The following is a 56,163-nucleotide window of genomic DNA, read 5'->3' as shown; positions in this document are numbered from 1 at the left end:
GTCGGGTCGGCCTTGCCCTGCCCGGCGATGTCGGGCGCGCTGCCGTGCACCGGCTCGAACATGCTGGGCGCGGTGCCCTCGGGGTTGATGTTGCCGCTGGCGGCCAGGCCGATGCCGCCCGCGACGGCCGCGCCGAGGTCGGTGATGATGTCGCCGAACAGGTTGTCGGTGACGATGACGTCGAACCGCTCCGGCTGGGTGACGAAGAACATCGAGGCCGCGTCGACGTGGCTGTAGTCGGTGGTGACGTCGGGGTACTCCTCGGCCACCCGGTTGACGGTGCGCTGCCAGAGGTCGCCGGCGAAGGTGAGCACGTTGGTCTTGTGGACGAGCGTGAGCTTCTTGCGCGGGCGCGAGCGCGCCTTCTCGAACGCGTAGCGCACGACGCGCTCGACGCCGTGGGCGGTGTTGAGCGACTCCTGGGTGGCGATCTCGTACGGGGTGCCGCGCCGCATGGTGCCGCCGGTGCCGGCGTAGAGGCCTTCGGTGCCCTCGCGGACCACGATCATGTCGATGTCCTCGGCCGGGGTGTCGGCCAGGGGCGTCTCGACGCCGGGGAAGAGCTTGACCGGGCGCAGGTTGACGTAGTGGTCGAACTCGAAGCGCAGGCGCAGCAGCAGCTCGCGCTCCAGGATGCCGGGGGGCACGCTGGGGTCGCCGATGGCGCCGAGCAGGATCGCGTCGTAGCCGCGCAGCTCCTGCATCACACTGTCGGGCAGGGTCTCACCGGTGCGGTGATAGCGGGCGGCGCCCAGGTCGTAATGGGTGGCTTCGATCTTGGTCCCGACCGCTTCGAGGACCTTCAGACCTTCGGCCACGACCTCGGTGCCGATGCCATCACCAGGGATGACGGCCAGACGAATGTTGCGCGACTCCATGGGCGTACCTTACCGGCTTGTCTCGGCTGCCGAACACATGATCTCAGTGGCTGGGATGCGGCGCGCCGCCGTTGTCGCGGCGGTCCAGGGCCGTCTGCAGGGCCTCGGCGGCCTCGTTCTCGTGCTCGTCGGCGCTGTTCCAGGCATACATCTCGTACATGAGGTGACTCATCTCGTTTCGCGGGGCGTCGGATGTGTGAAGTCGGATCCCGGTCGCGAATCCGTCCGGGCCTGTGTTCGCGGTCCGGATCACGGACCGGCGAAGGAGGGACTTACCGGCCGACAGCAACGCCACTCACCGCGGCGAGTCGTCGACCTGCCCTAACAGGCCCCGCCGCGGCAGGTAATGAGTACGAGAACCTGGCGCATTACTCGTCAGACTACCAGCGCGTCTCGTTGGATGTCCTACTATCTCGCATCCTGAGACACGAAGGAGGGGCCACCGGTGCGGCGGCCCCTCCTGTCGGGAGTGCGTCAGAGGTCGACCGAGCGGCCGCTCTCCGCGCCGATCTCGGAGCCGATCTGCTCCAGCACGTCGGACGGGATCGCGGTGTCGACGGTCAGCGCGATGAGCGCCTTGCCGCCCTTGACGTCACGGGCCACCTGCATCGAGGCGATGTTGATGCCCTGCTCACCGAGGATGCGGCCGACGACGCCGACGACGCCGGGCCGGTCGGTGTAGGTGAAGAACGACAGGTGCTCGGTCGGCTCGATCTCCATCTGGTAGCCGTTGACCTCGACGATCTTGGTGATCTGCCGGGGGCCGGAGAGCGTGCCGGACACCGAGACGTGGCGGCCGTCGGCCAGCACGCCGCGCACGGTGATCACGTTGCGCCAGTCGGGGCTGTCGGAGCTGGTGACCAGCTCGACGGCGATGCCCCGGTCCTTGGCCAGCAGCGGCGCGTTGACGTACGTGACCTGCTCCTCGATCACGTCGGCGAAGACGCCCTTGAGGGCGGCGAGCTCGATGACCCGCACGTCCTGGGCGGCGATCTCGCCGCGGACCTCGATGTCGAGCTTGGTGGCCACCTCGCCGGCCAGCGCGGTGAAGACCCGGCCCAGCTTCTCGGCGAGCGGCAGGCCCGGCTTGACGTCCTCGGCGACGGCGCCGCCCTGGACGTTGACCGCGTCGGGCACGAACTCGCCGGCCAGGGCCAGCTTGACGCTGCGCGCGACCTGGGTGCCGGCCTTCTCCTGGGCCTCGTGCGTGGAGGCGCCCAGGTGCGGCGTGACGACGACCTGGTCGAGCTCGAACAGCGGGCTGTCGGTGCACGGCTCCTTGGCGAACACGTCGAGGCCGGCGCCGGCGACGCGGCCCTCCTTGATCGCCGAGTAGAGGGCGGCCTCGTCGACGATGCCGCCGCGGGCCACGTTGATGATCCGCACCGACGGCTTGACCTCGTGCAGCTCGCGGTCGCCGATGAGGCCCAGGGTCTCCTTGGACTTGGGCAGGTGGACGGTGATGAAGTCGGCCTGCTTGAGCACCTCGTCGAGGCTGAGCAGCTTGACGCCCATCTGCGCGGCGCGGGCCGGCGGCAGGTAGGGGTCGTAGGCGATCAGCTCGACGCCGAACGGCTGCAGCCGCTGGGCCACGAGCTGGCCGATCTTGCCGAGGCCGAGGATGGCGACGACCTTCTCGTCGAGCTCGACGCCGGTGTACTTGGACCGCTTCCACTCGCCGTTCTTCAGCGCGGCGTGGGCCTGCGCGGTGTTGCGGGCGCTGGCCAGGATGAGCGCCACGGTCTGCTCGGCGGCGCTGGTGATGTTGGAGGTGGGCGCGTTGACCACCATCACGCCGGCCTTGGTGGCCGCCTCGACGTCGACGTTGTCGAGGCCGACGCCGGCGCGCGCGACCACGCGCAGCTTGGGCGCGGCGGCGATGGCCTCAGCGTCGACCTGGGTGGCGGAGCGGACGATGAGCGCGTCCACGTCGGCCAGGGCGGGCAGCAGCTGGGAACGGTCGGCGCCGTCGGTGTGGCGGACCTCGAAATCGGCGCCGAGGACGGCGAGACCGGCCTCGGACAGCTCCTCTGCTACCAGAACGACGGGCTTGTTCACGAGTGTTGGATCCTTAGGCGAGCGGCGGGCGGGAGGGACACGTCCCTGGGTCCCTCGGAGCTCTCAGAGTCTATCCACCGCTTGTGAACGCGTTCACGAGAGACCCAGCATTCGAGACGCCTCCGGCGGTACCCAGCACCCGGAAACTCATCCACACTGCACCCATCTTTGTCTTGATCGGGAGATTTATTCGCCATTAGCCTGATAAGCCGTGGCCTACTACCTATGGTTCGTCATATGAGCATCGGGAATCCTGCGCTTGCCGACGTGCTCGCCCAGCATGGTGGTCCGCACCGCCTGCTGGCGGCTCTCGCTGACTGTGGAGTCCTGGTGGCCGTGCGACCAGATCGATCCGTCGTCCTCGGGACGACCCAGGCCGGTGACCGGGTCCTGCTCGGCTACACCAGCGCGGTGACCTATGCCCGGCACCGCGGCGGCCATTCCCTGTCGGCGTGCGACGCCGACACCATCCTCGACATCCAGCGCGTCACCGGCGTGCGGGAGATCGTGATCGACGCCGCAGGCCCCGCCGCCGCCGCCGTCCCCATCGACGACCTGGCGCGCTTCCTCACCTCCACCCGTACGGGCCCGACGCCGGTCCTGTCGGGAGCCGCGCCGGCCGCCTACGCCACGGGCGCGATGGCCACGGTGTCGCGCGGGACCGTGATGGCGCAGGCGACCCCCGCCTCGCCCGAGGCGCCCCCGATGCCGTGGATCCCGGCGCCGCGCCCGCACCTGTCGGGCCCGATGCAGCAGGTCGACCCCGGCTACCGGCGCTGCACGCACCCGATCCTGCCCGCGCTGCGCCAGGCGATCGCCCAGCTCCTCCAGGACTTCCCGCTGGTGCACCACGTGTGGATCTCCGAGGCCCGTACGGCATCCGGCGCGACCGGGATCATGCTGCACGTCAAGGTGCACATGTCGGCCGCCGAGGACGTCGTGCGCGACCTGCACCGGGGCGCCAGGGCCCGGCTGCCGCAGTTCGCGGCCAGCGGGGCGCCGATCCTGATGGCCCGGGTCGCGGACTCGCGCAGCGAGCGCCGGATGATCGAGATCGGGGCGCACGTGGTCTGCGCGAACGTCCACGAATAGCGAAACTGGGCCCTACCGAACAAGCCTCTGCTCGGCTTCAATGAGGCCATGATCGCACCCGGCGTGGCCGCCCCCACGGTCTCCAGAGGCGTGCGCCTGGGCTACGGCGTCGGGTCGTTCTGCACCGCGACCTTCACCGCCGTGCCCGGGCTGCTGCTGCTGTACTACATGACCAACTTCCTGGCGGTGCCCGCGTGGCTGGCCGGGGTCGTGGTGACGGCGCCCAAGGTGTGGGACCTGCTGATCAACCCGCTGGTCGGCCGCTGGTCCGACCGCACCGCCTCACGGCTCGGCCCGCGCCGCCCGTGGCTGCTGGCGGGCGCGTGCACGCTGCCCGTCGCGTTCTTCCTGGTGTTCGCCGGCCCGCCGCTGACCGGCGTCCCCGCCGCGCTGTACGTGGGCGCCTGCTTCCTGGCGGCGGCCACGGCCTACGCCCTGTTCGAGGTGCCGTACAAGGCGATGCCCGCCGAGATGACCGACGACTACCACGAGCGGACGTCGCTGCTGCAGTGGCGGATGGTGTTCGTCGGCGCGGGCACCGCGATCGCCGGCATCGCCGCCCCGGCCATCGTCAACAGCCAGGGCGACAGCGGCACGCTGGACAGCTACCGGCTGATGGGCGTGGTGATCGCCGTCGTGCTGCTCGCCGCCATGCTGGGCTCGTTCCTCGGCACGGCCCGCGCCCCCATGACGGGCGCCCCCGAGGCCGACACCGGCAGCCTGATCAGGCAGTTCGCCGTGGTCAGGGGCAACGCGTCGTTCCTGTGGCTGACGGTGCTGAGCTGCACCCAGCAGCTCGCGGTGGCCATCATGCTGGCCGCCGCGCCGTACTTCGCCGCGTACACGATCGGCGACCCGAAGGCCACGACCTCGCTGTTCGCGGCGCTGGTGGGGCCGATGATGCTGACCATGCCGCTGTGGTCGTGGCTGTCCAGGCGCTTCGACAAGCGGGGCGCGATGATCCTGGCCGCGCTGACGTTCGCGACCGGCACCGCTCTGGCCCTGGCCACCCCGCTCTTCGGCGGCTGGTACGCGCACGCGATGATCCTGCTGGTGGGCACCGGGGTGGCCGGGGTGACGCTGCTGCAGTTCTCGATGCTGGCCGACGTGATCGCGCAGGACGCCGCGGACACGGGCAAGCGGCGGGCAGGCGTGTTCACCGGGCTGTGGACGGCGGTCGAGAGCGGCGTGAGCGCGTTCGGGGCGCTGATCTTCGGCGTGATCCTGTCGGTCGGCGGCTTCCTGTCCTCGGAGCCGAGCAGGCCGGTCGAGCAGCCGGACAGCGCGGTGACCGCGGTGCTCGTCGGGCAGACCGCGGTCCCCGCGCTGATCATCCTGCTGTCGGTGGCGATGACGTTCGGCTACCGGATCAAGGACCCTATGCGAGCCGCCGCGCCGGCGCCGGACGGGTCCGGGTGACGAGCCCGGCCACCGCCGCGGCCAGCAGTGGCAGGCCGAGCACGACCACGGCGCAGAACAGCCAGGGCACCGCGATGTGGGGCGTGCCGAGCTCGAACTGGAAGTCCCCCGGAGCGCCCGGCCGCGGGACGCGCGACCTCGTCAACAGCCAGGCCAGCGTGATGCCCGTGACCGACCCGGCGACGGCGCCGACCAGTGCGCCGAGCCCGGCGATGTAGCCGGCCTGGGCCGCCACGATGAGCCTGCGCACCCGGGGCGGCGCGCCGACGGCCGACACGGTGTCGAGGTCGCGCCGCATGTCGGCCACGGCGAGCCCGGTGGCCGCGAACGTGCCGCCGAGCACCAGCACCACGGCGAGCCCCAGGGCCAGCCAGAGCACCCCCGTCGGGTAGTCGTCGTAGCCGTTCTCCACCCTGACGTGCGCGTCGCGGTGGGCCGCCTCGATCTGCTTCTCGAGCGTCGCCGGATCGGCCGGCCGGTGCGCCGCGTACAGCGTGCGCTCGCTGATCTTCAGGCCGGCCGCCCGCAACGCGGTGGCCGGGATCAGGGCGCCGGCCTGCTTCGGCTGCGCCGGGCGGGCCTCGACCGCCGGGATCTCGAGGTCGCGGCGGTCCAGGGACAGCCCGACGCGCACCTTGCCGTCGCGCACCGCTCCGGGCTGGAACACGATCGCCTTGCCCTCGGCCAGGGCCGCCGCGGCCACCGGGTCCACCCGGCCCTGCAGGAGCGCGAGCAGCCGGGCGTCCCCCACGGGCAGGTTGAACACCGCGAGGTGGCAGAAGTCCCTGCACGCCTCGAACGGGGCTTGCAAATGGAGCGAGGCCTCCTCGCCCTTCTCGGTGACGGCCCGATGCCCGCTCACCAGCGGCACCCCCGGGAGCGCCTTCTCGGCGGCGGCGCGCACCCGCGCCCACTCCCCGTCGTCCAGGCCGTTGCCCCTGATCACGAGCGTGCCCGTCGGCTCGACGGCCCACGTGTTCTCCTTGCGGACCGCGAACTGGCTCTCGGCCCCGATGCCCAGCGTGATCGCCCCCATGGTGGCGGCCATGACCGCCGCCACGGCGGAGGCCGTACGGACCCGGTGCCGGGAGGCGTCGCGCACGGACAGCCGGAGCGGGAGCGGCAGCCGCGCGGCGAACCGTCCGGTGGCGCGCACCAGCCACGGCGTGACGGCGACCAGCCCCAGCACGAACGGGACCACGCCGATCATGATCAGCCGTCGCTCGCCCATGAGCCCGAGCACGCATCCGGCCAGCCCGGCCGCGATCAGCAGGAGGCCGAGGACCGGGTGGCCGGCGCGGTCGCGGGCCATGACCCGGGCCTCCCGTCCGGCGAGGACCCGCGCCGGGCTCTGCCGGGCGGCCTGCACGGCCGGGACGAGGGCGGCGATCACCCCGGTGGCCGTGCCGAGCAGGACGACGCCGAGGATCTGGAGCCAGGGCACGTCGGGCGGGCCGTAGCCGCCGATCATCTCGCGCACCAGCGGCGCCGGGGCGATCGCGGCGGCGATGCCGAGCGCCGCCCCGGCCGGCGTCGCGATCCCGCCGAGCACCAGCCCGTCCGCCAGCACGATCAGCTTCAGGTGGGCCGGGGAGCCGCCATGGGCGGCGATCACGGCCAGCTCCCGGCGCCGCCGGCGCAGCCCGACCGCGAAGGCCGGCCCGGCGAGCAGGACGGTCTCCACGATGACGAGCACGCCGGCCACGGCGGCGGCGATCACCACGTCGGTGTCCCTCGGGGAGTACGCCGGGTACAGGCGCGGGCCCGCGGGCGGGTCCTCGATGACCGCGCGGGACTCGACGCGGAGCCCCGAGGCGTTCAGCCGGCGCACCTGGTCCCAGCCGACCGGAGCGGGCGCGTCGGCGAGCCAGCCGGTGCCGTGCCCGTCCTTCTTGTCGCGCAGCAGCGTGCCCGGCAGGCTCACGACCTCGCGCTGCAGCGCGTGGTAGGGGTACTCGACGACGCCGACCACCCGCACCTGGCGGCGCTCGGCCAGCACGCTCATCGGCCGGCCCAGGCGCACGTCGGGGCCGAGCATCGCGGGCGTCACCGCGACCTCGTCCGGCGCGGCCGGGAAGCGGCCCTGGAGCAGCGGGCGCATCCCGCGCGTCAGGGGATCGCGCAGATCCACCTCCGTGACGCCGGCCACGTCCTCGCCGTTCGGCAGGTTCACCATCACCGAGCCGCGGTTCAAGGGGATGAGCCGGGCGTCGAGCAGCGCGCCGACCTCGGCCTGCGTCCACGGCCGCGTGGACTTCGGCGCTCCTTTCGCCTCCTTGAAGAAGCCGGAGACGTCCTGCCTGATCGGCCCGCGGTACTCGGTCGTGGCGATCTGCGCGTCGGCCGCGCCGAGGTTCCTGGTCAGGCCCTCCCGCCTGGAGACGTCGCCGGTGGCGAGCCCGGTCAGCAGGGTGGAGATCACCAGCACCGGCAGGCCGATCATCACCATGATCAGCGCGCTGCGGCCTTTCGCGCGCAGGGCGTCCCTGCGGGAGAGGCGTAGAGCCGCGCGGAAGGCGCTCATCGGGCGCTCTCCAGCCGCACGGCCGCCGCGTCCGCGATCGCGCCGTCGCGCAGGTAGACGACCCGGTCGGCCCAGGCGGCGTAGCGGGGCTCGTGGGTGACGAGCAGCACGGCGGCGCCCGCGTCGCAGCGCTCGCGCAGCAGCCGCAGGATGCCGTCGCCGGTCGCGGTGTCGAGCGCGCCGGTGGGCTCGTCGGCCAGCAGCAGCCGCCGCTCCCCTGCCAGCGCCCTGGCGATGGCCACCCGCTGGCGCTGGCCGCCCGACAGCTCCTCGGGGAAGCGGTCGGCGACCTGGCCAGCGCCCACCTCCTCCAGCGCGGCCTGCGCCTCCTCACGGGCCCGGCCCGCGGCCACGCCGTCGAGCTCGCGGGGCAGCATCACGTTCTCGGCGGCCGTCAGGGACGGGATCAGGTTGAGGTCCTGGAACACGTACCCGACGCTCCTGCGGCGTAAGGCGGCCAGGTCCTTGACGGCGGCCAGGTCGACGCCCTCGATCACGACGCTGCCGGAGGTGGGCCGGTCGAGGCCGCCCGCCACGTTGAGCAGGGTGGACTTGCCGGAGCCCGACGGGCCCATCACCGCGACCAGCTCGCCGCGCGCGACGTCGAGGCTCACGCCCTTGAGCGCGTGCACGTCCCCGTGGGTCCGGGTCACCTCACGCAGGCTCACCACAGTCATGCGTTCTTCTCCTTGAGTACGGCCTCGCAGTGGTCCAGCCAGCGCTGTTCCGCCTCGGCCTTGAAGATCATCGAGTCGATCACGAGCCGTTGCGCCGGTCCACCCGTCCCTCGGTGCTTGGCCCTGGTCAGCTCCTGGAGCATGCGCATGGTGGCCATGCGCTGGGCCAGGATCACCGCGGCCACGTCCACGTCGGCGGCGGCCACGGCCATCGCGATCTTGATGACCAGCTCGTCACGGGGCCGGTCGGTCTGGCCGACGGGGGTGGCGAACCACTCCGCCAGCTCCCGCCGGCCGGATTCGGTTATCTCGTAGACCGCGCGCCCCTGCTCGTCGGTGCCGCCGGGCGTGACGAGGCCGTCACGTTCCATGCGGGAGAGCGTCGTGTAGACCTGGCCGATGTTCAGCGGCCAGGTCGCCCCCGTCGACGCCTCGAACTCCACCCTGAGCTGGTAGCCGTAACGCGGCCCGCTGCTCAGCAACGCGAGCAGCCCGTGCCTGATCGACATGAATACTCAGTATGCATACCGAGTATGCTCGCCGCAACAGATCCGCGTATTCTGGACAGCGAACACGGTTCAGGCCGATACTCAGGGCATGAGCTCGACGCATCCGCCGTTCCGCGCATCCGACGGTGAGCGTGACCGCGCGATCGGCGAGCTGCGTGACCGCGCGGTCGAAGGGCGGATCTCCCACGACACCTTCGTGGGCCGCGTCGACCAGGCGCTGCGGGCGCGCAACCAGGAGGAGCTCGACGCGCTCGTCGCCGACCTGCCCAGGCGGCCGACGTTCCGTGGGCGGGTGACCAACCTGGTGACCAGGGTGGTCGGCGCGACCTCCGACTTCACCACCAGCCTGCAGTCCGCCTGGCGGCGGCCCCGGCTGCCCCGCCTGGCGCTGCCCGACGACGACCGGGTCCGCTACGTGGTCGGGCGCGGATCGGCGTGCGACCTGGTGCTGTCGGACCTGACGGTGTCGCGCGTCCACGCCGAGCTGCGGCGCGACGACGACGGCGGGTGGATGCTGGTCGACCTCGGCTCGCTCAACGGCACCCGGCTCAACGGCTGGCGGCTGGTGGGCCCGGCCAAGGTGCGCCCGGGGGACGAGATCTCGTTCGGCGACTGTGGCTTCCTGGTGAGCTCCGCCCTCCCGTAACGGCCGGCCGCCGGTAAAGATACGGATATTTGCGGATTACAGCCCGCAGGCGCTCCTCGATGATCCGAAGGCGAGACCCCAAGTCGCAGCCCCTTTGGAGACCCCCATGCGGCGCACCTCTGCATCCCTCGTCGCGGGCGCGCTCGTCGCGGCCCTCGCGTGGGCGTCAGGCCCCTCCTCCCCCGCGATCGCCCTCGAACCGTCACCCGGCCTGGCCGACCTGGCCCAGGACATCAACCAGATCCTCGGCGACTCGCGGCTGACCATCGCCCAGGCGGGCGTGCTCGTCAAGAGCGCCACCACCGGCGAGGAGCTGTACGCGACCGACGCCGGCAAGCTGCTGCTCCCGGCGTCCAACACCAAGCTGTTCACCTCGGCCGCGGCGGCCGAGACGCTCGGCCTCGACTACCGCTTCCCCACCACCGTGCTCAACGGCGGCCGCAAGCACGGCTCGGTGCTCCGCGGCGACCTGGTGCTGCGCGGCACCGGCGACCCGACGATGCTGGCCGAGGACTACGACGCGCTGGCCAAGAAGGTGGCCGACGCGGGCGTCAAGGTCGTCACCGGCAAGCTGGTGGCCGACGACACCTGGTTCGACGACGTACGGCTCGGCACGGACTGGGCGTGGGACGACGAGACGGCCTACTACGCGGCGCCGATCTCCGCCCTGACCACGTCGCCGGACCGCGACTACGACGCCGGCTCGGTGATCGTGGGCGTGGCGGTGGACGGCGGTCAGGTCAAGGTGACGACCACCCCGGAGACCGGCTACCTGAAGATCGTGAACAAGGCCACGGTCGGCGCCGAGACCGACGTGCTGATCCAGCGCCTGCACGGCACCCGTACCGTGGAGATCACCGGCACGGTGGCCGGGTCCTACCAGGAGTGGGTGTCCGTCGACGACCCCACGGCCTACACCGCCTCCCTGTTCCGCGACGCGCTGGCCAAGCACGGCGTGCGGGTGCTGGGCAAGACCGTGTCCGGCGCCGCGCCGTCGGGCGCCGGGGAGCTGGCCAGGCACGAGTCGATGCCGCTGAGCGAGCTGCTGGTGCCGTTCATGAAGCTGAGCAACAACATCCACGCCGAGATCCTCGTCAAGGCCATGGGCCGCAAGGTCGCCGGCCAGGGCACCTGGGCGGCGGGGCTCAAGGTCGCCACGGACTTCGCCAAGGCCAACGGCGTGCAGGTGCTGAACATGCGGGACGGCTCCGGGCTGTCGCGGCGCGACGGGTTCACGCCCGCCTCGATCGTGCAGCTGCTGACGGCGGTGCGGGGCAAGCCGTGGTTCGAGAGCTGGTACGCGTCGCTGCCGGTCGCCGGCAACCCGGACCGCTTCGTCGGCGGCACGCTGCGCAGCCGGATGCGCGGCACGCCCGCGGCCGACAACGTGCGGGCCAAGACCGGCTCGCTCACCGGCGTGACCGCCCTGTCCGGGTACGTCACCAGCGCCGACGGTGAGCCGCTGGTGTTCGCCATCATGCTCAACCAGTATCTGTCGGGCTCGCCGAAGGACATCGAGGACAAGATCGCGATCCGGCTGGCGCAGTTCAAGCGCGGCGCGGCGGTGGACGGGACGCCCGCCCAGCTCCGCACCGCCGCCGAGACGGCCGGGGACCTGGAGTGCTCCTGGCTGAAGCCGGTGATGTGCTAGCCCCGGAGCGGGTGGAGCTCCAGGTATAGCGCCGATTTTCAGGACATAGCCGACGGGTGGCGGCCAGAATTCAGGGTCAAGCCAGGGAGCGCCGGGCACGACCGGCCCCACCCGCCGGTCTCCCACCGCACGCCCGCAGCGCTCCCCTCCGGCGGGCCCGGCCGCCATTCCCCCGCATCGGACCGCGGCCGGGCCCGCACACCCGGCTCAGCGGGCGCCGGAGAGGCGCCCCAGGACGTCAGCGGTTGTCGGAGAAACGCGCCAGGACGAGCGACTCGACGACGCCCACCGCCGCGTACGCCACGATCGACACGCTGGTGACGACCACGATGTCCGCCCACACCTCGTCGTAGCGGAAGCCGCCGATCGCCCGCAGGATCTCGGCCCCGATCCCCTGCCCGGTGGCCAGCCACTCGGCGATGAGCGCGCCGATGATCGACGACGGCACCGAGATGCGCGCCGAGGCGAACACCGACGGCATCGCCGTGGGCACCGCCACCTTGCGCAGCACCGTCGTCCGCGTCCCGCCGTAGGCCATGACCAGGTCGGTGGCCTGCGGAGACGCCGAGCGCAGCCCGAAGGCGATGTTCACCAGCGCCGGGAAGAACACCACGATCCCGCCGATGACGGCCACGCCGAGCAGGTCGCGCCCGAACACGAGCGTGATCAGCGGCGTCATGACCACCAGCGGCACCGACCGCAGCAGCATCGCGACCGGCATGAACGTCTGCTCGACCGTACGGAACAGCACGAACGTCATGGCGACGACCACGGCCGCGACCATGCCGGTGGTGAACCCGATGGCCGCGTCCCTGATCGTGATGCCGAGCGCGCCGAACACGGCGTCGCGGTGCGCGGCGGCCTCCGGCGCGCTGAACAGGTACTCCCACACCTGGTGAGGCCGCTTGCCGACGAGCGGGCTGATGCCGAACGCCTCCAGGAACAGCCACCAGGCGGCCACCACGATGAGCACGGAGGGCAGCAGCGGGCCGACGACCCGCAGCACGGTACGGCCGATCACAGCGCGGACCCCGTTTCGGCTCTGCCGGTCGACCAGGGCGTCACCAGCCGGGCGACGAGCGCGACGACCCCGTACCCGAGACCGGCGATCAGCCCCGCGACGAGGGCCAGCCCCCACGTGCGCGGCACCTGGAACTGCTGCTGGGAGATCATCAGCGAGACGCCGAGCCCCTGGTCGTTGCTACCGAGGTATTCGCCGATGATGGCGCCGAGCAGCGCGGACGGGGCGGAGATCTTCAGCCCGGCGAACGTGCTGGGCAGCGCCGAGATGATCTGCACGTGGCGCAGCTTGGCCAGCTTGCCGCCCCCGTAGACGGTGATGAGGTCGAGGCTGGCGCGGTCGGCCGAGCGGAGCCCGAGCAGGGCGCCGATGAGCGTGGTGAAGAACACCGAGATCGCCGCCAGGAACACCACCGTCGCCTCGCCGCCGAACACGACGAGGATGATCGGCCCGATGGCCAGCAGCGGGATGCAGTAGCTGATCACCGCGAGCTGGGTGGCGACGGCTTCGAGCCTGGGAACGAGCAGGACGAGCACCGCGACGCCGATCGCCAGCCCGTTGCCCCACAGGAACCCCTGGAGCGCCGCTGTCAGCGTGGCCGACACGTTCGGCCCGTAGAAGCCCCAGCCGTCGGCGGCCATCCCGGCGAGCACCGCCCACGGCGTGGGCACGGCGCCGTCGCCGGCGAACACCGTGGCGGCGAGCAGCCACCAGAGCCCGACCAGGGCGACGACGCCGAGCAGGCCGTGCAGCCGCCTCATGAGCCGTGCCCGAACAGCAGGTCGCTGAGGTGGTCGTGGTAGGCGTGGAACTCCGGGGTGCGCATCATGTCGGGCGTGCGCGGGCGCGGCAGGTCGATCGGGACCAGCTCCACGACGCGGCCGGGGCGCGGGCTCATCACGGCGACCACGTCCGACAGGAACACCGCCTCGCCGATGCCGTGGGTGACCATGAGCGTGGTGGCGGGCTTCTCGGTCCAGATGCGCAGCAGCTCCAGGTTGAGCCGCTGCCTGGTCATGTCGTCCAGCGCGCCGAACGGCTCGTCGAGCAGCAGCACGCTGGGCTTGACGACGAGCGCGCGGGCGATGGACACACGCTGGCGCATGCCGCCCGACAGCTCGGCGGGCCGGGCCTTCTCGAAGCCCTCCAGGCCGACGAGCTTGATCAGGTCCTCGATCACGCCGGGCTCCGGCTTGAGCCCGGCGACCTCCAGCGGCAACCGGATGTTGGCGTGCACGCTGCGCCAGGGCAGCAGCGCCGAGTCCTGGAAGGCGATGCCGAGGTGGTGGCTCCTGCGCAGCTCCTCGGGCGACTCGCCGTTGACGCGGATCTCGCCGGACGTCGGCTCCTCCAGCCCGGCCAGGATGCGCAGCACGGTCGACTTGCCGCAGCCCGACGGGCCGAGCAGCGACAGGAACGAGCCCTTGGGAGTCTCCAGGTCGACGCCCTCGACGGCCGTGACGCCCTTGCCGAAGGTCTTGCTCAGCCCGGTGATCGAGATGCCGCTCATGCGAGCTTCAGGCTCGGGTCGGCCTGGTAGACCTCGTCCAGGACCGACAGGTCGAACAGCTGCTCGGCCTTGACGGCGAGACCCGCCTTGCCCAGCGACTCGACGTTCTGCGCGATCAGCTCGGGCGTCATCGTGAACAGCCCGTTGGCCTTGGCGTCCGGGGTGACGACGAGCTCGTTCTGCATCTTGGCCTCCTCCGTCTGCTCCTTGACGTCGAGGTTGAGGTCCTTGCCGTACGTGTTGGCGGCCATCTCGGCGGACTTGGCCGGATCGGCGACGGCGTCCTTCCAGCCCTTGATCTCGGCGGTCAGGAACGCCTTGAGCTTGTCGCGCTCGTTGTCGATCGTCTCCTGGCGGACCGTGAACGTCTCGGCGGCCAGCGGCAGGCCGTGGTCGGCGAACAGCAGGTAGGTGGCGTCCACGCCCTGCATCTTCAGCCGGACCGGGCCGCTGGTGACGAAGCCGACGTAGCCGTCGAGCTGGCCGGAGGTGAGCATGGACGGGTCCGACTGGAACGGCACCCGCGTCACGCTCGCCGGGTCGATCTCGTTGGCCTTGAGCAGCGCGTTCCACACCAGCTCGTTGGAGTCCTGGACGCCGATGCGCTTGCCGACCAGGGCCTTGGGGTCCTCGATCGGGTTCTTGCCGAGAGAGATGATGGCGAACGGGTTCTTCTGGAACGTCGCGCCGACGATCTTGAGCTGGGCGCCCTGGAGGACGGCGGGCGCGGTGATCGTGGGCGCCGACAGGCCGATCCAGCAGCGGCCGGTGGCCAGGCCCGACTCGACCGAGGTGCCGGAGCCGCCGCCGGACAGCAGCTCGACCTGGGAGAACCCGGCGGCCTTGTAGTAGCCCTTGCTGTCGGCGAAGTACTCGCCGGCGAACTCGACGTTCTTCTTCCACGACAGCTGCAGCTTCACGGCGCCGAACCCGCCGCCTTCGCCACCGCCGCCGGTGGACGTGCCGCCGCCACCGCAGGCGGCCAGCCCGAGCGCCAGCCCGGCCAGACCAGACGTCCGCAGGAACGCACGACGGTCGAGGGAAGCCATGATTCTCCTTGGGCTGAGCGATGAACGTGCAGGTCAGGAAGCTATACATCGATTATTACCATCGTGTGACAGAGTTTCGGCCACCTCGTCCGCCCTCACCCCGGTTTCCGCGCACGCAGGCAAAACACGGGGCCGATTCTGTAGCTCCCTACGAGCGCGCCACGCGAGGTCCGTAGATCCCTCCAGGTCGGGAGCGGGTCAGGTACCGTCGGGTGGAATGAGACTGGACGGAATCCCGCTTTGGGACGGCACTGAACCACGCGGCCCGGTGGACCTCACCTGGGAGCCGGACCGGATCACCGGCGTGACCCCGGCGGCGCCGCGCGACGACGACCTGTGCGTCATTCCCGGCCTGGTGGACACGCACGTCCACCTGATCGGCTACGCGGGCGACGGCTCGGCCGACTTCACCACCTGGCCGCTGGTCACCACCCGCGACGAGCAGGTGCTGCACGGCGTCGCGCACGCCCAGCGGGCCATGCGCCACGGCGTCACGACCCTGCGCGACCTGGCCGGAGACGAGGCGCAGGTGGCCATCCGCCGGGCCTTCGACGCCGGCATCCTGCCCGGCCCGCGCATCCAGGTGCACGGCGTGGTGGGGATGACCGCCGGGCACAACGACCTGTTCGTGCCGCCCGCGTTCCCGCTGCGCAAGCCCACCGCCGACGGCCCGGACGAGTGCCGCAAGCTGGTGCGCGCCTGGGCCCGCGCCGGCATGGACGGCATCAAGCTCACGACCAGCGGCGGCGTGCTGTCCATCGGCGACAAGAGCGTCTGGCGCAACTACACCCGCGAGGAGATCCGGGCCGTCGTCGACGAGGCGCACGCGCTCGGCATGCTCGTCGCCTCGCACGCCCACACCGAGGACGGCATCCGGGTGGCCGTCGAGGAGGGCGTCGACTCCATCGAGCACGGCACGCTGATGAGCCGCGACCTGGCCGAGAAGCTGGCCGCCCAGCGCACCCCGGTCGCGCCGACGCTGCTGATCAACGAGGCCATCACCGAGGGCCGGGTCCCGGTCCCCGAGGACGCCCGGATCAAGGCCGGCGAGCTGGTGGTCCAGCGTGACGCGCTGTTCGCGGAGGCGGCCAAGCTCGGCGTCCGGTTCGTGCTGGGCACCGACGCCAACGGCCACCACGTGCAGTTCGGCGACCAGCTCGCCGAGATCGTGCACATGACCCGGGTGTTCGGCATGGACGCGGGCGCGGCGCTGCGCGCGGCCACCTCCGACGCCGCCGACGCGATCCGCATGCCCGTCGGCCGGATCGCCCCCGGCCTCGCCGCCGACCTGCTCGTGATGCGCGGGCGGCCGTGGGAGCGCATCGAGGACCTGACCGTGGACAACATCGTCGCCGTGGTGTCACGGGGTCACGTCGTCGCCGGCCGCCTCCCCTGCCCTGTGCTGTCCTGACCCGAGCTGCCCCGACCTGAGGGCCAGGTAGAGGTCCGTCCGGTCGCGCATCGACGACATGCGGCGGCCGGTCAGCTCCTCGACCCGCTGCATCCGGTAGCGCAACGTGTTGACGTGCACGTACAGCTCGTCGGCGGCGCGCTGCCAGGAGCCGCACGTCTCCAGGAACACGTCCAGCGTGCGCAGCAGCTCCGAGCCGTGGCGCGCGTCGTACTCCTCGACCGGCCCCAGCAGGTGGTCGCGGAAGGAGCGGCGCACGCCCATCGGCAGCGCGGCCAGCAGCAGGTCGTAGCTGTCGACGTCGGCCACCGACATGATCGACACCGGGCCCTCGCCGTCGCGGGCCGACTCCATGCCCCGGCGCGCGGTCTCCAGCGCCTCGCCGAGCTGTGACACGCTGGCCGTCGCGTCGCTGATGCCGGCCGCGAGCCGCAGCCCCGGCCGGTCGGCCGCCAGGGCGCGCAGCTCCTCGCTCAGCGCCTTGCGCGTCGCCCTGCCGTTGACCAGCACGATCGCCTCGTCGGCCCGGCCGCCGACGATCAGGTGACGGCCCTTCCTGGCCAGCGCCTCGTGCAGCATCGCGGGCAGGTCGTGCCCGGACGGCCCGCTGACCACCATCGCGGTCGTCGGCAGGCCCGGATCGGCGCCGAGCAGCCGCAGGTGCGCCGACACCTCGCCGGGCGCGATCTGCTGGGAGGCGAGCACGTTCAGCAGCGTCTGCGCGCGGCCCCGCTCGGCCCGGCGCCGCTCGGCGGCGAACGCCTCCGCGACCACCGCCTCGGTGATCGCGCCGAACGACTGGTCGGGCGCGGCCAGGATCAGCGGCACCCTGCGCCGCTCGCACGCCGTCACCAGCGCCTGCGGCAGCTCGCCCAGCACGATCAGGCCCACGACCAGCCCGGCGACGTCGCTCGCCCACAGCGCGTCGGCGAACCTCTCGCAGTCGGCCGGCTCGCCGTACCAGACCCCGCTGGTCAGCACCAGGTCACCGGGCCGCAGGTAGCGGCGGGGATCGGGCAGGTCCGTCGGGTACGCGCGGCGTACCTCCCGGTCGAGCGTCCCGGTGCCGGTGACGAGCGTCAGCCGGAGGTCGTCACGCGCCAACAGCTCCGCCAACCTCATGAAATCTCATGTTATGCCAGGTCAAACGGCGAAGGTTCGGAGGTTCGCACGATACCTCGGCCGGTCATGGTCGGGTTTACTCGATCCATGCGCGCCAAAGCCGAACTCCACCTGCACATCGAAGGCACCCTCGAACCGGAGCTCGTCGTCGAGCTGGCCCGGCGCAACGGGGTCGCGCTGCCGACCTTCGACGTGGACGCCATCCGGGCGCGCTACGACTTCACGAACCTGCAGTCGTTCCTGGACGTCTACTACGAGAACATGGCGGTCCTGCGCACCGACCGCGACTTCTACGACCTGGCCGCCGCCTACCTGCGGCGGGCCGAGGCGCAGGGCGTGCGGCACGCGGAGATCTTCTTCGACCCGCAGGCCCACCTGGCGCGCGGGGTGCCGCTGGAGGCGGTGTTCGCCGGGCTGACGGGCGCCATCAAGGACGGGCCGTTCTCCGCGTCGCTGATCCTGTGCTTCCTGCGCGACCAGGGCCCGGAGGAGGCCGAGCGGGTGCTGCGGGCGGCGCTGCCGTTCCGGGACCAGTTCATCGGGGTCGGGCTGGACTCGGCCGAGGTCGGCCATCCGCCGTCGCTGTTCCGCCGGGTCTTCGAGCTGGCCGCCGCCGAGGGGCTGCACCGGGTCGCGCACGCCGGCGAGGAGGGCGGGCCCGACTACGTGTGGGAGGCGCTGGACATCCTGCGCGTGGAGCGGATCGACCACGGCATCCGCGCCATGGAGGACCCGGAGCTGGTGGCGCGCCTGCGCGACGAGCGCATCCCGCTGACCGTGTGCCCGCTGTCGAACGTGCGGCTGCGCGCGGTGCCGTCGCTGCGTGACCACATCCTGCCCGCGATGCTCGACGAGGGTCTGGTCGTGACCGTGAACTCCGACGACCCGGCCTACTTCGGCGGCTACGTCGAGGACAACTACCGCGCCCTGCGCGACGAGCTCGGCCTCACGGAGGCGCAGCTCGACCGCATCGCCCGCGACTCGTTCGCCGCCTCGTTCAGCTACGAGGGCTGACACAGCGACGGGGCCCGCCTCCGGAGAGGCGGGCCCCGTAACGGTGCTTGGGACGACTAGTCCTTCGCGGTCAGGATGTCCGAGAGGACCTGGTTGAGAATGTCCAGGTCAAGGACGTCGTCGTCCGACCCGTTGTTGTTCCACTGCCCCTCGACTTCGTCGTCGTTGTCCTCGCCGAAGTTGTTCCGCTCGCCGTACGCGCGGATGTCGTTGTCGTTGTTGTCGTCGTCCCCATGCGTGGGCCACGCGACCACCGAGGCGGTGTTCATCGCGTAACCTTCGGCGAGCGCGGGACCGCCGCCCAGCATGACCATCCCGCCGACCAGACCGGCCAGGATGAGCCCCGTCTTGTACATACGAATCCCCTTTGTTACCTATCGACTACTCTCCGTCGGTAGCGGGAGGAGATCTTCCCGGTGATCGTCAGCGGCAAACGCCGCTAATCTGCTTTTGACGTGCGGAAACGGTCCTTTTGCGAAGACGGGGGTTAACGCGGTCACGCATTGCGGATCATTGACGAGACACGCGGCGACACCAGGCCCAAAGCAACGGGCGGGGGCGCATCAGCGCCCCCGCCCGTCCGCCGCGAACGCGCGAACTCAGCCCTTCAGCCAGCTCATCATCGGGCGCAGCTTGGCGCCGGTCTTCTCGATCGGGTCCGCCGCCAGCTCCTCACGGTGACGGGCGAACTCCTTCTGGCCGCCGTCGAACTCCTCGACGAGCTGCCGGGCGAAGGTGCCGTCCTTGATCTCACCCAGGATGCGGCGCATCTCCTCACGGGTCTCGTCGGTGATGACGCGCGGGCCGCGGGTGTAGCCGCCGTACTCGGCGGTGTCGGACACCGACCAGTACATCTTCGAGATGCCGCCCTCGTACATGAGGTCGACGATGAGCTTCATCTCGTGCAGGCACTCGAAGTAGGCCACCTCCGGCTGGTAGCCGGCCTCGATGAGGGTCTCGAAGCCCGCCTTGATCAGCTCGGAGACGCCGCCGCACAGCACGGCCTGCTCGCCGAACAGGTCGGTCTCGGTCTCCTCGGTGAACGTGGTCTTCAGCGCCCCGGCGCGGGTGCCGCCGATGCCCTTGGCGTAGGAGAGCGCCAGGTCGAGGGCCTTGCCGGAGGCGTCCTTCTCCACCGCGACGAGACACGGGACGCCGCGCCCCGCCTCGAACTGGCGGCGGACGAGGTGGCCGGGACCCTTGGGGGCGACCATGCACACGTCGACGCCCTCGGGCGCCTCGATGAGGCCGTAGCGGATGTTGAGGCCGTGGCCGAAGAAGAGCGCGTCGCCCTCCTTGAGGTTGGGCGCGACGTGCTCGGCGTAGAGGTGGCGCTGGATGTGGTCCGGCGCCAGGATCATCGTGACGTCGGCCTCCTTCACCGCCTCGCCCGGCGTGAGCACGCGCAGGCCGTCGTTCTCGGCCTTCTCGCGGCTCTTGGAGCCCTCCGGCAGGCCGACGCGCACGTCGACACCGGAGTCACGCAGGGAGAGCGCGTGGGCGTGGCCCTGGCTGCCGTACCCCAGCACGGCCACACGGCGCCCCTGGATGATCGACAGGTCGGCCTGGTCGTCGTAGAAAATCTCGGTCACTTGCTGAAAACCTTTCAGGCGGTACGGTCCAGTGCCCTGAGGGACCGGTCAGTGATGGAACGGGCGCCGCGGCCGATGGCCACCATGCCCGACTGGACGAGCTCTTTGATCCCGAACGGCTCCAGGACCTTGACGAAGGCCTCGAGCTTGTCGGGAGTGCCGGTGACCTCGATGGTCACCGCGTCGGCCGCCACGTCCACGCAGCGCGCACGGAAGAGCTGGACGAGCTCCAGCACGTGCGAGCGGCTGTCGGCGTCGGCCTTGACCTTGATCAGCATGAGCTCGCGCTGAACGGACTGCGAGGTGTCGAGCTCCACTATCTTCAGCACGTTCACCAGCTTGTTGAGCTGTTTGGTGACCTGCTCAAGCGGCAGCTCCTCGACGCTGACCACGATCGTCATACGGGAGATGTCGTCGTGCTCGGTGGGCCCGACGGCCAGCGAGTCGATGTTGAAGCCCCGCCTGCTGAACAGCGCGGACACCCGGGCGAGCACACCCGGCTTGTTCTCCACGAGCACAGAAAGCGTGTGTCTACTCATCGTCGCTCTCCCACTTCGGCGCCATGTCACGGGCGATCTTGATGTCGTCGTTGCTCGTGCCGGCCGCGACCATGGGCCAGACCATGGCGTCCTGGTGGACGACGAAGTCGACCACCACGGGCACGTCGTTGATCTCCATGGCCTTCTTGATGGTCGCGTCGACGTCTTCGGGACGCTCGCACCGCAGGCCAACACAACCATAGGCCTCCGCCAGCTTGACGAAGTCGGGGATGCGGCGGGTCGCCTGCAGGTCGGTGTTGGAGTAGCGCTGGTCGTAGAAGAGGGTCTGCCACTGGCGGACCATGCCCAGGTTGCCGTTGTTGATGACGGCGATCTTGACGGGCACGCCTTCCAGCGCGCAGGTGGCGAGCTCCTGGTTGGTCATCTGGAAGCAGCCGTCGCCGTCGATGGCCCACACGACGTCGTCCGGGCGGCCCATCTTGGCGCCCATCGCCGCCGGCACCGCGAAGCCCATCGTGCCGGCGCCGCCGGAGTTGATGAACCGGCCCGGCCTCTCGTAGCGGACGAACTGCGAGGCCCACATCTGGTGCTGGCCGACGCCCGCCACGTAGTAGGCGTCGGGACCGACGATGGCGCTCAGCCGCTCCATGACGTACTGCGGGGCCAGCGAGCCGTCCTCGAACTCCTCGTAGCCCAGCGGGTAGGTCTGCTTGTAGCCGTTGAGGATCGTCCACCACTCGTCGTAGTCGCCCTGGACCCCGGCGGCCTCGACGGCGGCGATCAGGTCGCCGATGACCTCCTTGCAGTCGCCCACGATCGGCACGTCGGCGTGGCGGTTCTTGGAGATCTCCGCCGGGTCGATGTCCGCGTGGACGACCTTGGCGTAGGGCGCGAACGTGGACAGCTGCCCGGTGACGCGGTCGTCGAAGCGGACGCCCAGCCCGATGAGCAGGTCGGCCTGCTGGAGCGCGCCCACGGCCGAGACGCTGCCGTGCATGCCCGGCATGCCCATGTGCTGCGGGTGGCTGTCGGGGAACGTGCCGCGCGCCATCAGCGTCGTCACGACCGGGATGCGCGTCAGCTCGGCCAGCCGGATCAGTTCCTCGGACGCGCGGGCCTTGTGCACGCCGCCGCCCACGTAGAGCACCGGGCGGCGGGCCTCGGCGATCAGCTTGGCCGCCTCGCGGATCTGCTTGGAGTGCGGCCGGGTCACCGGCCGGTAGCCGGGCAGCTGCATCGTCGGCGGCCAGCTGAACGTGGTCTCCGCCTGCAGGGCGTCCTTGGCGATGTCGACCAGCACCGGGCCGGGACGGCCGGTGGAGGCGATGTGGAACGCCTCCATGATCGTGCGGGCGATGTCGGCCGGGTCGGTGACCAGGAAGTTGTGCTTGGTGATCGGCATGGTGATGCCGGAGATGTCGGCTTCCTGGAAGGCGTCCGTGCCGATCGACTTGCTCGCCACCTGCCCGGTGATCGCCACGATCGGCACCGAGTCCATGTACGCGTCGGCGATGGGCGTCACCAGGTTGGTCGCCCCCGGGCCGCTGGTCGCCATGCACACGCCGACCTTGCCGGTGGCCTGCGCGTAACCCTCGGCCGCGTGGCCGGCGCCCTGCTCGTGCCGTACGAGCACGTGCCGGACCTTGGTCGAGTCGTAGAGGGGATCGTAAGCCGGGAGGATGGCGCCGCCCGGGATCCCGAACACGGTGTCGACTCCCACGTGCTCCAGTGCCCTGACCAGGGCCTGTGCACCTGTCATCCGTTCGGTCATCGGCTCGTTCCTTGCGTGGTCACACGTTCAGGACATAAAAAATGCCCCTCCCCGCCGGACGAACGGCGGGGCTGGGGCGGCGCGCAGGTCGGAGTGCTTCGCTAACGGCCTGCGCGCCGGCGAAGTACTACGAGAATCCCACTGCGAAGCATGTCTAACACCATAGCTGGTCGGAAGCACCAGGTGTCAACTTGGTGAGAAACACGTCTCACACGGTGAGACTCGTCCTCATCAGCGAGTCGACGCCCCTGGCCGCCATGGGCCGCGCGACCAGGAAGCCCTGGCCCTTCATGCAGCCCATCTCACGCAGCAGCTCAAGCTGCTCCGGGCGTTCGATGCCCTCGGCGACCACGGTCAGGCCGAGGTCGTGGCCGAGCCGCACGATCGTGCGGGTGAGCAGCGTCAGCGTGTCGTCGCGGCCCAGCCCGGACACGAACGACGGGTCGATCTTGATCATGTCGACCGGGAGCTGCCTGAGGAACGCCAGCGAGGCGTAGCCGGTGCCGAAGTCGTCGATCGCCAGCCGCACGCCGAGAGCGCGCAGCTCCGACAGCCGCTTGACCGTCTCCTCGGCGTCCTCGACGAGCATCTCCTCGATCACTTCGAGGGTCAGCGCGGAGGCGGGCAGCCCGCTCTCCTCCAGCGCCTCCCGCACGGTCTCGACGAAGCGGGGGGCGGTGATCTGCCGGGCCGACAGGTTGAGCGACAGCCCGATGTCCCAGGACGAGGCCCGCCAGGCGGCCACCTCACGGCACGCCTCGCGCAGGATCCACTCGCCCAGCGGCACGATCAGCCCGGTGTCCTCGGCCGGGCCGAGGAACTGGTCGGGCGGCACGAACACCGAGCCGCGCCACCAGCGCACCAGCGCCTCGACCGCGGTCACCCGCGACGTCGCCAGGTCGACCACCGGCTGGTACTCGATCGCGAACTGCTGCTCGATCAGCGCCCGCTGCAGGTCGGCGGCCAGCTCCAGGCGGCGCAGCACGTCGGCGTGCATCTGCGCGGCGAACACCTCGACCCGGCGCCCGCCCAGCTCCTTGGCCCGCGCCATGGCCACGTCGGCGTTGCGGATCAGGTCGCCGGCGGGCAGGTCGTCCTCGGCGAAGGCCACGCCGACGCTGGCGGTCAGCGCCACGTCACGGTCGGCCACCCGGAACGGCTCCTGCGAGACCGCCCGCACCAGCCGCTCGGCGAGGTCGACGGCGAGCTGCGCCTCCCCGCCGGTCTCCAGCAGCACGGCGAACTCGTCGCCGCCCCACCGGGCCAGTGTGTCGTCGTGGCGCACGGCGCCGCGCAGCCGGCGCGCGGCCTGGCCGAGCAGGTAGTCGCCGCTGGCGTGGCCCACCGAGTCGTTGACGGAGGTGAACCCGTCGAGGTCGAGGAAGATGACGGCGACCTGGCCGACGCTGCGGCCGGTCAGCACCTCGCGGGTGCGCTCCTCGAAGTAGGAGCGGTTGGGCAGCCCGGTGATGCCGTCGTGGAAGGTCAGGTGGGCGACCTGGTTGCGCAGGGCCTCCTCGTCGCTGATGTCGCGGGTGGTGACCAGGACCTGGTCCTCGCCGCCCGCGTGACGGGTGGCGACCGACTCGGTGGGCCGCCAGGTGCCGTCGGCGGCCCGCACCCGGCAGGCGATCAGGCAGGCGCCGGGGCTGGCCTCCTCGTCGTCGCCGTCGGGGCCCATGCCGTGCAGCGCCGACTGGATGTGCGGCACGTCCTCGGGATGGATGTAGTCGAAGATCGACCCGCCGATCACGTCCTCGGGGCGGTAGCCGTAGGTGACCTCGATGCCGTCGCCGATCTCGTGCACCATGCCGTCGTAGTCGCAGATGAGCACCACGTCGCCGGTGCTCTCGGCCAGCTCGCGCAGCTGCGTGTCGCCGAGCGAGACGAGCGTGCGCAGCCGCGCGTTGGCCCCCGACAGCACGAACACGCGCAGCAGCAGGAGCAGCACGACGGAGGCGGCGACCGCCACGACGCCGGTGGCGGGGGGCTGGCGCATGCCGCCGGCCAGGTGCGCGAGCATCGTGACGGTGGCGACGGCGACCAGCGCCAGCGGCAGCGCGTCCACCAGGTTGTCAGGCGCCTGTGCGGCGGTGACCTGGCGCGGGCGCGCCCAGGGCACGGCGGCCAGCAGCAGGAAGGCCACCGGCGTGATGACCATGCTCCACACGGGCGGCGCGCCGCCGTCGAGCCGGGCCACGGCGGTCGCCATGCCGGCCACGGTCGTGGTGGCGAGCACGCCCACGCTCGCCAGGCCGAGCGGCCACGCGGCGGAGCGCACCGCGGCCACGGACGGCGCCACGGCGCAGGTCGCCACCAGCGCGAGCATCGGCGGCAGCATGGCGAAGGCGAACAGCGCGGGGTCGGCGGTCGCCTCGTAGACGTGGCGCAGAGCCACCACCCAGCCGATCAGGAACAGCGAGGCGGCGCACAGGTAGGCGTCGATGAGCTGTCTCAGCACCAGGGCGGCAGGCGGCTTGCGCCCGGCCGCGACGAGCGCGCCGCCTCCGGTCAGCACGGTGCCGAGCAGCACGAGCAGCTCGGCGAAGCTCACCATGAACGTGGAGCTGTCGGTGAACGGCCGCAGCGCCACGCCGGCGGCCCAGATGGCGGCGCCACCGGCCATCCAGCGGATGCCGAGTGCCGCCGAGGGGTGCTCGGCCGGCCGCACCGAGGCGGCCAGCAGTGACACGGTGGCCAGCAGCGCGGCGAGGCAGCCGGCGACCGCGCCGATGACGAGGGCCGGGCCGCCCGCAAGGAGCGCAGCCGCGAACCCCGCGGCACCGATCGCCGCCGCGGCGGTCAGCGGTGCCCGTGGATCACGCCAGCGGATCACAGTCGTCGCCCATCCCGTCTCGAACCCTGCTCCCGTGAACCGCCGGTCGGCGGTGCACATCGCCAGTGTGTGCGGTCGGTGGTGCGCGGGTGGTGACAACGCCGATGTCGTCACCGATCTGATAACCACACGGACCTGATTGCCGCCAGGATCTCCTTGACAGGAAGTCAGGAAACCTTGGTTAGACGCCACCGTACGCACCCAAGGTCACGGACCAGCCACGGTCCGGATTCCTCTCAATACGCGTCGGTGATGACGTTGTCGAGCGGCTCGCCCGCGAGATAGCGCGTCAATTGCGCGCGCATGAGCCGGAGCATGCGGCGGTTGGAGGCGGGCGTGCTGCCCGCCACGTGCGGCGTGATGAAGACGCCCGGCGCGCTCCACAGGGGGTGACCGGCCGGCAGCGGCTCGGGCGCGGTCACGTCGAGCGCGGCCCGCAGCCTGCCGCTCTTGAGCTCGGCGAGCAGCGCGTCGGTGTCGACGACGCCGCCCCTGGCCGCGTTGACCAGCACCGCGCCGTCCTTCATCCGCGACAGGAACGCGGCGTCGGCCATGCCGGCGGTGTCGGGCGTGGCGGGCACGAGCAGCACCACGACGTCGGCCCCGGGCAGCAGGGCGGGCAGCTCGGCCATGCCGTGGACGCCCTCGCGGGCGCTCCTGGCGACCCGGACGACCTCGACCTCGAAGCCGTCGAGGCGGCGTTCGAGCGCCTGGCCGATGGAGCCGTAGCCGACGATCAGCACGGTGGAGTCGGCCAGCACGCCGGTGTGGCGGTAGGTCCACTCGCCCCGGCGCTGGGCGTCGGTGAAGCCGGGGAACTCGCGCAGCACCGCGATCATCGCGCCGACGGCCCACTCGGCGGTGCCCGCGTCGTGCACGCCGCGCGCGTTGCACAGCACCGCGCCCTCCGGCAGGTGCGGCCGGTAGGCGTCCACGCCCGCGGTGACGGTCTGGACCAGGCGCAGCGACCGCATCCGCGCCAGCGTGCCCGGCACGTCCGGCACGGTGACCAGGGGCGGGATCCACACTTCGACGTCCTCGATCCCGTCGGGCTCCGGCCCGGTGCCGTCGTAGACGGAGCACGCCACACCCGGCAGATCGGACAGGACTTCGGCGACCGACTCGTACGGGACCCAGATCTTCATGCGGGAAACTTTATGGCTCGGGGGCAAGTATGGGAGACATGAGGGCACTCTGGCTGACCATGCTCGCGGTGGCGCTCGCCGCCTGTTCCGGCGCGGGCGGGGTGCCGCCGACCGCCTCTGACCAGGGCGGAGGGCCGCCGACCGCTTCGGCGCCTGGCGGGCCGTCGCCCGGCGAGCCGCGCGTGGTGGCGCGCGACCTGGCCGTGCCGTGGGCGATCGCGTTCCTGCCGGGCGGCGACGCGCTGGTGACCGAGCGCGACTCGGCCAGGCTGCTGCGGGTCTCCCCGGCGGGCCAGGCCCGGGAGCTGGCCGTGATCGAGGGCGTGAAGCCCGGCGGCGAGGGCGGCCTGATGGGCGTGGCGGTCAAGGGCGAGCAGGTGTTCGTGTACTGCACGGCCGCCTCCGACAACCGGATCGTCCGCTACCGGCTGACCGGCGACACGCTGTCGGAGCCGCGGGTGATCGTCCAGGGCATCCCGAAGGGGACCGTCCACAACGGCGGGCGGCTGGCGTTCGGCCCCGACGGCCACCTGTACGCCACCACCGGCGAGACCGGCGACCGGTCCCTGTCGCAGGACCGCGACTCGCTCGCGGGCAAGATCCTGCGCATGACGGCCGACGGGCGGCCGGCTCCCGGCAACCCGTTCGGCACGCTCGTCTACAGCCTGGGCCACCGCAACGTGCAGGGCCTGGCCTGGGACGGCTCGGGCCGGCTGTACGCCTCCGAGTTCGGCGCCGACGCCCACGACGAGCTCAACCTGATCGAGGCGGGCGGCAACTACGGCTGGCCGGAGGTGGAGGGCCGGGGCGGCGCCCCGGAGTTCACCGATCCGGTCGTCACCTGGGACACCTCCGAGGCGTCACCGTCCGGTCTGGCGTTCGCCGGCGGCTCGCTGTGGATGGGCGCGCTGCGCGGCGAACGGCTGTGGCAGATCCCGCTGGCCGCCGACGGCTCGCCGGGCACGCCGGTCGCGCACTACGGCGGCACGTACGGCAGGCTCCGCGCGGTGACCGCCGCCCCCGGCGGCGGGCTGTGGGTGGGCACCAGCAACAGGGACGGCCGGGGCGAGCCGCGCGCGGGCGACGACCGGATCCTCGCGGTCACGCCCTAGCCGGTGCACACCACCTGGGCCTGGGGGCGGTACTTCGTGGTGACCTTCTTGTCCCGCTTGATCTCTTCGCCGTCGCGGATGAAGACCCGGGTGACGTCGACGGTGAAGCCCTGCTGGCCGGTGGTGGGCCGGCAGCCGGCGGCGTCGCTGGTCTCACGGCGGAACGGGGTGAACTCCCGCCGGTCGGACTCGACGGCCTTGATCTCGTCGTAGCGCCTGGTGCTCCACAGCACGACGGACACCGACGTGGCCGTGGACGAGGTCTTGATCAGCACCCCGTGGTCGGAGTCGTTGCGCCACTTCAGGTCCAGGTCGGGGTAGAGCAGCGCGGCGTCGCGGCCCGCCGGGTAGCGGGCGGAGAAGTAGTCCATCGGCGTGTGCTCGACGTCCTCGAAGCCGCCGTAGTAGGCGGCGTTGTAGAGGGCGGTGGCGAACTGGGAGGCCCCGCCGCCCATGATCGTGAGCGTCCGGCCGCCGACGATCTGGTCGGCCGGCACGTAGCCGCCCTCGGCGGTGCGCTCCCCCACCAGCTCGTTGAGCGAGAACGTCTCGCCGGGCTTGACCAGGACCCCGTCGACCTGCTCGGCCATCCGGCGGATGTTGGTCACGCGCGGCAGGCAGCAGTCGAAGGTCGTGGTGAACGACGACACCGTCTCCTTGATGCCGAGGTCGGCCACCTGCTCGGTGGTGACCTCGGGCGGGGCGTCGGCCAGCGTCACGGGGACGACCCGGTTCCCGCCGCTCCGCACCAGCTTGACCACGTCGCGGGCGAGCGCCTTGGCGTTGACGCCCCGGCCCTCGCGCGAGGGCACGAGGACGGGCTTGCCGTTCACGATCTCGTACGTGGCGTCGCGCGGCACCTGGGTGGCGTCCACCAGACTGCTCTCGACGGTGGCCAGCGCCCCCTTGGCGTCGAAGTCGGGCCGCAGCCCCCCGTCGCCGTCGGGCACGAAGGTGAGGTTGGCGGCGATCGTGGCCGGGGTGAGCTGCGCCTGCTTGCCGCCGAGGGTCAGCGTGATGGGCGCGGACACCGCCCGCCTGGCCTGCGCGGTGGCCTTCTGGACGGCGCGGGCGCTGGTGGCGGGCTCGGCGGGCACCAGGCTGACGATCGCGGTGCCGGTGCCGTTCAGGAATGCCTCGCTGATCACGCGGACGGCCTCGCCGCGGTCGAGCAGCGCGCCCGAGCGCGGCTGCGTCGCCACCGGGCGCAGTCCCTTGTACGTGACGCGGCCCTCGTGCGGCCGCCGGTCGACGGTCTCGGCCAGCGCCTCGACGGTCCTGGTGAGCTGGGAGGGGTCGACGGTGACCTTCGGCTCGATGTCGGTCGTGGTGGTGAGCGCCCGCCACACCTCGATCGGGCTGGGGAAGCCGCTGGGCGCCTGGCCGATCGTGGCCACCACGTCGAGCTCCAGGCCGGCCTCGTCGGGCTGGATGGTGTCCTTGCGCCCGCCAAGGTCGACGACGACGGGCTTGTTGAGCTTGACGGCGAGCTCGCTGCGCAGCTTGTCGGCCGCCTGGGTGACGGTCATGCCGCCGATGTCGACGCCGCCCACGCGGGTCCCGCGCAGCACGGCGTCGGACATGAGCACGGCCGGGACCAGGTAGGCCAGGGCCAGGGCGAGCAGCACGAGCACGGCGATGCCGGGCAGCAGGCGGCGCTTGCGCGGCGGGTCGGCGTCGGGCGCCGGGGGCCGCTCCAGCGGCGTGCGCATGCCGAACGGCGGCGGCTCGGACCCGTTGCCGTTGACCGGCCAGGGCTGCGACGCGGTCGGCACCGGGGGCAGGGTGCCGCTCTTGGGCGGCTCCTGCGGGCGGGGCTCCTGCGGCGGCTGCTCCTGCGGGCCGAAGATGTCGCGGGAGACGCCCGGGGGCAGGCCCTCGATCTTCGGCTTCCTGCTGGTGCCGCGCGAGGGCAGGGGCACCGAGGCGAACGGGTCGGTCGGTGATTCGATCGGTCCGGCGTTACGCACGCCTCAATCTCCTCCCGTTCCGCAGCCAAGTCTCAGGCAACAGTAAGGCACGAGGGTCGGCATATGTCACGAGAAAAGACTACGGAACTGTGTCAGCCGAGCCAGCGGTACCGGTGCTCCGGACGCCCGGCCGTGCCGTAGCGGGGCCGCAGCTCCGCCCGCCCTCCCGCGCACAGGTGTTCGAGGTAGCGGCGGGCGCTGACCCGCGACAGGCCCGCGAGCTGCGCCGTCTCGGCCGCCGACAGGTCACGCCCGGCGTCGCGCAGGGTGTCGGCGACCAGCGCGCAGGTGGCCGGGGACAGCCCCTTGGGCAGCGGCGCGGCGGCGGCCGGCGTGCCGAACAGGCGGTCCACGTCGTCCTGGCGGGCCTCGGGGCCGATGGCGTGGAGCCGCCGCCGGGTGTCGGCGTAGTGGCGCAGCCGCTCGGTCAGCGCGTCGGCGGTGAACGGCTTGATCAGGTAGTTGATCGCGCCGCCGCGCATCGCCGCGCGGACCGTGGGCACGTCGCGGGCGGCGCTGATCACGAGCACGTCGACGCCGCTCAGCGCCTGCAACACCGCCAGGCCCGACATGTCGGGCAGGTAGATGTCGAGCAGCACCAGGTCCGGCCGGTGCTCGGTCACCGCGGCGAGCGCCCCGGCGCCGTTGCCGACCGTCGCGACGACCTCGAAGCCGGGCACCCGGGCCACGTAGGCGCCGTGCACGCGCGCCACCATGAAGTCGTCGTCCACCACCAGCACGCGGATGCTCACACCGTCACCTCCTCGGCGGGCAGGTGGGCGGTGAACACCGCGCCGCCCGAGTTGCGCACCTTGACCCAGCCGCCCCGGCGCAGGCACGCCTGCCGGGTCAGCGCCAGGCCGAGACCGCGCGGCCCGGAGTGGGCCGCCTTCGTGGTGAACCCCTCCCGGAACACCTCCTCGACCAGGTCGGGCATGATGCCGGGCCCGGAGTCGCCGACCCGTACGCGCAGCCCGGCCGCGTCGGCCACGACCGAGACCTCGATCGTGCCGGCGGCGCCGTCGAGCGCGTCGATCGCGTTGGCCACCAGGTTGCCGACCACCAGAACCGCGTCCTGGGGGTCGCCGAGCACGTCCGCCGGCACCCGGGAGTCGCCGGAGAGCACCAGGCGGGCGCCGCGCTCGGCGGCCTCGGCCGACTTGGCCAGCAGCAGCGCGGCCAGCGTCGGGTCCTCGACCTTCTCGCGCAGGTCGCCGAGGTAGGCGGCCGGGGTGCCGCTGGTGATGAACGCGATCGCCGCCTCGTGCTCGCCCAGCTCCAGCAGCCCGACGACGGTGTGCATGCGGTTGGCGAACTCGTGCGCCTGGGCCCGCAGCGCTCCCGTGGCGCTGCTGGTGTCGTCCAGCTCGCGCGCCAGCCGTACGAGCTCGGTGCGGTCGCGCAGCGTGACCACCCACCCTCGGTGCTGGCCGCGTACGGACACCGGGGTGCGGTTGAGCACCAGCACCCGGTCGCCGTGCAGGACGATCCGGTCCTCGCCCGGGTCGGCGCCGCCCAGCACGTCGCGCATCCGGTCGGAGACCGGCATCCGGGTCAGGTCGTCGCCGACGTCGCCGAGCAGTTCGCGGGCGGCGTCGTTGACCAGCGTCACCCGGCCTTCGAGGTCGAGCGCGAGCACGCCCTCCTTGACGCCGTGCAGCACGCCCTCGCGCTGCTCCAGCAGGGCGGCGATCTCGCCCGGCTCCAGGCCGAACGTCTGCCGGCGCACCCGCGCGGTGATCAGCGCGGCCGCCGCGAGCCCGGCCAGCAGCACCGCCGTCGCCGTCCACAGCAGCGGCGGCAGCGCCTCGGCGACCTCGCCCGTGACGGTCGTCTCCAGCACGCCGACCGAGACCAGGCCGATGACGTCGCCGTACTCGTCCAGGACCGGCGTCTTGCCGCGCACGGTGACGCCGATCGTGCCCTTCTCGGTGCCGACCCAGTCGCGGCCGGTGGTGAGCACGTAGGTGCCGTCGGTCGACAGCTGCTTGCGGATGAGCGAGGCGTTGGGGTGGGCGTAGCGGATCTGGTCGTCGTTGGCGATCACCACGTAGTCGGCGCCGGTGGTCTGCTGCACGCTGAGCGCCAGCGGCTGGAGCACGGACTCCGGCCGGCGCAGCTCGAACGCCTCGCGCACCTGCGGCAGCCCGGCCACGGACTGCGCGATGGCCAGCGCCCGCTGCTGGTAGCGGCCGTCGAGCTGGCTGCGCGTGTGCTGCGCCCACACGCCGGCGGTGCTCCCCACGGCGAGCAGCACGATCGCCATCTGAAGCACGAACAGCTGGGTGCCGAGGGAGGCGTCACGGACCCACTTCACGGTCCACATGCAAACACCCCGAGGTCACGGCGGTGTTGCGACCAATACGACCATTACGACGCCTACCGGCAAAGGCTCGACTCCGGCGGAGTACGGGCTCACCATGCGGTTCCCAAGAAGGTGAAATCCCCCCTTGGAGTGATCAATGCGTCTGCGCATACTCGCCGCCCTCGCGGCGCTCTCGGTCGCCGCGCTCACCGGCTGCGGCGACACCGGCACGGGCGGCGGCACCAGCGCGCTGCGGATCATGGCGCCGGCCTCGCCCGGCGGCGGCTGGGACCAGACCTCCCGCACGGCCGAGCAGGCGATCAAGGCCGCCGCGCCCGACCGCAAGGTCGAGGTGTTCAACGTGCCCGGCGCGGGCGGCACCATCGGCCTGGCCCAGCTCGCCGGCGAGAAGGGCAACGGCAACCTGCTGATGACGATGGGCCTGGTCATGGTCGGCGCCATCGAGCAGAACAAGTCCCAGGTCACGCTGGACGAGACCACGCCGATCGCCAAGCTGACCGAGGAGTACGAGATCGTCGTGGTCCCGGCAGAGTCGCCGCTGAAGACGCTGGCCGACCTGGTCGCGGCCTGGAAGGCGGACCCGGCCAAGGTCTCGGTCGCGGGCGGCTCGGCCGGCGGCACCGACCACATCGTGGCCGGCCTCATGGCCAAGGCCGCGGGCGTGGACCCCAAGCAGGTCAACTACATCGCGCACTCCGGCGGCGGCGAGGCGCTCAACGCGCTGCTCGGCAACAAGGTGACGATCGGCATCTCGGGCGTCGGCGAGTTCGCCGAGCACGTGAAGTCCGGCAAGCTGCGCGCGCTCGGCGTGACCTCCGGCGAGCGGCTGCCCGACCTCGACGCCCCCACCCTGAAGGAGGGCGGCCTGGACGTGGAGCTCGCCAACTGGCGCGGCATGGTGGCGCCCGGCGGGCTCAGCGACGCCGACAAGAAGGCGCTGACCGACCTGGTCACCAAGATGCACGACTCCCAGGCGTGGAAGGACGCGGTGGCCAAGAACGGCTGGATCGACTCCTTCCAGACCGGCCAGGAGTTCGCCGACTACCTGGCGGCCGAGCAGACCCGGGTCAAGGCGATCATCGCCGAGCTGGGCGTCGTCTCCTGATGCCCTCCGCTGATTCCGGCAAGCGCCCGCGCTGGTGGCGGCCCGAGCTCGGGCTGGCGCTGGTGGTGCTGGGGCTGGGCGTGTTCGTCGTCGTGGGCACGCTGGACGTGTCCGCGGCGGCCTCCCAGCTCGGCCTCGGCCCCCGCTTCTTCCCCATGCTGGTGGGCGGCGCCATGGTCCTCATCGGCCTGTTCTACGTGGCCGACGTGCTGCGCGGCGGGCGCGGCGACCCGGAGGAGAGCGAGGACGTCGACCCCGACGCGCCCGCCGACTGGCGCAGCGTCGGCCTGGTCAGCGGCGTCTTCCTGGGCTTCGCCGCGGTGCTCGACCTGCTCGGCTGGATCATCTCGGCGAGCCTGCTGTTCTTCGGCCTGTCGGTGGTGCTCGGCGCCGCCCACCGGCTGCGCGCCGCCGGCATCGCCGTGATCCTGGCCGTCACCACGTACCTGCTGTTCGTCAAGGGGCTGGGCGTCACGCTGCCCGCCGGGGTGCTGCGGGGGGTGATCTGAGTGGAGTCGGTGCAGCTCCTGCTCGACGGGTTCGCCGCCGCGCTCACCCCGGTCAACCTCATGTACGCGCTCATCGGCGTCACCCTGGGCACGCTGGTCGGCGTGCTGCCCGGGATCGGGCCGGCGATGACCGTGGCGCTGCTGCTGCCGATCACCTTCACGGTGCCGCCGGCCAGCGCGTTCATCATGTTCGCCGGCATCTACTACGGCGGCATGTACGGCGGCTCGACCACCTCCATCCTGCTCAACACGCCGGGCGAGTCGTCGTCGATGATCACGGCGCTGGAGGGCAACAAGATGGCCCGGCGCGGGCGGGCGGCGCAGGCGCTGGCCACGGCCGCCATCGGCTCGTTCGTGGCCGGGACCATCGCCACCGCGCTGCTCGTCGTGGCCGCGCCTGCCGTGGTGAGCTTCGCGATCTCGTTCGGCCCCGCCGACTACTTCGCGCTGGCGATCCTGGCGTTCACCGCCGTGTCGTCGGTGCTGTCGCGCTCGGTGGTGCGCGGCCTGGCCTCGCTCGGGTTCGGCCTGGTGATCGGGCTGATCGGCATCGACCAGCAGACCGGGCAGGCGCGGCTCACGCTGGGCCTGCGGCAGCTTCTCGACGGCGTGGACGTGGTGATCGTCGCCGTCGGGCTGTTCGCGCTCGGCGAGGCCCTGTACGTGGCGTCGCGGCTGCGGCACGCCGCGCCCGAGGTGGTGCCCGTCGGGCGGGCCTGGATGGGCCGCTCCGACTGGGGCCGCTCGTGGCGGCCGTGGCTGCGCGGGACCGCGCTCGGCTTCCCGTTCGGCGCGCTGCCCGGCGGCGGCGCCGAGATCCCCACCTTCCTGTCGTACGCGGCCGAGAAGCGCCTGGCGCGCGGCGTCGCCCGCGAGGAGTACGGCAAGGGCGCCATCGAGGGCGTCGCCGGGCCGGAGGCGGCCAACAACGCCTCCGCCGCCGGCACCCTCGTCCCGCTGCTGACGCTGGGCCTGCCCACGTCCGCGACCGCCGCCATCATGCTCGCCGCCTTCCAGCAGTACGGGCTGCAGCCCGGGCCGCAGCTGTTCGACCACAACCCGGCCCTGGTGTGGGGCATGATCGCGTCGCTGTTCATCGGCAACGCCATGCTGCTCGTGCTCAACCTGCCGCTGGCGCCGCTGTGGGCGCGACTGCTGCTGATCCCGCGCCCGTACCTGTATGCCGGGATCGTGGTGTTCGCGGCGCTCGGCGTCTACGCGCTGAAGGCCAGCGTCGTCGATCTGGTGGTGCTGTTCGTGCTCGGGCTGCTCGGGTTCGCGATGCGGCGCTTCGGGCTCCCGGTCGCCCCCGCGGTGATCGGGATGATCCTCGGGCCGATGGCGGAGATCCAGCTCCGCCGCGCCCTGGCCATCGGCGCGGGCGACGTGAGCGTGCTGGTGGAGAGCTGGGTGTCGGTGGTGCTGCTGCTCCTGTCGGGCGCGGCGCTGCTGACGCCGCTGTTCAGGAGGCTCTGGGCGCGGCGCGCCGGGTGACGCCCGCGGGCCCGGGACCGTCCCCGGGCCCGCGCGTCACGCCGACGCGGTGGCGGCGGGCGCGGCCGAGCGGACCGCGCGGGGCGCGATCGCCAGGCCCGCCAGCGCCATCACCAGCGTGGCCGCGAACACCGCCCAGTAGGCGGAGCCGACGGCGGTGAACAGCGCGCTGGTGATCGCGACCGCCACCACCGAGAACACCGACTCCCCCACTTGCAGCGCCGAGCTGTTGACGCCCTCCTCGCCCGGAGCCGACAGCTCCAGCGTGAGCACCGACAGCGTCGGATAGATCAGCCCCATGCCGAACCCGGCCAGGATCCACGACGGGTAGGCCACCGCGACCGGCACCCCGTCGAACGTCACCGCGCCCATGAGCAGGATGCCGCCCGCCAGCGCGGCCGAGCCGAGCACCAGGTTCGTCATCCGGCCGAACACCTCGCGCCCCTGCAGCCACGACGCGAACGACCAGGTCACCGCGCCGCCGGTGATCGCGATCCCGGCCAGGAACGGCGACAGCCCGCGCTCCTGCACCAGCATGAGCGGCACGATCACCTCGGCCGCGAACAGCGCCCCGGTCGCCAGCCCGCGCAGCCCGACCACCGCCGGAAGCCCGCGGGCGGCCCGCAGCGTCCCGGCGGGCAGCAGCCTGGGCAGCGCCACGGCCAGGATGACCAGCCCGGCGACCAGCAGGATCGGCGACCCGCCGCTCCCGTACTGCATGAGCCCGGCCGCCACCGCCGTCACGGCCGCCCAGGCGACCTTGGCCGCCAGCCCCGGCGCGGGCGTGCCCTGGCCGCCGCGCACCGGCTGCCCGGCGACCCCGCGCGCCAGCACCAGCCCGCTCACCACGGTCAGGATCGGCACCAGCAGGAACACCCACCGCCAGCCCAGCGTGTCGACCACCAGGCCGACGATCGCCGGCCCCACCATCGACGGCACAACCCAGGCCGTGGCGAACAGGGAGAAGATCTTCGGATGCAGTTCCTCGGGGTAGGCCCGCGCCACCACCACGTAGAGGGCCACGCTCACCAGCGCGCCGCCGAAGCCCTGCACCAGCCGCCCGGCGATCAGCGCCTCCATCGAGGGCGCCAGCCCCGCCAGCAACAGGCCGCCGATGAACCCGGCCACCCCGGTCCACAACGGCGGCAGCGGCCCGCGCAGGTCGGCCCACCGCCCGCCGAGCACCGTGCCCACCACGGCGGCGGCCATCGCCCCGCTGAACGCCAGGCCGTAGAGTCCCACACCGTCCAGATCCGCCGCCACGACGGGCATGGCCACCGCGACGGCGACGTACTCGAAGGCCACCAGTGACACCATCGCCACCAGGCCGGCTGTCAACGCAGTTCGTCTCATGGAACCCGACGTTAGGCCGTCGCGCGCGCGGGCACCTCCCGCCGCGGTCCTAGGTCCACCCGGTCAGATGGACCTAGGCCGCGTACGGACGTGCGGAGCCGCTAGGCGGAGACGCCCAGCTTCTCCAGGATCAGCTCGCGCGCCCGAGCCGCGTCGGCCTTGCCCCGGCTGGCCTTCATCACGCCGCCCACCAGCGCGCCGACCGCCGCGATCTTGCCGGACCGCACCTTGTCGGCCGCGTCGGCGTTGGCCGCCAGCACCTCGTCGATGATCGCCGACAGTTCGCCCTCGTCGTTGACGATCTTGAGCCCGCGCTTCTCCACGACGTCGTCCGGCGTGCCCTCACCGGCGAGCACGCCCTCCAGCACCTCGCGGGCCAGCTTGTCGTTGAGCGCACCGGACGCCACCAGCTCGGTCACCCGGGCGATCTGCTCCGGCGTGATCGGCAGGTCGGCCAGCGGCGTCGCCGTCTCGTTCGCGCGGCGGGCCAGCTCGCCCATCCACCACTTGCGCGCGTCGGCGGCCGGCGCGCCCGCCTTGACCGTCGCCTCGACCAGCTCGATCGCGTCGGCGTTGTGCATCGCCTGCATGTCGAGGTCGGACAGGCCCCACTCGGCCTGCAGCCGCTTGCGCCTGACCGACGGCAGCTCCGGCAGCGCCGCCTTCAGCTCCGCCACCCACGCCGGGTCCGGCGCGATCGGCACCAGGTCCGGCTCGGGGAAGTAGCGGTAGTCCTGCGCCTCCTCCTTGGACCTGCCGGGCGTGGTGGTGCCGGTGTCCTCGTGGAAGTGGCGCGTCTCCTGCACGATCCGGCCGCCGCCGGCCAGCACGCCCGCCTGCCGCTCGATCTCGCTGCGCACCGCCCGCTCGACGCTGCGCAGCGAGTTGACGTTCTTGGTCTCCGTACGGGTGCCCCACTCGGAGGCGCCGCGCTCCATGAGCGAGACGTTCACGTCGCAGCGCAGCGAGCCCTCCTCCATGCGCACGTCGGAGACGCCCAGCGAGCGCATGATCTCGCGCAGCTCCGTCACGTACGCCCTGGCCACCTCCGGCGCGAGCCGGTCGGTGCCCGGGATCGGCTTGGTGACGATCTCGACCAGCGGGATGCCCGCCCGGTTGTAGTCGACGATCGAGTAATCGGCCCCGTGGATGCGGCCCGTCGCGCCGCCCACGTGGGTCGACTTGCCGGTGTCCTCCTCCAGGTGCACGCGCTCGATCTCGATCCGCACCGTCTCGCCGTAGACCTCGACGTCGATGTAGCCGTCGAAGCAGAGCGGCTCGTCGTACTGGGAGATCTGGTAGTTCTTCGGCATGTCCGGGTAGAAGTAGTTCTTCCTGGCCATGCGGCACCACTCGGCGATCGAGCAGTTGAGCGCCAGCCCGATCCGGATCGTCGACTCGATCGCGGCGGCGTTGGCCACCGGCAGCGCGCCGGGCAGCGCCAGGCACGTCGGGCACACCTGCGTGTTGGCCGGCGCGCCGAACGCGGTGCGGCAGCCGCAGAACATCTTGGAGTTGGTGCCCAGCTCGACGTGCGTCTCCAGCCCGAGCACCGGCTCGAACCGTTCGAGCGCTTCGTCATAGACCATGGTCATAGCGACGGGGCCTCCTTCAGCAACGGGCCGCCCCAGCGGCTCTCCAGGGCCTTCTCGACGGCGGCGCCGACCCGGTAGCAGCGGTCGTCGCCCAGGACCGGGGCCATGATCTGCAGGCCGACCGGCAGACCGTCCTCGTCCGCCAGGCCGCACGGCACCGAGATGGCCGCGTTGCCCGTCAGGTTGGACGGGATGGTGTAGAGGTCGGCCAGGTACATGGCCATGGGGTCGTCGGCGCGCTCGCCGATCGGGAACGCCGTCGTCGGCGTCGTCGGCGAGATCAGCACGTCCACCTGCTGGTAGGCGGCCTCGAACTCGCGGGCGATGACCGTGCGGACCTTCTGCGCCTGGCCGTAGTAGGCGTCGTAGTAGCCGCTCGACAGCGCGTAGGTGCCGAGCATGATGCGCCGCTTGACCTCGGGGCCGAACCCGGCCGCCCGGGTCAGCGCCATGACCTCCTCGGCGCTGCGCGTGCCGTCGTCGCCGACGCGCAGGCCGTAGCGCATGGCGTCGAAGCGGGCCAGGTTGGAGCTGCACTCCGACGGCGCGATCAGGTAGTAGGCCGGCAGCGCGCTCGCGAACGACGGGCAGGAGACCTCGACGACCTTGGCGCCGAGCGACTCCAGGAGCTGGACGGCCTCGTGGAAGCGGGCCAGCACGCCCGGCTGGACGCCGTCGCCGCCGGCGAACTCGCGCACGACGCCGATGCGCATCCCGGCCACGTCACCGTTGCGGGCGGCCTCGACGACGGACGGGACCGGGGCGTCGATGGAGGTCGAGTCCATCGGGTCGTGACCGGAGAACGCCTCCTGCAGCAGCGCGGCGTCGAGCACGTTGCGGGCGAACGGGCCCGGCGTGTCGAGCGAGCTGGCGAAGGCGATCAGGCCGTAGCGGGACGAGCCGCCGTAGGTCGGCTTCATGCCCACGATGCCGGTCACCGCGGCCGGCTGGCGGATCGAGCCGCCCGTGTCGGTGCCCGTCGACAGCGGCGCCTCGTAGGCGGCCACGGCCGCGCTGGAGCCGCCCGACGAGCCGCCGGGCACCCTGGTCAGGTCCCACGGGTTGTGCGTGAGCTGGTAGGCGGAGTTCTCCGTGGAGGAGCCCATGGCGAACTCGTCCAGGTTGGTCTTGCCCAGGATGACCAGCCCGGCCTCGCGCAGCCGGCGCGTCACGGTCGCGTCGTAAGGCGGGCGCCAGCCCTGCAGGATCTTGGACGCGGCCGTGGTCGGCATGTCGCGGGTGGTGAAGATGTCCTTGTGCGCGATCGGCACCCCGGCCAGCGGCCCGAGCTTCTCCCCCGCCTTCAGCCGGGCGTCGACGGCCCTGGCCTGCTCCAGCGTGGTCTCGCGGTCGACGTGCAGGAACGCCTTGACCTTGGGCTCGACCTCGGCCATCCGGTCGAGGTGCGCCTCGGCCACCTCGGCGGCCGACACCTCACCGGCGGCGATCATCGCGCCCAGCTCGGCGGCCGTCTTGCGGATCAGGCTCATGCCTCCTCCCCGAGGATGCGCGGCACCCGGAAGCGGTCGTCCTCGACGGCGGGAGCGCCCGAAAGGGCCTGCTCGGGCGTCAGGGACTGTCGCACCTCGTCGGGACGGAAAACGTTGGTCAGCGGGAGAGCGTGCGACGAAGGCGGCACGTCCTCGGCGGCGACCTCTGCCACCTTCGCGACCGACTCGATGATGGCATCGAGTTGCGTGGCGTAGTGGTCGAGCTCGTCGTCGGTGAGCGCCAGCCTGGACAACCGGGCCAGATGCGCGACCTCGTCGCGGGTTATGGCGGACATGAGTCGTTGAACCCGTTTCGTGGATGGAGTTTGGACACTCACATCCTAGGGGCGTCGGCCGATCGCCTCCGAACCATTACCCGTGCGCCGGTCCGCTGGTCAGGCGGTCTGGGTGACCTCGGAGCGAAGGTCGTAGGAGGCGTCGGCGCGGCGCAGCAGCCAGGCGGTGGCGTCGGCGGCGGGCATGGGCTGGCCGAACAGCCATCCCTGGCCGACGTCGCAGCCCATCTCGGCCAGCCGCAGGGCGACCTCGTCGGACTCGACGCCCTCGGCGACCGAGCGCAGGCCGAGGGAGCGGACCAGGTCGACGATGGAGCGGACGATGCGGTCGTCGTCCTCGGACTCGGCGATGCGGCGCACGAACGAGGCGTCGATCTTCACCTCGGAGACGGCCAGCCGCTGGAGCCGGATGAGCGAGGAGTAGCCGGTGCCGAAGTCGTCGAGCGCCAGGGGGACGCCGAGCGTGGCCAGGGCCTTGATGGTCTCGTGGGTGTAGGCCTGCTCGCCGGTCAGGATGCGCTCGGTGACCTCCAGCTGGATGGCGGCGGGCGGCAGCCGGAGCTTGGCCAGGCCGGCTTCGAGCTGTTCGGGCAGCGCGGAGCCGAGCAGGTCGCGGGCGGAGATGTTGACCGAGATCGGGATCTGCAGCCCGGTGTGCCACCAGCGGGCCGCCTGCTCCAGCGCCTCGTGGATGACGTACTCGGTGAGCTGGCGCATGAGGTAGGACTGCTCGGCGAGCGGGATGTAGTCGGACGGGGCGATCGGCCCGTGCACGGGGTGGTGCCAGCGCAGCAGCGCCTCGACGCCGTGGACGGCGCCGCCGGTGAGGCCGACCTTGGGCTGGTAGTGCAGCTTGAGGTCGGCGTTGTCGATGGCGCGGCGCAGGTCGCCGAGCAGGTTGAGCCGTTCGGGCGAGTTGCGGTCCTTGTCCGGCTGGTAGAGCTCCACCCCGGTGCGGCCTTCCTTGGCCAGGTACATGGCGACGTCGGCGCGCTGGAGCAGCAGCTCGAAGTCGGGGGCGTGGTCGGGGTAGAGGGCGATGCCGACGGAGCCGTCGAGGTCGAAGGACATGCCTTCGAGCCGTACGGGCTCGGTCAGCGCGGCCCGCAGCCGGGCGGCGACCTCGCGGGCCGCGTGGGCGTCGCGGATGGACGGCAGCAGCACCGCGAACTCGTCGCCGCCCAGCCGGGCCACGACGTCGCCGGGCCGGACGGAGTGGGTGAGGCGGTGGGCGACCAGTTGCAGCAGCCGGTCGCCGACCGGGTGCCCCATCGTGTCGTTGACCTCCTTGAACCGGTCGAGGTCCAGGAGGAAGAGGCCGACCCGCTCGTCCTGGCGGGCCTCGGCGAGCGCCTCCTCGGTGGAGACGATGAGCATCTTGCGGTTGGGCAGCCCGGTCAGCTCGTCGTGCAGCGCCTGGTGGTCGCGGCGCATGGAGAGCGTGGCGGTGAAGTAAACGGCCGCGAGCGGCGCCACGAACAGCGGCACCAGCCCCGGCGAATGGCTCATGACGACGACGACCAGCGGGGCCAGGCCGAGGAGCGCGGCGTACACGAGGCTCTGCGGGCCGGCGGTGACCCGCAGGACGCGCACGATCGAGCGGCGCTCGTGCAGGGCGACCGCGCCGCTGACGAGCATGGCGCGGGCGGCGAAGTAGGCGACGCCGGACAGCGCGATGGCGAGCAGGTCGGGACCCGAGGGCACCCACGGCAGGGCGGCGCTGGGCACGATGCGGAACACGCCGAGCACCACGGCGGCAGTGGTCAGCGCTAGCGTCGACTGGGCGATGTTGAACATCACCCGGTGCCAGGCCTTGCGCGTGGCCACGCCGTTGACGACGACGGCGACGGCCTGCATGAGCGCGGCGACCGGCAGCCCGAAGTGGAGCAGCACGGCGAAGGTGAACATCGTCGACGGGTAGGTGCCGCCCACGGCGGTGGCGGACGACACCATGACGGGCCGCAGCTCACCGAGGACGACCAGGACCGCGAGCACCCAGAACAGCGGCGTGCGGACGAGCTCGGCGAACTCGGCGGTGTCGAGCCTGAGCAGGGCGACGACGAGCGCGGTGAAGCCGATCACGGTGACGCCCGCGAGGAACGCCCAGAGGGGCGTGCCGACGCGCGGTCCTGTGTCGCGGGTGTCGGTTGGGTCAGTCATCGGTAACAGAACCCCCATTAGGTCACTATGGGAGGGTACGACCTTAACCCCACTTCGCGAAACCAAGCGCGTACGTTCCGTCACGTCGCCTTCCCGGCATATACCCACCCAGCGTGTTATTAGCCCAACGCTACGTAGGCGGGGTTTCTTCCTTGAAGGCCAGCTCGGCGGCGGCTTCGGGGCCCTGTTCGAGCAGGGCGCGGAAGCCCTCGGCGTCCAGGATCGGCACCTTCAGCGAGAGCGCCTTGTCATACTTCGACCCGGCATTCTCCCCCGCCACCAGGAACGACGTCTTCTTCGACACCGAGCCGGCCACCTTGCCGCCCCGCGCGGCGATGGCCGCGCCCGCCTGCTCGCGGGTGTGGTCCGGCAGCGTGCCGGTCACCACGAAGGTGAGCCCCTCGAGCGTCTGCGGCAGCTCCTCGACGTCCTCGGGCGGCTCGTCGCGCATGCGCACCCCCGCCGCCTTCCAGCGGGTGACGATCTCGCGGTGCCAGTCGACCTGGAACCACTCCCGGATCGTCGCCGCCACGCGCGGGCCGATGTCGGGAACCTCGGCCAGCTCCTCCTCCGAGGCGTTCATGACGGCCTCGATCGACCCCATCGCCTCGGCCAGCGCCTGGGCGGTGGGCGGGCCGACGTGCCGGATCGACAGCGCGACCAGGACCCGCCACAGCGGCGCCTCCTTGGCGCGGGCGAGCTCGTCCATCAGCAGATGGGCGTTCTGGCTGGGCCGGCCGTCGACGTTGGAGAAGAACGAGACGACCTTCTCCTCGCCGGTCTTCTCGTCGAGCTTGGGCAGGCCGGAGTCCTTGTCGCGCACCACGGACCTGATGGGGACGAGCTGCTCCAGCGTGAGGTCGAACAGGTCGGCCTCGGTGCGCACCACCGGCTCCTGCGACGGGATCGGCTGGGTGAGCGCGGTGGCCGCGACGTAGCCGAGGCCGCGGATGTCGAGGGCCGAGCGCCGCGAGGCGAAGAACAGCCGCTCGCGGATCTGCGCCGGGCAGCCGCGCGCGTTGGGGCAGCGCAGGTCGGCGTCGCCCTCGCGCTCGTAGGCCAGCTCGGTGCCGCACTCCGGGCAGTGGGTCGGCATCTCGAACGGCCGCTCGGTGCCGTCGCGCAGCGCGGCGACGGGGCCGATGATCTCCGGGATCACGTCGCCCGCCTTGCGCAGCACGACCGTGTCGCCGATGAGCACGCCCTTCTTGACCACCACGGCCGCGTTGTGCAGCGTGGCCCGCTCGACCGTCGAGCCGGACACCACGACCGGCTCCATCACGGCGAACGGGGTGATCCGCCCGGTGCGCCCCACGCCGACCTGGATGTCCAGCAGCTTGGTGTTGACCTCCTGCGGCGGGTACTTGTACGCGATCGCCCAGCGCGGCGCCCGCGAGGTGGAGCCCAGCTCTCGCTGGATGCGGAACCTGTCGACCTTGACCACCACGCCGTCGATCTCGTACGCCGGGTCGTGGCGGTGCTCGCGGTAGTGCTCGATGTAGGCGTTGACGCCGTCGAGGTCGTCGACCACCTTGTACAGGTCGCTGACCGGCAGCCCGAACTCGCGCAGCCGGTCGTAGACCTGCGACTGGGCCTGCGGCTCTGCCGCGCCCTCCCAGACGCCGACCCCGTGCACGAGCATGCGCAGCGGCCGCTGCGCGGTGACGCGCGGGTCCTTCTGTCGCAGGGTCCCGGCGGCCGAGTTGCGCGGGTTGGCGAACGGCGCGACGCCCTGCTCGACGAGCTGCTCGTTCAGGATCTTGAAGTCCTCGACCGGGATGTAGACCTCGCCGCGCACCTCGACCAGGCTCGGCACGTCGTCGCCGGTGAGCCGGTGCGGGATGCCCTTGATCGTGCGCACGTTGGCCGTGACGTCGTCGCCGGTGCGCCCGTCGCCGCGGGTGGCGGCCCGCTCCAGCCTGCCGTCACGGTAGACCAGCGCCACGGCCAGCCCGTCGATCTTCAGCTCGCACAGGTAGGGGCCCGGGTCGTGCTCGGCCAGCCGCTCGGCCCTGGCCGTCCACTCCGCCATGCCCTCGGCGTTGAAGACGTTGTCCAGGCTCTCCATCCGGGCCAGATGGTCGACCTTGGCGAAGTCGCCGGCCGCCGGGGCGCCGACCTTCTGCGTGGGCGAGTCGGGCGTCTGCAGCGACGGATGCTCCCGCTCCAGCTCCAGCAGCTCGTTGAACCACGCGTCGAACTGGGCGTCGCTGACCGTCGGCTGATCCTCGACGTAGTAGCGGTAGCGCGCGTCCTCGACCAGCTCGCTCAGCTCGGCGTGCCGCTCCAGCGCGGTCACGGGCACGCCCCCTGCCTGCTCGCTCACCCCGTGCACTCCCTCCGTAGCCGCTCCAGCCTATTCGCTGCCAGGATCGTCCCGCAGCACGTCGGCGGCCCTCCGGCACGCCGCCAGCGCCGCCTTGGCGTAGGCGGGCGAAGCCCCGGCGAGCCCGCACGACGGGGTCAGCACGACCTGCCCGGCCAGCCGCTCCGGCGCGAACCCGAGCCGCCGCCACAGCTCCAGCGCCGGCTTGGCCACCACGCCCACGTCGGGCAGCCGCGCGTCCCTGCCGGGCACCACCCCGAGCAGCAGCCCGATCCCGGCCTCGACCAGCTCGCCGACGGCGTCCTCGTCGCGCCGCCTGATCAGCGACGCGTCCACCGAGACCGCCCGCACGCCGGCCCGGCGCAGCAGCGCGAACGGCGTCGACGGCGCGCAGCAGTGCACCACCGGGTCGGTGAAGGAGCGCAGCGACTCCTCCACCCGCCACTCCTCGACCGCCGCCAGCCGCCCGAACCCGGACGCCGTCGGCACCGTGCCCGCCAGCACGCCGGGCAGCCCCGGCTCGTCGAGCTGCAGCACGATCTCGGTCACGCCGGGCAGCCGCCGCCGCACCTGCACGCAGTGGTCGGCGACGCCCTGGGCCAGCGAGGCGATCATGTCGCGCACGGCCCCCGGGTCGGACAGCACCTTGTCGCCGTGGCGCAGCTCGATCGCCCCGGCCAGCGTCCACGGCCCGCACACCTGCAGCTTGAGCGGCCCGGCGTAGTCGTGGCCGACCTCCTCCAGGCCGTCGAGGTCACGCCGGAGGTGGTCGAGTGCCCGCTGGTGGTCGCGGCCCGGCCGGCCGGCGATCCGCCACCCGGAGGGCTGGACCTCGACGGGCAGGTCGACGAGCAGCGCCGCCGTACGGCCCACCAGGTCGGCCCCCACCCCCCGCGCCGGCAGCTCCGGCAGGTAGGGCAGCCCAGGCACCTCCCCGAACACGACGCGCAACGCCTCAAGATGATCCTCGCCCGGATGCGACCCGACTCCGGTGGCTCCCCACGTCAGCATGGGACAAGCGTAGGCTCTCGAAGATGAAGCTCACGAAGTACGGTCACGCCTGCGTACGCCTGGAGAAGGACGGCAAGGTCCTGGTGGTCGACCCGGGCACGTTCACCGCCGATCCGGTGCTCGACGGCGCCGACGCGGTGCTGGTCACGCACGAGCACGCCGACCACCTCGACATCGACCGGCTGGCCGCCGCCTCGCCCGGCCTGGAGGTCTGGACCTGCGCGGCCGTCGCCGCCGAGCTGTCCGGCGTGCCGGTCCGGGTCCACGTGGTGGAGCACGGCGACGACTTCCAGGCCGCCGGTTTCTCGGTCCGGGTGTTCGGCGAGTGGCACGCCAAGAACCATCCGGACGTGCCGATCGTCAGCAACGTCGGCTTTCTCGTGGACGACGAGGTGTTCTACCCCGGCGACGCGCTGACGGTGCCGGGCGTCGAGGTGCCCACGCTGCTGGTGCCCACCAACGCGCCGTGGATGAAGCTGTCGGAGATGGTCGGCTATCTGCGGGAGGTGCGGCCCGCCCGGGCGTTCTCCACCCATGACGGGCTGCTCAACGACTTCGGGCTGGGCCTGGTCGACAACTACCTGCGGCTGGAGTCGGACGTGCAGAAGGCCGACATGCGGCGGCTGAAGACCGGCGAGTCGGTCACGCTCTAGGCGGCCGAGGCGATGGTGGCGGAGCCGATCACCGTGGCGCCCGAGTAGAGCACCGCGGCCTGGCCCGCCGCCACCCCGGTCGCGGGCCGGTCGAGGTCGATGACCAGACCGCCGTCACGCTCCTCGAAGCGGCACCCGTAGACCTCGCCGTGCGCCCTGAGCTGGACGGTCAGCTCGCCGTCGGCCTCGGGGCCGTTCCACACCGGGCGCTCGCAGGAGATCGAGGTGACCTCCAGCGCCGAGCGGGGGCCGACGGTCACCGTGTTGGACACCGGCTCGATCGACAGCACGTAGCGCGGCCGGCCGTCGGGCGCGGGCCGGTCGATGCGCAGGCCCTTGCGCTGGCCGACGGTGAACCCGTGGGCGCCGTGGTGGCTGCCGACGACCTCGCCGTCCTCGTCGACGATCGGGCCCTCGGCCGAGCCGAGCCGCTTGGCCAGGAAGCCGCGCGTGTCGCCGTCGGCGATGAAGCAGATGTCGTGGCTGTCGGGCTTGTCGGCGACGGTCAGGCCGCGCCGGGCGGCCTCGGCGCGCACCTCGGCCTTGGTGGAGCCGCCCAGCGGGAAGATCGCGTGGCTGAGCTGCTCACGGGTGAGCACGCCGAGCACGTACGACTGGTCCTTGCCGGCGTCGACGCTGCGCGAGAGCACGCCGTCGACGAGCTGGGCGTGGTGGCCGGTGGCGACGGCGTCGAAGCCGAGCGCCAGCGCCCGGTCGAGCACCGCCGCGAACTTGATCTTCTCGTTGCAGCGCAGGCACGGGTTGGGGGTGCGACCGGCCGCGTACTCGGCGACGAAGTCCTCCACCACGTCACGCTGGAAGCGCTCGGCCATGTCCCAGATGTAGAAGGGGATGCCGATCACGTCGGCGGCGCGGCGGGCGTCGCGCGAGTCCTCGACCGTGCAGCAACCGCGCGCGCCCGTGCGGTGCGATTGCGGGTTGGCCGACAGGGCCAGATGCACACCGGTGACATCGTGACCGGCCTCGGCGATCCGCGCGGCGGCCACGGCTGAGTCGACGCCGCCCGACATGGCGGCAAGCACACGCATTCCCATGACCATCCCAGCGTACTTGCTGTGCGACCCGCGGCAGCCGTCTGGGAGTATCTACGGCATGCGACTGTTCGGGCGCAAGAACGGCGAGGACGACTCCGCCGAGCGCATCGCGGAATTCTGGCGGTGGTGGGAGGAGGCCCGTCCCGGGCTCGACGCGAAGGTGGCCGCCGGCGACCGCGCCTCGCTCGCCGAGACGCTGGCCCCGGCCGTCAGCGCGCTGCACTCCGGCCTGGTCTGCGAGGTGGCGCCGGGCCGCAACGCCGTCCACGCGCTGGTCGTGACCGCCGCCGGTGACGCCGAGCTGCGGCCGCTGGCCCACCGCTGGGCGCTGGCGGCGCCGCCTGCCGACCTGGTGTGGGAGTTCCACCCGTCGCGGCAGGCCAACCCGCAGGCGGGTGAGCTCACGCTGGAGGCGGGCGGTTACGAGCTCGGGGTGGGCAAGCTGATGCTCGGGCTGCGGGTGCCGCGCGGCGCGCCCCGGGTCGACGTGTCGGCCTACCACCCGATCTTCTCCGAGCTGGACGACGACGCCCGGCTCGACGCGGCGCTGCTGGCGCTCGACGCGGTGCTCGGCGAGGACGACGTGGCCCGCTGGGTGGGCGAGATCACCGCGGTGACGTTCCAGCCGATCGACGCGGTGCCCGCCGTCCATCTGCCCGCCGTGGTGGCCGACCTGGCCGCGGAGTTCGACGGGGAGCAGTGGGTGGCGCTGGAGGGCAGGACGGCGCGGGGCAAGCCGCTGACGGCGGCGGCCCGCTTCCCGCTGCGGCCGGTCGACTACCCGCTCTACGACGAACACCTGGCCGTCACCCTGCCCTACGCCGGCCGCGACGCCGGCAAGCTGCCCGCCGGCGACTCCGTCGAGGCGCTGCGCGACTTCGAGGAGCGGCTGTCGCGCGTCCCGGGCGCGTGGGTGCTGGCCGCCCACCTGAGCGCCGAGGGGCACCGGATCTTCCACCTCTACGCCGACCCGGCGGGCGAGGTGCGCGGTCAGGTCGAGGCGCTGGCCGCGACGTGGGGCGAGGGCAAGGCCCGCGTCGACGTCACCACCGACCCCGCGTGGAGCGCGGTGGCGGCGTTCATCAGCTGAGGCCGGCCCGGCGGGCGCGTTCGACGGCCGCCGGGAGCACCTCGATCAGCCGGTCGACGTCGGCCTTGGTCGAGGTGTGCCCGAGCGTGAAGCGCAGCGAGCCGCGGGCCGCCGCCGCGTCGGCGCCCATCGCCAGCAGCACGTGTGACGGCTGGGCCACCCCGGCCGAGCAGGCCGACCCGGTCGAGCACTCCACGCCCCTGGCGTCGAGCAGCATGAGCAGCGCGTCGCCCTCGCAGCCGGGGAAGGAGAAGTGCGCGTTGCCGGGCAGCCGGTCGTCGGGGTCGCCGTTGAGCACGACGTCGGGGACGGCTCGCCGTACGCGCTCGATGAGGTCGTCGCGCAGGGCGGTGAGGCGGCGCTGCTGCTCGGCCTGCTCCTTGACGGCGGTGCGCACGGCGGCGGCGAGCCCGGCGATGGCGGGAGCGTCGAGGGTGCCGGAGCGCACGTCGCGCTCCTGGCCGCCGCCGTGCTGGACGGAGACCGGGGTGAGGCCCCTGGCCAGCAGCAGGGCGCCGACGCCCATCGGGCCGCCGATCTTGTGGCCGGTGAGGGTGAGCGCGTCGGCGCCGGACTCGGCGAACGACACCGGGAGCTGGCCGACGGCCTGGACGGCGTCGGTGTGGAACGGGATGCCGTGGTCGCGGGCGATGGCGGCCAGGACGTGGACCGGCTGGATGGTGCCGACCTCGTTGTTGGCCCACATGACGCTGATCATGGCGACGTCGTCGGGGTCGCGCTCGACGGCGGCGCGCAGCGTGTCGGGGTGGACGCGGCCGTGCTCGTCGACCGGCAGCAGCTCGACCTGGGCGGCCTGGCTGTCGGCCAGCCACTGGGCCGGGTCGAGGGCGGCGTGGTGCTCGACCGAGCTGATCAGCAGGCGCTGCCGGGGGCGACGGGCCCAGTAGAGGCCCTTGATGGCGAGGTTGTCGGCCTCGGTGCCGCCGGAGGTGAACACGACCTCGCTGGGGCGGGCGCCGAGCGCGTCGGCGATGGTCTCGCGTGACTCCTCGACGACCCGGCGGACCTCGCGGCCGGCGGCGTGCAGGGAGGAGGCGTTGCCGACCCTGCCCAATTGCTCCGTCATGGCCTCGATCGCCTCGGGAAGCATGGGCGTGGTCGCCGCGTGATCAAGATAGGCCGACGGTCTGCTCACCCGGCTAGGGTATCTCGTTTGCTACTGTACCGTCCGGACGGTACAGTAGAGGGCATGAGAAGGGACGAGCTGCTGGACGCCGCAGAGGATCTGCTCTGCGACCAGGGCTCGGCCGCGCTGACCCTGTCCGCCGTCGCCGACCGCGCCGGTGTGAGCAAGGGCGGCCTCCTCTACCATTTCGCGACCAAGGAAGCCCTGATCAAGGGCATGGTCGAGCGGCTGATCCAGGAGTTCGACGATCTCCTGGCCGCCCAGGACGACGCCACCTACACCGAGCGCTACCTCGGCGCCACGCTGGCCGCCGTCCGTCAGGGCAGGCTGCGACGATGGGCCGTCGTCACCGGCGCGTCGGGCAACATCTTCCTGCTCGCCCCGCTGCGTGAGGCGATGGCCCGATGGCACCGCGAAGGGCTCGCCGACGAGCCCGACCCGCTCGCCTCGCAGATCGTGCGCCTGGCCTGTGAAGGGCTCTGGGACGTGGCCAGCCACGAGCCGGAGCTCAACAGCGAGAGCGACCTGAGGGCCCTGGAGGCCCGCCTGCGGTCCATGCTCTGACCTTCCCCCCTCCCCCCTTTTTCTCCTTTTTCCGTTCGTTCCCGCCCGGCTCGCGCGAGCCGGGCTTTTGTGAGGTGCCTTATGACGCGCGACCTGAGGATGGCCCGGTACGGGGCGGTCCTCACCTTCGTCCTGGCCGGTCTGATGGTGGGCACGATGACGGTGCGCATCCCCGCGCTGACCGACAAGCTCCATCTGTCGGAATCCATGGTCGGCACCATCCTGCTCGTGTGGGGGCTGGGCGCGCTGGTGACCATGCAGTCGATGCGCCGCGTCATGGCCCGCGCCGGCAGCCGGACGGTGTTGCGCGTGGGCGGGCCGCTGACCGCGCTCAGCCTGGTGGGAGTGGCGTTCGCGCCCGACCTGCCGATGCTGCTCGGCGCGGTGACGGTGTTCGGCATGGCGTTCGGCATGGTCGACATCGCCATGAACGCCCAGGGCTCCACGGTCGAGCGCGCCTACGGCCGGCCGCTGATGAACGGCATGCACGCCGGCTGGTGCGTCGGCGCGATCGCGGCGGGCGGCGTCGGCAGCCTGTCGATCGCGCTGGGCCTGTCGTTCACCGCCAACGTGGCGCTGGTCGGCCTGCTCGCGCTGCCCGTGATGATCGCCATCGGCCGGACCTACCTGCCCGAGGCCCCCGTCGCCGAGGGCGCCACGGCGGCCCGCCGCCGCATGCCGCCGGTCGTCTACCTGCTCGGCGCGCTGATGTTCTTCGCGTTCATGGTCGAGGGCACGGTCGCCGACTGGAACGGCCTGTACATGCGCGACACGATGGGCGCGCCGGAGGCCGTGGCCGCGCTCGGCTACCCGATCTTCGAGCTGGGCATGCTGATCGCCCGGCTCACCGGTGACCGGCTGCGCTCCCGCTTCGGCGTGCGCGGCATGCTGACCGTCTCCGGGCTGGCCACGGCCGGGTTCTTCGCCGTCGTGCTGGCCGCGCCCGCCGCCGTGGTGGCGCTCGGCGCGGTGTTCTTCGTCGGCCTCGGCGTGGCGACGATCTCGCCGCTGACGCTCTCGCTGGCCGGCACCGCCACCCCCAACCCGGGCCCGGCGATCGCCCAGGCCGGGGCGATGGGCTACGCGGGCCTGCTGCTGGGCCCGGTGGTGATCGGCTTCCTGTCGGACGCCACGTCGCTGCGCACGGCGCTCGGCCTGGCCGTCGTGCTGGGCCTGCTGATCGCGGGCGCCGCCCGGTTCCTGCCCCGCCGGGAGAGCGCCGAGATCACCCCGCTGCCCACCAGGACCGAGCACGCGGCGGCCGCATGACAAATGTCACCGTCTGACCCCGCGATCCTCCCGGGAGATCGCTGAGAACGCACACTGCCGGGCGGGCCACTCCGCCCGGCAGAGTGAGGTCCGTGAACACGACAGCGATCGAGGTGCGGGACCTGCACCAGAAGTACGGCGACTTCGAAGCGGTCAGGGGAATCGGCTTCGAGGTCGGCCGCGGCGAGCTGTACGCGCTGCTCGGCACCAACGGCGCGGGCAAGACGACCACGCTCGACGTGCTGGCCGGCTACGCGCCGCCGACGAGCGGCCAGGTGCGCGTGCTCGGCCACGACCCGATCGGCGAGCGCGCCGAGGTGCGCCACCGGATGGGCATCGTGCTCCAGGAGGCGGGCTTCTACAAGGACCTCACGGTCGCGGAGACCGTCGACGCCTGGCGCCGCTGGACCCCGAACGCCCTGCCCAGGGGCGAGGTGCTGGAGCGGGTCGGGCTCCCCCACCGGGCGGGCGTGCGCGTCTCCCAGCTCTCCGGCGGCGAGAAGCGGCGCCTGGACCTGGCGCTGGCCGTGCTCGGCCGGCCCGAGCTCCTCTTCCTCGACGAGCCCACGACCGGGCTGGACCCCGAGGCGCGGCGCAACGTGTGGGAGCTGATCCGCGACATGGTCGCCGAGGGCACCACCGTCCTGCTCACGACCCACTACCTGGACGAGGCCGAGCAGCTCGCGCAGCGTCTGGCCATCATGCACGGCGGCCGGATCGTCACCGAGGGGTCGCTGGCCGACGTGGTCGGCGGGCGCGGCACCCGTGTCACGTTCCGGCTGCCCGGCGTCCTGCCCGGCGACCTGCCGTACGTGCCGGGCACGGCCGGGCGCTCGGTGACGCTGAGCGGCGATGCGTACACGGTGGAGACCCACCAGCCGCAGGAGGACCTGCGGGTGCTGCTGAGCTGGGCGCACCAGCACGGCAGGGAGCTGGACGGCCTGGAGGTCCGCAGGCCGACGCTCGAAGAGATCTTCCTTGAGGTGGCAGCGGCGGAGAGGGTGGCGGCGTGAACTGGTTGTCGATGGTGTGGGCGCAGGCGCGGCTCAACCAGACGGTCCTGCTGAGGCAGCGCGGCATGGCGTTCACGGTCCTGCTGCTGCCGCTGTTCCTGGCGTTCGTCTACACCAGCGGCCCGCAGGGGGCCGAGATGGTGAACGGCGTGCCGGCCGGGGTGTTCGCGGCGGTGGGCGCGATCGCGGTGGTGCTGCCGTTCTCGTACATGACGATCGCCACCGCCGTGGTGGTGCGGCGCGAGGAGCGCGTCTACAAGCGGCTGCGCGGCAGCGCGCTGCCCACCAGCGCGATCTTCGCCGGTGACATCGTGCACGCGACCATCCTCGGGGCGGTCCAGGCGGTGATCATCCTGGTGTTCGCCATGGGCGTGGCCGGCGCGCCGATGCCGAGCAACATCCCGCTGCTGCTGCTCGCGTTCCTGCTGGGCGCCGCCGTGTTCGCCGCGCTGGCGATCGGCACGGCCGGGCTGATCCCCAACTACGAGGTGGCCCAGCTCGTGGCGCTGCCCGTGCTGTTCGTGAGCATGTTCGGCGCCGGGCTCATGTTCCCGGTGAGCGTGCTGCCCGAATGGGGTCAGCGGGTCGCCGAGATGCTGCCGCTGTCGCCCATCGTGGCGATGATGCGCACCGCGATCCTGGGCCGCGACTTCACCGCCGACGCCGCCCCCGCCGTGGGCTTCCTGGAGTCGTTCCAGGTGTCGGCCGTCGCGATCGGCATCGGCCTGCTGTGGATCGGCGTCGGCCTCTGGTCCACCCGCCGCTACTTCCGGTGGGACCCGCGCCGCGCATGACCGTCATAATGCGACGTGTGAGCGCGCCCGTCGTCAGCACCAGGGTCATCGCCGGCGTGGCGGTGGCCCTGTTCGCCGCTCCCATGGTGTTCTCCCTGGCGTCGGCGGCCGTCGCCTTCTCCACCGGCACCGCGGGCCGGTGGTGGCCGCTCACGCTGGCGATCCTGCTGGTGACGCTCCTCACGGTCAGCTACGCGCGGGTGCTCTGGGCGGCCTTCCTGGGCCGGCTGACGTGGCGGCACCGCCTCGACGTGGCCGCGATCGCGGTGATCGCCTACGGGGTGCCGCTGTTCGCCGGGGCCGGCTGGATCGGGCTGCCGATGGCGTTCATCTCGGTGGCGTCCGTGGTGTTCGTCCGGCCCGCCGTGACCTGGGCCGTCACGCTCGCCGCGATCGCCGTCACGCCGGTGCTCATCCTCCTCATCGGGATGCCGCTGCCGGTCGCCCTGTTGTACGGGCTGCTGGCCATGCCGACGATCGCGCCGATGACGTACGGGGTGGCCTGGCTCTGCCGCCTGATCGACGACCTGCGCGAGGCGCGGGCCGAGCTGGCGCGGCGGGCCGTGGACGAGGAGCGCCTGCGCTTCTCCCGCGACCTGCACGACACCCTCGGCCACACCCTGCACGCGATCGCGCTCCGCGCCGAGCTCGGCGAGCGGCTGGTCACGACCAGCCCGGAGCGGGCGGGCGCGGAGCTGGCCGAGATCCAGCGGATCGCCCGCACCTCCGTGCACGACGTGCGCGAGCTGGTGCGCGGCTACCGGGCCACGTCGCTGGCGACCGAGCTCGACGGCGTCGCCGCCGTGCTCGGCGCGGCCGGCATCCGCTGCGACAAGCCCGAGCTGCCCGCCGAACTGCCCGGCCACGTGCACGCGCCCCTCGGCTGGGTGGCGCGCGAGGCCGTCACCAACGTCCTGCGCCACAGCACCGCCACCTGGTGCGAGGTGACCGTCCACACCGAGGAGGGCAGCGTGCACCTGGAGATCGTCAACGACGGCGGCCCGAGCACCGGCCGCTTCAGCCGGGGCAACGGGCTGACCGGCCTGGCCGAGCGCATGAAGGCCGCCGGCGGCGCGCTGGAGGCCGAGTGCGGCGGCGGCCGCTTCCGCATCACCGCGTCGGTGCCGCTGTGATCAAGCTGCTCCTCGCCGAGGACCACCACCTGGTACGGGGCGCGTTCGTGGCGCTGCTGGGCATCGAGCCCGGCATCGAGGTGGTCGCCGAGACCGGCCGCGGCGACGAGGCCGTGCGCCTGGCCGTCGAGCTGCGCCCCGACGTGGCCATGCTCGACATCGACATGCCCGGCCTCGACGGCCTGGCCGCGGCCGAGCTGATCGGCGCGCAGGTGCCCGGCTGCCGCATCGTCATCGTCACCGGCCACGGCCGCCCTGGTTACCTGCGCCGGGCGATGGCGGCGGGCGTGCGCGGCTTCGTCGGCAAGGACAACCCGGCCACCACGCTGGCCAAGGTGATCAGGCAGGTGCACGACGGCGGCCGCTACATCGACCCCGAGCTGGCCGCCGACGCGCTGTCGAGCCAGGAGTGCCCGCTGACGCCCCGCGAGCTCGACACGCTCCGCGCCGCCTCCGGGGGCGCGCCGGTGTCGCGGATCGCCCGCGAGCTGAGCCTGTCGGAGGGCACGGTGCGCAACTACCTGTCCTCGGCGGTGACCAAGCTGGCCGTGGAGAACCGGCACGCCGCCGTCCGCCGGGCCCGGGACCTCGGCTGGCTCTGACACGACCGCCGGCTTCATACGGTCGTCGGCTTTAATGTGATCATGGAGAGAAACGTCCGCTTCGACGTCGACGCCTACGTGGCGCGCGTCCGGTCCTCGCCGTGCTGGTGAGCCCCAAGGCCCATCTCGAACACGCGGTGCGTGACCTGGACGATGACGCCTACCTGGCCCTGTTGGGCGTGGTCAGGAAGGTGGCGCTGGCCGTGGAGGCCGTCGTGCCGTCGGAGCGCACCTACCTGCTGACGCTCGGCAGCCAGCAGGGAAACTCCCACCTGCACTGGCACATCGCGCCGCTGCCTCCGGGCACCCCGTACGAGCAGCAGCAGTTTTACGCGCTCATGTCGGAGAACGGCCTCATCCCGTGGACCCGGGAGCAGGCGGCCGACCTGGCGCGGCGGTTGAGAGAGCACCTGTGAGCGAACCGGCGGGCCCCCGGGTGGGGAGCCCGCCGGGTCCGGTCACTTGCGCTTGTTCACCTCTTCGGTGAGCTGCGGGACGATCTGGTGCAGGTCGCCCACGATGCCGTAGTCGGCCAGCTCGAAGATCGGCGCTTCCGGGTCCTTGTTGATCGCGACGATGGTCTTCGCGGTCTGCATGCCGGCCCGGTGCTGGATGGCGCCCGAGATGCCCGCGGCGATGTAGAGCTGCGGGGACACGGTCTTGCCGGTCTGGCCCACCTGGAACTGGTGGGGGTACCAGCCGGCGTCGGTCGCGGCGCGGGAGGCGCCGACGGCCGCGCCGAGCGAGTCAGCCAGGCCCTCGATGACGGAGAAGTTCTCCGCCGAGCCGACGCCACGGCCGCCGGAGACCACGATCGCGGCCTCGGTGAGCTCGGGGCGGGCTCCCTTCTCCTGCTTGACGCGCTCGACGATGCGGGCGGCCTTGGCGGAGTCGGTCAGCGCGACCGACACCTCCTCCTCGGCACCGGCCCCGGCGGCGGCCACGGGGGCCGTCGAGTTGGGGCGCACGGCGACGATCGGGGTGCCCTTGGCCACCTTCGCCTGGACGTTCACGCCGCCGCCGAAGATCGACTGCTCGGCCACGAAGCCCTCGCCGAGGCCGACGGCGTCGGTGATGACGCCCGAGTCGGTCTTGACGGCCAGCCGGCCCGCGATCTCCTTGCCCTCGGCCGTGGCGGCGACCAGGACGGCGGCCGGCGACTGGGCGGAGACGAGCTGGGCGAGCAGCTCGGCCTTGGGCGCGACCACGTAGCCGACGATCTCCTCGGAGCCGGCCACGTAGATCTTGTCCGCGCCGTATTCGGCGAGCTTGGCCTTGGCCTCGGCGGTGACGCCGGGGCCGGCCCAGACGGCGGACGGCGAGCCGAGCGAGCGGGCGAGGGTCAGCAGCTCCAGCGTGACCTTCTTGACCTCGCCGTCGACCTGCTCGACGAGAACGAGAATCTCCGACATATCAGTAAAACCCCCGTTCTCAGATGAACTTCTTGGACGCCAGGAAGTCGACGACCTTCGCGCCGCCGTCGCCCTCGTCCTTGACGATCGTGCCGGCCGCGCGCGGCGGGGCGGCGGCGAAGTCGACGACCTGCGACCAGGCGGCGCCGAGGCCCACCTGGGCGGCGTCGATCTCGGCGTCAGCCACGGTCAGCGTCTCGACCGGCTTCTTCTTGGCCGCCATGATGCCCTTGAAGGACGGGTAGCGCGGCTCGTTGAT

At 72.1% G+C, this 56,163-nt stretch carries 49 protein-coding genes (2 of these 49 cut by a window edge); 19 read left to right on the top strand and 30 right to left on the bottom strand.

The window, feature by feature from the left end:
- Positions 1–878 carry the 5' portion of a 3-isopropylmalate dehydrogenase gene (locus ACWDXC_RS05700; protein ID WP_449978422.1) on the bottom strand. 169 nt of this gene lie to the left of the window's left edge, so the window shows 878 of its 1,047 coding nt (coding positions 1–878); its start codon is at positions 876–878; the stop codon falls past the left edge of the window.
- Positions 879–1,352: 474 nt separating this feature from the next.
- Positions 1,353–2,936, bottom strand: a complete 1,584-nt coding sequence (serA, locus tag ACWDXC_RS05695; protein ID WP_219501156.1) for a phosphoglycerate dehydrogenase — start codon at positions 2,934–2,936, stop codon at positions 1,353–1,355.
- A gap of 237 nt (positions 2,937–3,173) precedes the next feature.
- On the opposite strand from serA, the gene ACWDXC_RS05690 reads away from it, so the two are divergent.
- The gene (locus tag ACWDXC_RS05690; RefSeq protein WP_449978419.1) at positions 3,174–4,028 is read left to right on the top strand and encodes a hypothetical protein; all 855 of its coding nucleotides are present in this window, start codon (positions 3,174–3,176) and stop codon (positions 4,026–4,028) included.
- Between the two features lie 48 nt (positions 4,029–4,076).
- Positions 4,077–5,447, top strand: coding sequence for an MFS transporter (locus tag ACWDXC_RS05685; RefSeq protein ID WP_449978417.1), 1,371 nt, complete (start codon positions 4,077–4,079; stop codon positions 5,445–5,447).
- Here the strand turns inward: ACWDXC_RS05685 and ACWDXC_RS05680 are convergent.
- From ACWDXC_RS05680 to ACWDXC_RS05670, 3 genes are read right to left on the bottom strand one after another with little or no spacing between them, the layout of a single operon-like run.
- The gene (locus ACWDXC_RS05680; RefSeq protein ID WP_449978414.1) at positions 5,407–7,971 is read right to left on the bottom strand and encodes an FtsX-like permease family protein; all 2,565 of its coding nucleotides are present in this window, start codon (positions 7,969–7,971) and stop codon (positions 5,407–5,409) included. The two genes, ACWDXC_RS05685 and ACWDXC_RS05680, sit on opposite strands and share 41 nt — an antisense overlap.
- Complete coding sequence (locus tag ACWDXC_RS05675) at positions 7,968–8,648, bottom strand: ABC transporter ATP-binding protein (RefSeq protein WP_449978411.1); 681 nt, start codon at positions 8,646–8,648, stop codon at positions 7,968–7,970. The genes ACWDXC_RS05680 and ACWDXC_RS05675 overlap by 4 nt, the downstream gene beginning before the upstream one ends.
- Positions 8,645–9,157: a PadR family transcriptional regulator gene (locus ACWDXC_RS05670; RefSeq protein WP_219501126.1), complete on the bottom strand. Its 513-nt coding sequence runs from the start codon at positions 9,155–9,157 to the stop codon at positions 8,645–8,647. Before ACWDXC_RS05670 ends, ACWDXC_RS05675 begins: the two co-directional genes overlap by 4 nt.
- A gap of 88 nt (positions 9,158–9,245) precedes the next feature.
- Between ACWDXC_RS05670 and ACWDXC_RS05665 the strand changes: the two genes are divergently transcribed.
- Together ACWDXC_RS05665 and dacB are read left to right on the top strand one after the other, a co-directional pair.
- Entirely contained in the window at positions 9,246–9,803 is a 558-nt protein-coding gene (locus ACWDXC_RS05665) for an FHA domain-containing protein (protein WP_449978407.1), read from the top strand.
- Between the two features lie 106 nt (positions 9,804–9,909).
- Entirely contained in the window at positions 9,910–11,454 is a 1,545-nt protein-coding gene (gene dacB, locus ACWDXC_RS05660; RefSeq protein ID WP_219501119.1) for a D-alanyl-D-alanine carboxypeptidase/D-alanyl-D-alanine endopeptidase, read from the top strand.
- A gap of 238 nt (positions 11,455–11,692) precedes the next feature.
- Here the strand turns inward: dacB and ACWDXC_RS05655 are convergent, their stop codons facing one another.
- The 4 genes from ACWDXC_RS05655 to ACWDXC_RS05640 are packed head-to-tail and all read right to left on the bottom strand — an operon-like array spanning position 11,693 to position 15,034.
- Complete coding sequence (locus ACWDXC_RS05655; protein ID WP_449978403.1) at positions 11,693–12,475, bottom strand: ABC transporter permease; 783 nt, start codon at positions 12,473–12,475, stop codon at positions 11,693–11,695.
- The gene (locus ACWDXC_RS05650) at positions 12,472–13,236 is read right to left on the bottom strand and encodes an ABC transporter permease (protein WP_219501116.1); all 765 of its coding nucleotides are present in this window, start codon (positions 13,234–13,236) and stop codon (positions 12,472–12,474) included. The genes ACWDXC_RS05655 and ACWDXC_RS05650 overlap by 4 nt, the downstream gene beginning before the upstream one ends.
- A complete protein-coding gene (locus ACWDXC_RS05645; RefSeq protein ID WP_219501113.1) occupies positions 13,233–13,985 on the bottom strand; it encodes an ABC transporter ATP-binding protein in 753 nt (250 codons plus the stop codon). Before ACWDXC_RS05645 ends, ACWDXC_RS05650 begins: the two co-directional genes overlap by 4 nt.
- Positions 13,982–15,034, bottom strand: coding sequence for an ABC transporter substrate-binding protein (locus ACWDXC_RS05640; RefSeq protein ID WP_219501110.1), 1,053 nt, complete (start codon positions 15,032–15,034; stop codon positions 13,982–13,984). The genes ACWDXC_RS05645 and ACWDXC_RS05640 overlap by 4 nt, the downstream gene beginning before the upstream one ends.
- A 217-nt stretch (positions 15,035–15,251) precedes the next feature.
- Here ACWDXC_RS05640 and ACWDXC_RS05635 point away from each other — a divergent pair, with 217 nt between their 5' ends.
- Positions 15,252–16,445, top strand: coding sequence for an amidohydrolase family protein (locus tag ACWDXC_RS05635; RefSeq protein ID WP_449978398.1), 1,194 nt, complete (start codon positions 15,252–15,254; stop codon positions 16,443–16,445).
- Here ACWDXC_RS05635 and ACWDXC_RS05630 read toward each other — a convergent pair.
- Complete coding sequence (locus ACWDXC_RS05630; RefSeq protein ID WP_449978395.1) at positions 16,395–17,567, bottom strand: PucR family transcriptional regulator; 1,173 nt, start codon at positions 17,565–17,567, stop codon at positions 16,395–16,397. The genes ACWDXC_RS05635 and ACWDXC_RS05630 overlap by 51 nt on opposite strands.
- Positions 17,568–17,654: 87 nt before the next feature.
- On the opposite strand from ACWDXC_RS05630, the gene ACWDXC_RS05625 reads away from it, so the two are divergent.
- The gene (locus tag ACWDXC_RS05625; RefSeq protein ID WP_449978392.1) at positions 17,655–18,581 is read left to right on the top strand and encodes an adenosine deaminase; all 927 of its coding nucleotides are present in this window, start codon (positions 17,655–17,657) and stop codon (positions 18,579–18,581) included.
- 56 nt (positions 18,582–18,637) lie between these two features.
- Here the strand turns inward: ACWDXC_RS05625 and ACWDXC_RS05620 are convergent, their stop codons facing one another.
- The 6 genes from ACWDXC_RS05620 to ACWDXC_RS05595 form a co-directional block, all read right to left on the bottom strand.
- Positions 18,638–18,937, bottom strand: a complete 300-nt coding sequence (locus ACWDXC_RS05620) for a hypothetical protein (protein WP_049556833.1) — start codon at positions 18,935–18,937, stop codon at positions 18,638–18,640.
- Between the two features lie 243 nt (positions 18,938–19,180).
- Positions 19,181–20,164 (bottom strand): ketol-acid reductoisomerase, encoded by a 984-nt coding sequence (ilvC, locus tag ACWDXC_RS05615; RefSeq protein ID WP_449979794.1) that lies wholly within the window; start codon positions 20,162–20,164, stop codon positions 19,181–19,183.
- A gap of 23 nt (positions 20,165–20,187) precedes the next feature.
- Complete coding sequence (gene ilvN, locus ACWDXC_RS05610) at positions 20,188–20,712, bottom strand: acetolactate synthase small subunit (protein WP_219501098.1); 525 nt, start codon at positions 20,710–20,712, stop codon at positions 20,188–20,190.
- Positions 20,705–22,444, bottom strand: a complete 1,740-nt coding sequence (locus ACWDXC_RS05605) for an acetolactate synthase large subunit (RefSeq protein ID WP_219501082.1) — start codon at positions 22,442–22,444, stop codon at positions 20,705–20,707. The genes ilvN and ACWDXC_RS05605 overlap by 8 nt, the downstream gene beginning before the upstream one ends.
- 208 nt (positions 22,445–22,652) lie before the next feature.
- Positions 22,653–25,280 carry a putative bifunctional diguanylate cyclase/phosphodiesterase gene (locus tag ACWDXC_RS05600; RefSeq protein ID WP_449978387.1) on the bottom strand — a complete coding sequence of 876 codons (2,628 nt, stop codon included), beginning with the start codon at positions 25,278–25,280 and terminating at the stop codon, positions 22,653–22,655.
- Between the two features lie 236 nt (positions 25,281–25,516).
- Complete coding sequence (locus tag ACWDXC_RS05595; protein WP_449978383.1) at positions 25,517–26,425, bottom strand: 2-hydroxyacid dehydrogenase; 909 nt, start codon at positions 26,423–26,425, stop codon at positions 25,517–25,519.
- Between the two features lie 38 nt (positions 26,426–26,463).
- On the opposite strand from ACWDXC_RS05595, the gene ACWDXC_RS05590 reads away from it, so the two are divergent.
- On the top strand, positions 26,464–27,537 hold the full coding sequence (locus ACWDXC_RS05590; RefSeq protein ID WP_449978380.1) for a PQQ-dependent sugar dehydrogenase: 1,074 nt from the start codon (positions 26,464–26,466) through the stop codon (positions 27,535–27,537).
- Here the strand turns inward: ACWDXC_RS05590 and ACWDXC_RS05585 are convergent.
- The 3 genes from ACWDXC_RS05585 to ACWDXC_RS05575 all read right to left on the bottom strand — a co-directional run bounded on the left by ACWDXC_RS05585 (position 27,534) and on the right by ACWDXC_RS05575 (position 31,833).
- Positions 27,534–29,507 carry a VanW family protein gene (locus ACWDXC_RS05585; RefSeq protein WP_449978377.1) on the bottom strand — a complete coding sequence of 658 codons (1,974 nt, stop codon included), beginning with the start codon at positions 29,505–29,507 and terminating at the stop codon, positions 27,534–27,536. The genes ACWDXC_RS05590 and ACWDXC_RS05585 overlap by 4 nt on opposite strands.
- 92 nt (positions 29,508–29,599) lie before the next feature.
- Positions 29,600–30,223 (bottom strand): response regulator, encoded by a 624-nt coding sequence (locus tag ACWDXC_RS05580; protein WP_246644193.1) that lies wholly within the window; start codon positions 30,221–30,223, stop codon positions 29,600–29,602.
- Between the two features lie 32 nt (positions 30,224–30,255).
- A complete protein-coding gene (locus tag ACWDXC_RS05575) occupies positions 30,256–31,833 on the bottom strand; it encodes an ATP-binding protein (RefSeq protein ID WP_219501063.1) in 1,578 nt (525 codons plus the stop codon).
- A gap of 136 nt (positions 31,834–31,969) precedes the next feature.
- Here ACWDXC_RS05575 and ACWDXC_RS05570 point away from each other — a divergent pair, with 136 nt between their 5' ends.
- Genes ACWDXC_RS05570 through ACWDXC_RS05560 form a run of 3 tightly spaced genes read left to right on the top strand, consistent with a single transcriptional unit; the run spans position 31,970 to position 34,941 of the window.
- Positions 31,970–32,938 carry a Bug family tripartite tricarboxylate transporter substrate binding protein gene (locus tag ACWDXC_RS05570; protein WP_219501060.1) on the top strand — a complete coding sequence of 323 codons (969 nt, stop codon included), beginning with the start codon at positions 31,970–31,972 and terminating at the stop codon, positions 32,936–32,938.
- On the top strand, positions 32,938–33,447 hold the full coding sequence (locus ACWDXC_RS05565; protein WP_219501057.1) for a tripartite tricarboxylate transporter TctB family protein: 510 nt from the start codon (positions 32,938–32,940) through the stop codon (positions 33,445–33,447). Before ACWDXC_RS05570 ends, ACWDXC_RS05565 begins: the two co-directional genes overlap by 1 nt.
- Complete coding sequence (locus tag ACWDXC_RS05560) at positions 33,448–34,941, top strand: tripartite tricarboxylate transporter permease (RefSeq protein WP_364175987.1); 1,494 nt, start codon at positions 33,448–33,450, stop codon at positions 34,939–34,941. It begins immediately after the preceding gene.
- A gap of 36 nt (positions 34,942–34,977) precedes the next feature.
- Here the strand turns inward: ACWDXC_RS05560 and ACWDXC_RS05555 are convergent, their stop codons facing one another.
- From ACWDXC_RS05555 to ACWDXC_RS05525, 7 genes are all read right to left on the bottom strand, one after another.
- The gene (locus ACWDXC_RS05555) at positions 34,978–36,294 is read right to left on the bottom strand and encodes an MFS transporter (protein WP_449978371.1); all 1,317 of its coding nucleotides are present in this window, start codon (positions 36,292–36,294) and stop codon (positions 34,978–34,980) included.
- Positions 36,295–36,395: 101 nt separating this feature from the next.
- Positions 36,396–37,883 carry an Asp-tRNA(Asn)/Glu-tRNA(Gln) amidotransferase subunit GatB gene (gene gatB, locus ACWDXC_RS05550; RefSeq protein WP_219501228.1) on the bottom strand — a complete coding sequence of 496 codons (1,488 nt, stop codon included), beginning with the start codon at positions 37,881–37,883 and terminating at the stop codon, positions 36,396–36,398.
- A gap of 2 nt (positions 37,884–37,885) precedes the next feature.
- Complete coding sequence (gene gatA, locus ACWDXC_RS05545; protein WP_449978368.1) at positions 37,886–39,379, bottom strand: Asp-tRNA(Asn)/Glu-tRNA(Gln) amidotransferase subunit GatA; 1,494 nt, start codon at positions 39,377–39,379, stop codon at positions 37,886–37,888.
- Entirely contained in the window at positions 39,376–39,675 is a 300-nt protein-coding gene (gatC, locus tag ACWDXC_RS05540; protein WP_049556801.1) for an Asp-tRNA(Asn)/Glu-tRNA(Gln) amidotransferase subunit GatC, read from the bottom strand. Before gatC ends, gatA begins: the two co-directional genes overlap by 4 nt.
- A gap of 99 nt (positions 39,676–39,774) precedes the next feature.
- Positions 39,775–41,835, bottom strand: a complete 2,061-nt coding sequence (locus ACWDXC_RS05535) for a putative bifunctional diguanylate cyclase/phosphodiesterase (RefSeq protein ID WP_449978364.1) — start codon at positions 41,833–41,835, stop codon at positions 39,775–39,777.
- 130 nt (positions 41,836–41,965) lie between these two features.
- Positions 41,966–44,161 (bottom strand): NAD-dependent DNA ligase LigA, encoded by a 2,196-nt coding sequence (gene ligA, locus ACWDXC_RS05530; RefSeq protein ID WP_449978361.1) that lies wholly within the window; start codon positions 44,159–44,161, stop codon positions 41,966–41,968.
- Positions 44,162–44,191: 30 nt separating this feature from the next.
- A complete protein-coding gene (locus ACWDXC_RS05525) occupies positions 44,192–45,172 on the bottom strand; it encodes a methionine synthase (protein WP_449978358.1) in 981 nt (326 codons plus the stop codon).
- 23 nt (positions 45,173–45,195) lie between these two features.
- Here ACWDXC_RS05525 and ACWDXC_RS05520 point away from each other — a divergent pair, with 23 nt between their 5' ends.
- Positions 45,196–45,825 carry an MBL fold metallo-hydrolase gene (locus ACWDXC_RS05520; RefSeq protein WP_219501046.1) on the top strand — a complete coding sequence of 210 codons (630 nt, stop codon included), beginning with the start codon at positions 45,196–45,198 and terminating at the stop codon, positions 45,823–45,825.
- On the opposite strand, the gene mnmA is transcribed toward ACWDXC_RS05520, so the two are convergent.
- The gene (gene mnmA, locus ACWDXC_RS05515) at positions 45,822–46,880 is read right to left on the bottom strand and encodes a tRNA 2-thiouridine(34) synthase MnmA (RefSeq protein ID WP_449978355.1); all 1,059 of its coding nucleotides are present in this window, start codon (positions 46,878–46,880) and stop codon (positions 45,822–45,824) included. The two genes, ACWDXC_RS05520 and mnmA, sit on opposite strands and share 4 nt — an antisense overlap.
- A 58-nt stretch (positions 46,881–46,938) precedes the next feature.
- On the opposite strand from mnmA, the gene ACWDXC_RS05510 reads away from it, so the two are divergent.
- On the top strand, positions 46,939–47,970 hold the full coding sequence (locus tag ACWDXC_RS05510) for a DUF695 domain-containing protein (RefSeq protein WP_449978353.1): 1,032 nt from the start codon (positions 46,939–46,941) through the stop codon (positions 47,968–47,970).
- On the opposite strand, the gene ACWDXC_RS05505 is transcribed toward ACWDXC_RS05510, so the two are convergent.
- Positions 47,963–49,126: a cysteine desulfurase family protein gene (locus ACWDXC_RS05505; RefSeq protein ID WP_364175965.1), complete on the bottom strand. Its 1,164-nt coding sequence runs from the start codon at positions 49,124–49,126 to the stop codon at positions 47,963–47,965. The genes ACWDXC_RS05510 and ACWDXC_RS05505 overlap by 8 nt on opposite strands.
- 54 nt (positions 49,127–49,180) lie before the next feature.
- On the opposite strand from ACWDXC_RS05505, the gene ACWDXC_RS05500 reads away from it, so the two are divergent.
- From ACWDXC_RS05500 to ACWDXC_RS05470, 7 genes are all read left to right on the top strand, one after another.
- The gene (locus tag ACWDXC_RS05500) at positions 49,181–49,681 is read left to right on the top strand and encodes a TetR/AcrR family transcriptional regulator (RefSeq protein ID WP_449978349.1); all 501 of its coding nucleotides are present in this window, start codon (positions 49,181–49,183) and stop codon (positions 49,679–49,681) included.
- An 81-nt stretch (positions 49,682–49,762) separates the two neighbouring features.
- On the top strand, positions 49,763–50,950 hold the full coding sequence (locus tag ACWDXC_RS05495) for an MFS transporter (RefSeq protein ID WP_449978346.1): 1,188 nt from the start codon (positions 49,763–49,765) through the stop codon (positions 50,948–50,950).
- Between the two features lie 92 nt (positions 50,951–51,042).
- A complete protein-coding gene (locus ACWDXC_RS05490) occupies positions 51,043–51,963 on the top strand; it encodes an ABC transporter ATP-binding protein (RefSeq protein WP_308125623.1) in 921 nt (306 codons plus the stop codon).
- Positions 51,960–52,757, top strand: a complete 798-nt coding sequence (locus ACWDXC_RS05485) for an ABC transporter permease (protein WP_449978342.1) — start codon at positions 51,960–51,962, stop codon at positions 52,755–52,757. Before ACWDXC_RS05490 ends, ACWDXC_RS05485 begins: the two co-directional genes overlap by 4 nt.
- A gap of 17 nt (positions 52,758–52,774) precedes the next feature.
- On the top strand, positions 52,775–53,890 hold the full coding sequence (locus ACWDXC_RS05480; protein WP_449978339.1) for a sensor histidine kinase: 1,116 nt from the start codon (positions 52,775–52,777) through the stop codon (positions 53,888–53,890).
- Positions 53,887–54,492 carry a response regulator gene (locus tag ACWDXC_RS05475; protein WP_449978337.1) on the top strand — a complete coding sequence of 202 codons (606 nt, stop codon included), beginning with the start codon at positions 53,887–53,889 and terminating at the stop codon, positions 54,490–54,492. Before ACWDXC_RS05480 ends, ACWDXC_RS05475 begins: the two co-directional genes overlap by 4 nt.
- A 101-nt stretch (positions 54,493–54,593) precedes the next feature.
- A complete protein-coding gene (locus tag ACWDXC_RS05470) occupies positions 54,594–54,908 on the top strand; it encodes an HIT family protein (RefSeq protein ID WP_449978335.1) in 315 nt (104 codons plus the stop codon).
- A gap of 42 nt (positions 54,909–54,950) precedes the next feature.
- Here the strand turns inward: ACWDXC_RS05470 and ACWDXC_RS05465 are convergent, their stop codons facing one another.
- Positions 54,951–55,904, bottom strand: coding sequence for an electron transfer flavoprotein subunit alpha/FixB family protein (locus ACWDXC_RS05465; protein WP_364175949.1), 954 nt, complete (start codon positions 55,902–55,904; stop codon positions 54,951–54,953).
- A gap of 19 nt (positions 55,905–55,923) precedes the next feature.
- Positions 55,924–56,163: the 3' portion of an electron transfer flavoprotein subunit beta/FixA family protein gene (locus ACWDXC_RS05460; RefSeq protein WP_449978332.1), read on the bottom strand. 540 nt of this gene lie beyond the right edge of the window; the window shows 240 of its 780 coding nt (coding positions 541–780); the start codon falls outside the window, past its right edge; it ends in the stop codon at positions 55,924–55,926.

It is taken from the genome of Nonomuraea sp. NPDC003214 (assembly GCF_053590035.1).
The sequence above is the reverse complement of the archived record's forward strand: the minus strand, read 5'-3'. Positions and strand labels throughout refer to the sequence as shown.

What these genes read in the sequence shown, in the direction of transcription:
- ACWDXC_RS05690 (WP_449978419.1), top strand. Translation starts at nt 3,174, where the DNA reads ATGAGCATCGGGAATCCTGCGCTTGCCGACGTGCTCGCCCAGCATGGT.
- ACWDXC_RS05685 (WP_449978417.1), top strand. Translation starts at nt 4,077, where the DNA reads ATGATCGCACCCGGCGTGGCCGCCCCCACGGTCTCCAGAGGCGTGCGC.
- ACWDXC_RS05680 (WP_449978414.1), bottom strand. Translation starts at nt 7,971, where the DNA reads ATGAGCGCCTTCCGCGCGGCTCTACGCCTCTCCCGCAGGGACGCCCTG.
- ACWDXC_RS05675 (WP_449978411.1), bottom strand. Translation starts at nt 8,648, where the DNA reads ATGACTGTGGTGAGCCTGCGTGAGGTGACCCGGACCCACGGGGACGTG.
- ACWDXC_RS05670 (WP_219501126.1), bottom strand. Translation starts at nt 9,157, where the DNA reads ATGTCGATCAGGCACGGGCTGCTCGCGTTGCTGAGCAGCGGGCCGCGT.
- ACWDXC_RS05665 (WP_449978407.1), top strand. Translation starts at nt 9,246, where the DNA reads ATGAGCTCGACGCATCCGCCGTTCCGCGCATCCGACGGTGAGCGTGAC.
- dacB (WP_219501119.1), top strand. Translation starts at nt 9,910, where the DNA reads ATGCGGCGCACCTCTGCATCCCTCGTCGCGGGCGCGCTCGTCGCGGCC.
- ACWDXC_RS05650 (WP_219501116.1), bottom strand. Translation starts at nt 13,236, where the DNA reads ATGAGGCGGCTGCACGGCCTGCTCGGCGTCGTCGCCCTGGTCGGGCTC.
- ACWDXC_RS05645 (WP_219501113.1), bottom strand. Translation starts at nt 13,985, where the DNA reads ATGAGCGGCATCTCGATCACCGGGCTGAGCAAGACCTTCGGCAAGGGC.
- ACWDXC_RS05640 (WP_219501110.1), bottom strand. Translation starts at nt 15,034, where the DNA reads ATGGCTTCCCTCGACCGTCGTGCGTTCCTGCGGACGTCTGGTCTGGCC.
- ACWDXC_RS05635 (WP_449978398.1), top strand. Translation starts at nt 15,252, where the DNA reads ATGAGACTGGACGGAATCCCGCTTTGGGACGGCACTGAACCACGCGGC.
- ACWDXC_RS05630 (WP_449978395.1), bottom strand. Translation starts at nt 17,567, where the DNA reads ATGAGGTTGGCGGAGCTGTTGGCGCGTGACGACCTCCGGCTGACGCTC.
- ACWDXC_RS05625 (WP_449978392.1), top strand. Translation starts at nt 17,655, where the DNA reads ATGCGCGCCAAAGCCGAACTCCACCTGCACATCGAAGGCACCCTCGAA.
- ACWDXC_RS05620 (WP_049556833.1), bottom strand. Translation starts at nt 18,937, where the DNA reads ATGTACAAGACGGGGCTCATCCTGGCCGGTCTGGTCGGCGGGATGGTC.
- ilvN (WP_219501098.1), bottom strand. Translation starts at nt 20,712, where the DNA reads ATGAGTAGACACACGCTTTCTGTGCTCGTGGAGAACAAGCCGGGTGTG.
- ACWDXC_RS05605 (WP_219501082.1), bottom strand. Translation starts at nt 22,444, where the DNA reads ATGACCGAACGGATGACAGGTGCACAGGCCCTGGTCAGGGCACTGGAG.
- ACWDXC_RS05595 (WP_449978383.1), bottom strand. Translation starts at nt 26,425, where the DNA reads ATGAAGATCTGGGTCCCGTACGAGTCGGTCGCCGAAGTCCTGTCCGAT.
- ACWDXC_RS05590 (WP_449978380.1), top strand. Translation starts at nt 26,464, where the DNA reads ATGAGGGCACTCTGGCTGACCATGCTCGCGGTGGCGCTCGCCGCCTGT.
- ACWDXC_RS05580 (WP_246644193.1), bottom strand. Translation starts at nt 30,223, where the DNA reads ATGGTGGCGCGCGTGCACGGCGCCTACGTGGCCCGGGTGCCCGGCTTC.
- ACWDXC_RS05575 (WP_219501063.1), bottom strand. Translation starts at nt 31,833, where the DNA reads ATGTGGACCGTGAAGTGGGTCCGTGACGCCTCCCTCGGCACCCAGCTG.
- ACWDXC_RS05570 (WP_219501060.1), top strand. Translation starts at nt 31,970, where the DNA reads ATGCGTCTGCGCATACTCGCCGCCCTCGCGGCGCTCTCGGTCGCCGCG.
- ACWDXC_RS05565 (WP_219501057.1), top strand. Translation starts at nt 32,938, where the DNA reads ATGCCCTCCGCTGATTCCGGCAAGCGCCCGCGCTGGTGGCGGCCCGAG.
- ACWDXC_RS05555 (WP_449978371.1), bottom strand. Translation starts at nt 36,294, where the DNA reads ATGAGACGAACTGCGTTGACAGCCGGCCTGGTGGCGATGGTGTCACTG.
- gatB (WP_219501228.1), bottom strand. Translation starts at nt 37,883, where the DNA reads ATGGTCTATGACGAAGCGCTCGAACGGTTCGAGCCGGTGCTCGGGCTG.
- gatA (WP_449978368.1), bottom strand. Translation starts at nt 39,379, where the DNA reads ATGAGCCTGATCCGCAAGACGGCCGCCGAGCTGGGCGCGATGATCGCC.
- gatC (WP_049556801.1), bottom strand. Translation starts at nt 39,675, where the DNA reads ATGTCCGCCATAACCCGCGACGAGGTCGCGCATCTGGCCCGGTTGTCC.
- ACWDXC_RS05535 (WP_449978364.1), bottom strand. Translation starts at nt 41,835, where the DNA reads ATGACTGACCCAACCGACACCCGCGACACAGGACCGCGCGTCGGCACG.
- ACWDXC_RS05525 (WP_449978358.1), bottom strand. Translation starts at nt 45,172, where the DNA reads ATGCTGACGTGGGGAGCCACCGGAGTCGGGTCGCATCCGGGCGAGGAT.
- ACWDXC_RS05520 (WP_219501046.1), top strand. Translation starts at nt 45,196, where the DNA reads ATGAAGCTCACGAAGTACGGTCACGCCTGCGTACGCCTGGAGAAGGAC.
- mnmA (WP_449978355.1), bottom strand. Translation starts at nt 46,880, where the DNA reads ATGGGAATGCGTGTGCTTGCCGCCATGTCGGGCGGCGTCGACTCAGCC.
- ACWDXC_RS05510 (WP_449978353.1), top strand. Translation starts at nt 46,939, where the DNA reads ATGCGACTGTTCGGGCGCAAGAACGGCGAGGACGACTCCGCCGAGCGC.
- ACWDXC_RS05500 (WP_449978349.1), top strand. Translation starts at nt 49,181, where the DNA reads ATGAGAAGGGACGAGCTGCTGGACGCCGCAGAGGATCTGCTCTGCGAC.
- ACWDXC_RS05495 (WP_449978346.1), top strand. Translation starts at nt 49,763, where the DNA reads ATGACGCGCGACCTGAGGATGGCCCGGTACGGGGCGGTCCTCACCTTC.
- ACWDXC_RS05465 (WP_364175949.1), bottom strand. Translation starts at nt 55,904, where the DNA reads ATGTCGGAGATTCTCGTTCTCGTCGAGCAGGTCGACGGCGAGGTCAAG.